Annotated in this window: 51 protein-coding genes, 1 tRNA gene and 1 pseudogene (1 of these 53 cut by a window edge); 23 read left to right on the top strand and 30 right to left on the bottom strand. The window is 66.2% G+C overall.

Annotated elements, in window-relative coordinates; all coding sequences use genetic code 11:
- The 3 genes in view from IPU70_RS16890 to IPU70_RS16880 are tightly spaced (each overlapping or abutting the next) and all read right to left on the bottom strand, a layout consistent with a single transcriptional unit that may run on beyond the window.
- Positions 1–604: the 5' portion of an ABC transporter permease gene (locus IPU70_RS16890; RefSeq protein ID WP_207468847.1), read on the bottom strand. The gene continues 428 nt to the left of window position 1, outside the view; 604 of the gene's 1,032 nt are visible here — the first part of the coding sequence; it begins with the start codon at positions 602–604; its stop codon lies off the left edge, out of view.
- Positions 601–2,124: a sugar ABC transporter ATP-binding protein gene (locus tag IPU70_RS16885; RefSeq protein ID WP_207468846.1), complete on the bottom strand. Its 1,524-nt coding sequence runs from the start codon at positions 2,122–2,124 to the stop codon at positions 601–603. Before IPU70_RS16885 ends, IPU70_RS16890 begins: the two co-directional genes overlap by 4 nt.
- A complete protein-coding gene (locus IPU70_RS16880; protein ID WP_207468845.1) occupies positions 2,121–3,155 on the bottom strand; it encodes a substrate-binding domain-containing protein in 1,035 nt (344 codons plus the stop codon). Before IPU70_RS16880 ends, IPU70_RS16885 begins: the two co-directional genes overlap by 4 nt.
- Before the next feature lie 179 nt (positions 3,156–3,334).
- Here IPU70_RS16880 and IPU70_RS16875 point away from each other — a divergent pair, with 179 nt between their 5' ends.
- From IPU70_RS16875 to IPU70_RS16865, 3 genes are read left to right on the top strand one after another with little or no spacing between them, the layout of a single operon-like run.
- A complete protein-coding gene (locus IPU70_RS16875) occupies positions 3,335–4,825 on the top strand; it encodes an FGGY family carbohydrate kinase (RefSeq protein WP_207468844.1) in 1,491 nt (496 codons plus the stop codon).
- A complete protein-coding gene (locus IPU70_RS16870) occupies positions 4,822–6,591 on the top strand; it encodes a glycerol-3-phosphate dehydrogenase/oxidase (protein WP_207468842.1) in 1,770 nt (589 codons plus the stop codon). The genes IPU70_RS16875 and IPU70_RS16870 overlap by 4 nt, the downstream gene beginning before the upstream one ends.
- Positions 6,588–7,343: a GntR family transcriptional regulator gene (locus tag IPU70_RS16865; protein WP_207468841.1), complete on the top strand. Its 756-nt coding sequence runs from the start codon at positions 6,588–6,590 to the stop codon at positions 7,341–7,343. Before IPU70_RS16870 ends, IPU70_RS16865 begins: the two co-directional genes overlap by 4 nt.
- A gap of 137 nt (positions 7,344–7,480) precedes the next feature.
- Here IPU70_RS16865 and IPU70_RS16860 read toward each other — a convergent pair.
- Positions 7,481–7,555 (bottom strand) — tRNA-Arg (locus tag IPU70_RS16860).
- 232 nt (positions 7,556–7,787) lie between these two features.
- Here IPU70_RS16860 and IPU70_RS16855 point away from each other — a divergent pair.
- Positions 7,788–8,693, top strand: a complete 906-nt coding sequence (locus tag IPU70_RS16855; protein ID WP_207468840.1) for a cytochrome c5 family protein — start codon at positions 7,788–7,790, stop codon at positions 8,691–8,693.
- A 73-nt stretch (positions 8,694–8,766) separates the two neighbouring features.
- On the opposite strand, the gene IPU70_RS16850 is transcribed toward IPU70_RS16855, so the two are convergent.
- Genes IPU70_RS16850 through IPU70_RS16835 form a run of 4 tightly spaced genes read right to left on the bottom strand, consistent with a single transcriptional unit; the run spans position 8,767 to position 11,944 of the window.
- Positions 8,767–9,732: a tripartite tricarboxylate transporter substrate binding protein gene (locus tag IPU70_RS16850; RefSeq protein ID WP_013391170.1), complete on the bottom strand. Its 966-nt coding sequence runs from the start codon at positions 9,730–9,732 to the stop codon at positions 8,767–8,769.
- Positions 9,733–9,776: 44 nt separating this feature from the next.
- On the bottom strand, positions 9,777–10,289 hold the full coding sequence (locus IPU70_RS16845; RefSeq protein ID WP_207468838.1) for a carboxymuconolactone decarboxylase family protein: 513 nt from the start codon (positions 10,287–10,289) through the stop codon (positions 9,777–9,779).
- Between the two features lie 23 nt (positions 10,290–10,312).
- The gene (locus IPU70_RS16840) at positions 10,313–11,134 is read right to left on the bottom strand and encodes an SDR family NAD(P)-dependent oxidoreductase (RefSeq protein ID WP_207468836.1); all 822 of its coding nucleotides are present in this window, start codon (positions 11,132–11,134) and stop codon (positions 10,313–10,315) included.
- Between the two features lie 15 nt (positions 11,135–11,149).
- Positions 11,150–11,944 (bottom strand): SDR family NAD(P)-dependent oxidoreductase, encoded by a 795-nt coding sequence (locus tag IPU70_RS16835; protein ID WP_013391167.1) that lies wholly within the window; start codon positions 11,942–11,944, stop codon positions 11,150–11,152.
- Positions 11,945–12,036: 92 nt separating this feature from the next.
- On the opposite strand from IPU70_RS16835, the gene IPU70_RS16830 reads away from it, so the two are divergent.
- Complete coding sequence (locus IPU70_RS16830) at positions 12,037–12,942, top strand: LysR family transcriptional regulator (RefSeq protein ID WP_207468834.1); 906 nt, start codon at positions 12,037–12,039, stop codon at positions 12,940–12,942.
- Positions 12,943–12,960: 18 nt separating this feature from the next.
- On the opposite strand, the gene IPU70_RS16825 is transcribed toward IPU70_RS16830, so the two are convergent.
- Positions 12,961–13,734, bottom strand: a complete 774-nt coding sequence (locus tag IPU70_RS16825; RefSeq protein WP_207468832.1) for an IclR family transcriptional regulator C-terminal domain-containing protein — start codon at positions 13,732–13,734, stop codon at positions 12,961–12,963.
- 211 nt (positions 13,735–13,945) lie between these two features.
- Here IPU70_RS16825 and IPU70_RS16820 point away from each other — a divergent pair, with 211 nt between their 5' ends.
- Genes IPU70_RS16820 through IPU70_RS16810 form a run of 3 tightly spaced genes read left to right on the top strand, consistent with a single transcriptional unit; the run spans position 13,946 to position 17,455 of the window.
- The gene (locus IPU70_RS16820) at positions 13,946–15,034 is read left to right on the top strand and encodes a GTP-binding protein (protein ID WP_207468829.1); all 1,089 of its coding nucleotides are present in this window, start codon (positions 13,946–13,948) and stop codon (positions 15,032–15,034) included.
- Positions 15,015–16,448, top strand: a complete 1,434-nt coding sequence (locus tag IPU70_RS16815) for a dihydroorotase family protein (RefSeq protein WP_256439243.1) — start codon at positions 15,015–15,017, stop codon at positions 16,446–16,448. The genes IPU70_RS16820 and IPU70_RS16815 overlap by 20 nt, the downstream gene beginning before the upstream one ends.
- Positions 16,449–16,489: 41 nt before the next feature.
- Positions 16,490–17,455: a tripartite tricarboxylate transporter substrate binding protein gene (locus IPU70_RS16810; protein ID WP_207468825.1), complete on the top strand. Its 966-nt coding sequence runs from the start codon at positions 16,490–16,492 to the stop codon at positions 17,453–17,455.
- A gap of 99 nt (positions 17,456–17,554) precedes the next feature.
- On the opposite strand, the gene IPU70_RS16805 is transcribed toward IPU70_RS16810, so the two are convergent.
- The 4 genes from IPU70_RS16805 to IPU70_RS16790 form a co-directional block, all read right to left on the bottom strand.
- Positions 17,555–19,081, bottom strand: a complete 1,527-nt coding sequence (locus tag IPU70_RS16805; protein ID WP_013391161.1) for a 3-hydroxyacyl-CoA dehydrogenase — start codon at positions 19,079–19,081, stop codon at positions 17,555–17,557.
- Between the two features lie 30 nt (positions 19,082–19,111).
- Complete coding sequence (locus IPU70_RS16800; protein ID WP_013391160.1) at positions 19,112–20,341, bottom strand: CaiB/BaiF CoA-transferase family protein; 1,230 nt, start codon at positions 20,339–20,341, stop codon at positions 19,112–19,114.
- A gap of 184 nt (positions 20,342–20,525) precedes the next feature.
- Complete coding sequence (locus IPU70_RS16795; protein WP_207468823.1) at positions 20,526–21,674, bottom strand: acyl-CoA dehydrogenase family protein; 1,149 nt, start codon at positions 21,672–21,674, stop codon at positions 20,526–20,528.
- 47 nt (positions 21,675–21,721) lie between these two features.
- Positions 21,722–22,345, bottom strand: coding sequence for a TetR/AcrR family transcriptional regulator (locus IPU70_RS16790; RefSeq protein WP_207468812.1), 624 nt, complete (start codon positions 22,343–22,345; stop codon positions 21,722–21,724).
- Positions 22,346–22,526: 181 nt separating this feature from the next.
- On the opposite strand from IPU70_RS16790, the gene IPU70_RS16785 reads away from it, so the two are divergent.
- Both IPU70_RS16785 and IPU70_RS16780 read left to right on the top strand, forming a co-directional pair.
- Positions 22,527–23,498 carry a nitronate monooxygenase family protein gene (locus IPU70_RS16785; RefSeq protein ID WP_207468810.1) on the top strand — a complete coding sequence of 324 codons (972 nt, stop codon included), beginning with the start codon at positions 22,527–22,529 and terminating at the stop codon, positions 23,496–23,498.
- A complete protein-coding gene (locus tag IPU70_RS16780) occupies positions 23,495–24,235 on the top strand; it encodes an enoyl-CoA hydratase-related protein (protein ID WP_207468808.1) in 741 nt (246 codons plus the stop codon). The genes IPU70_RS16785 and IPU70_RS16780 overlap by 4 nt, the downstream gene beginning before the upstream one ends.
- A 29-nt stretch (positions 24,236–24,264) precedes the next feature.
- Here IPU70_RS16780 and IPU70_RS16775 read toward each other — a convergent pair whose 3' ends face one another.
- Positions 24,265–25,098 carry an enoyl-CoA hydratase/isomerase family protein gene (locus IPU70_RS16775; protein WP_013391155.1) on the bottom strand — a complete coding sequence of 278 codons (834 nt, stop codon included), beginning with the start codon at positions 25,096–25,098 and terminating at the stop codon, positions 24,265–24,267.
- A gap of 113 nt (positions 25,099–25,211) precedes the next feature.
- On the opposite strand from IPU70_RS16775, the gene IPU70_RS16770 reads away from it, so the two are divergent.
- From IPU70_RS16770 to IPU70_RS16760, 3 genes are all read left to right on the top strand, one after another.
- Entirely contained in the window at positions 25,212–26,072 is an 861-nt protein-coding gene (locus IPU70_RS16770; protein ID WP_207468806.1) for an NAD(P)H-hydrate dehydratase, read from the top strand.
- A 120-nt stretch (positions 26,073–26,192) separates the two neighbouring features.
- A complete protein-coding gene (locus IPU70_RS16765) occupies positions 26,193–26,426 on the top strand; it encodes a hypothetical protein (protein WP_013391153.1) in 234 nt (77 codons plus the stop codon).
- A 387-nt stretch (positions 26,427–26,813) separates the two neighbouring features.
- Positions 26,814–28,427 (top strand): ABC transporter substrate-binding protein, encoded by a 1,614-nt coding sequence (locus tag IPU70_RS16760; protein ID WP_013391152.1) that lies wholly within the window; start codon positions 26,814–26,816, stop codon positions 28,425–28,427.
- A 138-nt stretch (positions 28,428–28,565) separates the two neighbouring features.
- On the opposite strand, the gene IPU70_RS16755 is transcribed toward IPU70_RS16760, so the two are convergent.
- Positions 28,566–29,480, bottom strand: a complete 915-nt coding sequence (locus tag IPU70_RS16755; RefSeq protein WP_207468804.1) for a LysR family transcriptional regulator — start codon at positions 29,478–29,480, stop codon at positions 28,566–28,568.
- 282 nt (positions 29,481–29,762) lie between these two features.
- On the opposite strand from IPU70_RS16755, the gene IPU70_RS16750 reads away from it, so the two are divergent.
- The 10 genes from IPU70_RS16750 (at position 29,763) to dapD (ending at position 40,520) form a co-directional block, all read left to right on the top strand.
- Positions 29,763–30,734 (top strand): succinylglutamate desuccinylase/aspartoacylase family protein, encoded by a 972-nt coding sequence (locus tag IPU70_RS16750; RefSeq protein WP_207468784.1) that lies wholly within the window; start codon positions 29,763–29,765, stop codon positions 30,732–30,734.
- Between the two features lie 68 nt (positions 30,735–30,802).
- Complete coding sequence (locus IPU70_RS16745) at positions 30,803–32,434, top strand: ABC transporter substrate-binding protein (protein WP_207468782.1); 1,632 nt, start codon at positions 30,803–30,805, stop codon at positions 32,432–32,434.
- A gap of 49 nt (positions 32,435–32,483) precedes the next feature.
- Positions 32,484–33,461, top strand: coding sequence for an ABC transporter permease (locus tag IPU70_RS16740; RefSeq protein WP_013391148.1), 978 nt, complete (start codon positions 32,484–32,486; stop codon positions 33,459–33,461).
- Positions 33,462–33,467: 6 nt separating this feature from the next.
- Positions 33,468–34,388 carry an ABC transporter permease gene (locus IPU70_RS16735; protein WP_207468781.1) on the top strand — a complete coding sequence of 307 codons (921 nt, stop codon included), beginning with the start codon at positions 33,468–33,470 and terminating at the stop codon, positions 34,386–34,388.
- Positions 34,385–35,368 (top strand): ABC transporter ATP-binding protein, encoded by a 984-nt coding sequence (locus IPU70_RS16730; RefSeq protein ID WP_207468780.1) that lies wholly within the window; start codon positions 34,385–34,387, stop codon positions 35,366–35,368. The genes IPU70_RS16735 and IPU70_RS16730 overlap by 4 nt, the downstream gene beginning before the upstream one ends.
- On the top strand, positions 35,365–36,375 hold the full coding sequence (locus IPU70_RS16725; protein WP_207468779.1) for an ABC transporter ATP-binding protein: 1,011 nt from the start codon (positions 35,365–35,367) through the stop codon (positions 36,373–36,375). Before IPU70_RS16730 ends, IPU70_RS16725 begins: the two co-directional genes overlap by 4 nt.
- The gene (locus IPU70_RS16720; RefSeq protein WP_207468778.1) at positions 36,375–37,280 is read left to right on the top strand and encodes a prolyl oligopeptidase family serine peptidase; all 906 of its coding nucleotides are present in this window, start codon (positions 36,375–36,377) and stop codon (positions 37,278–37,280) included. Before IPU70_RS16725 ends, IPU70_RS16720 begins: the two co-directional genes overlap by 1 nt.
- A 39-nt stretch (positions 37,281–37,319) precedes the next feature.
- Positions 37,320–38,450, top strand: coding sequence for a M20 family metallopeptidase (locus IPU70_RS16715; protein ID WP_207468777.1), 1,131 nt, complete (start codon positions 37,320–37,322; stop codon positions 38,448–38,450).
- 7 nt (positions 38,451–38,457) lie between these two features.
- Complete coding sequence (locus IPU70_RS16710) at positions 38,458–39,456, top strand: autotransporter outer membrane beta-barrel domain-containing protein (RefSeq protein WP_242702546.1); 999 nt, start codon at positions 38,458–38,460, stop codon at positions 39,454–39,456.
- Between the two features lie 80 nt (positions 39,457–39,536).
- Positions 39,537–40,520 carry a 2,3,4,5-tetrahydropyridine-2,6-dicarboxylate N-succinyltransferase gene (gene dapD / locus IPU70_RS16705; protein WP_207468775.1) on the top strand — a complete coding sequence of 328 codons (984 nt, stop codon included), beginning with the start codon at positions 39,537–39,539 and terminating at the stop codon, positions 40,518–40,520.
- Positions 40,521–40,545: 25 nt separating this feature from the next.
- Here the strand turns inward: dapD and IPU70_RS16700 are convergent, their stop codons facing one another.
- The 15 genes and pseudogenes from IPU70_RS16700 to IPU70_RS32800 all read right to left on the bottom strand — a co-directional run.
- Positions 40,546–41,166 carry a hypothetical protein gene (locus IPU70_RS16700; protein ID WP_207468773.1) on the bottom strand — a complete coding sequence of 207 codons (621 nt, stop codon included), beginning with the start codon at positions 41,164–41,166 and terminating at the stop codon, positions 40,546–40,548.
- Positions 41,167–41,302: 136 nt separating this feature from the next.
- Positions 41,303–42,157: a class II glutamine amidotransferase gene (locus tag IPU70_RS16695; RefSeq protein WP_013391139.1), complete on the bottom strand. Its 855-nt coding sequence runs from the start codon at positions 42,155–42,157 to the stop codon at positions 41,303–41,305.
- Positions 42,158–42,258: 101 nt separating this feature from the next.
- The gene (locus tag IPU70_RS16690; protein WP_207468771.1) at positions 42,259–44,322 is read right to left on the bottom strand and encodes a UvrD-helicase domain-containing protein; all 2,064 of its coding nucleotides are present in this window, start codon (positions 44,320–44,322) and stop codon (positions 42,259–42,261) included.
- 207 nt (positions 44,323–44,529) lie between these two features.
- Positions 44,530–46,617 carry a primosomal protein N' gene (locus tag IPU70_RS16685; RefSeq protein ID WP_207468769.1) on the bottom strand — a complete coding sequence of 696 codons (2,088 nt, stop codon included), beginning with the start codon at positions 46,615–46,617 and terminating at the stop codon, positions 44,530–44,532.
- A gap of 304 nt (positions 46,618–46,921) precedes the next feature.
- Positions 46,922–47,995, bottom strand: coding sequence for a uroporphyrinogen decarboxylase (gene hemE, locus IPU70_RS16680; protein ID WP_207468766.1), 1,074 nt, complete (start codon positions 47,993–47,995; stop codon positions 46,922–46,924).
- Positions 47,996–48,172: 177 nt separating this feature from the next.
- Positions 48,173–49,039, bottom strand: coding sequence for a hypothetical protein (locus IPU70_RS16675; protein ID WP_371818969.1), 867 nt, complete (start codon positions 49,037–49,039; stop codon positions 48,173–48,175).
- Between the two features lie 188 nt (positions 49,040–49,227).
- Positions 49,228–49,653 carry a F0F1 ATP synthase subunit epsilon gene (locus IPU70_RS16670; RefSeq protein WP_013391134.1) on the bottom strand — a complete coding sequence of 142 codons (426 nt, stop codon included), beginning with the start codon at positions 49,651–49,653 and terminating at the stop codon, positions 49,228–49,230.
- A 9-nt stretch (positions 49,654–49,662) separates the two neighbouring features.
- Entirely contained in the window at positions 49,663–51,063 is a 1,401-nt protein-coding gene (gene atpD, locus IPU70_RS16665; RefSeq protein WP_013391133.1) for a F0F1 ATP synthase subunit beta, read from the bottom strand.
- Between the two features lie 43 nt (positions 51,064–51,106).
- Positions 51,107–52,012, bottom strand: coding sequence for a F0F1 ATP synthase subunit gamma (gene atpG, locus IPU70_RS16660; RefSeq protein WP_013391132.1), 906 nt, complete (start codon positions 52,010–52,012; stop codon positions 51,107–51,109).
- A gap of 98 nt (positions 52,013–52,110) precedes the next feature.
- Positions 52,111–53,652, bottom strand: coding sequence for a F0F1 ATP synthase subunit alpha (gene atpA / locus IPU70_RS16655; RefSeq protein WP_013391131.1), 1,542 nt, complete (start codon positions 53,650–53,652; stop codon positions 52,111–52,113).
- 28 nt (positions 53,653–53,680) lie between these two features.
- Entirely contained in the window at positions 53,681–54,220 is a 540-nt protein-coding gene (locus tag IPU70_RS16650; RefSeq protein WP_013391130.1) for a F0F1 ATP synthase subunit delta, read from the bottom strand.
- Between the two features lie 12 nt (positions 54,221–54,232).
- A complete protein-coding gene (locus IPU70_RS16645; RefSeq protein ID WP_013391129.1) occupies positions 54,233–54,703 on the bottom strand; it encodes a F0F1 ATP synthase subunit B in 471 nt (156 codons plus the stop codon).
- Between the two features lie 144 nt (positions 54,704–54,847).
- Complete coding sequence (atpE, locus tag IPU70_RS16640; RefSeq protein WP_003815363.1) at positions 54,848–55,090, bottom strand: F0F1 ATP synthase subunit C; 243 nt, start codon at positions 55,088–55,090, stop codon at positions 54,848–54,850.
- Positions 55,091–55,208: 118 nt separating this feature from the next.
- On the bottom strand, positions 55,209–56,090 hold the full coding sequence (gene atpB / locus IPU70_RS16635; RefSeq protein ID WP_013391128.1) for a F0F1 ATP synthase subunit A: 882 nt from the start codon (positions 56,088–56,090) through the stop codon (positions 55,209–55,211).
- A gap of 82 nt (positions 56,091–56,172) precedes the next feature.
- Positions 56,173–56,350, bottom strand: a pseudogene (locus tag IPU70_RS32800) (ATP synthase subunit I); the annotation flags it as partial.

Raw genomic sequence — 56,350 nt, 5'->3', positions numbered from 1 at the left:
TGACGATGACGATGGCGGCGAAGATCAGGATGACGGCGGGAATACCGCCTATGGATCCCTGGCCGATGAACTTGAATTGCGGCGGCAGCGAGAACAGCGATTGCGGCGTGCCCTGGGTGATCGCCAGGCACAGGCCGCGCACGATCACCATGAACGCCAGCGACGCGATGAAATGGCTGAGGCCGATGCGTGTGACGCAGCCGCCGATGAGCGCGCCCACCATCGTGCACACGGCGATCGCAGCCAGGCTGGCGGTCCATGGGTCCAGCCCCATCAGGAAGAGCTTGCCGGTAATGACCATGGCCAGGCAGACCACCGAACCCACCGACAGATCGATGCCGCCGACAATGACCAGGATGGTCATGCCGACCACCACGATGCCTTCGATGGAAAACGACAACAGCATGGCGCGCACGTTTTCCCAGGTCAGGAAATGCGGCGACGCGAAGCTCATCACCACGCACAGCGCGGCGATGATCAGCAGCAGCCCCGCTTCGCGGAAGCTGCCCAGCCGCCGCCCCGGGCGGGGGCCAGGCGGCAGGCTGGCAGCGGGAGGCGGCAGGACCGCTTCGGCCGCGGGTTGGGACTTCAGGTCACTCATCATGTCGCCTCCTGGGCGGACAGGCCCGAGGCCAGCCGCAGCAGTCTTTCTTCCGTCATGTCGCTTGCCGCCAGTTCGCCGGCGAGCCTGCCATTGCGTATGACCAGGGCCCGGTCGCACAGACCGATGATTTCGGGCAGTTCGGACGAGATCACCACCACGCCCACGCCTTGGTTGGCCAGCTCGCGCAGAAGGTGATGGATCTCGGATTTGGCGCCGACGTCCACGCCGCGCGTGGGTTCGTCCATCAGCAGCACCGAGGGGCGGGTGGCCAGCAGTTTGGCGATGGCTACCTTTTGCTGGTTGCCGCCCGACAGGCAGCTGGCGTCGATAGCCACGCCGTCGGATTTGAGCTTGAGCCGTGCGCCCAGCTCGACCGCCAGGCTGCGTTCCGCTACCCGCTTGAGCAGGCCGAAGCGTGAACTGATGCGGCCCAGCGCCATGGAGGACACACTCTGTTCGATCGGCATGTCCAGAAACAGGCCGGCGGCCTTGCGGTCTTCGCTCAGGTAGGCAATGCCGTGGCGCAGGGCGTCGGCATAGCGGCGCAGCCGCAGAGGCCGGCCCCGCAGCCGCACCGCGCCGCGCCGTGCGCGCCGCAGGCCGCACACGGTTTCGGCCAGTTCGCTGCGGCCCGCGCCCATCAGGCCGGAGATGCCCAGGATTTCGCCCCGGCGCAGCGTGAACGAAATGCCGTGGACATGCGCGCCATCGGCGATGTCCTCCACTTCCAGCAGAACCTCGGCAGGCGCATCGCCAGCGGCTTGCCGGGGCGGGTAATAGTTGCCCAGGTCGCGTCCGACCATGCAACGCACCAGCGCGTCTGGAGAGAGCGCCGCGATATCGGCGCTGTGCACGTCGCGGCCGTCGCGCAACACCGTGACGCGGTCGCAGTGCTCGAAGATCTCGGCCATGCGGTGGCTGATGTAGACAATGCCGATGCCTTGGGCTTTCAGGTCGTGCAACACGCGGAACAGCGCCACGGACTCGATTTCGGTCAGCGCGGCCGTGGGTTCGTCCAGGATCAGCACCTTGCAGTCCAGCGTCAAGGCACGGGCGATCTCGACCAGCTGCTGGCTGGATATGCCCAGCGCATCCACGCGCAAGCCCGGGTCGATGTCCTGGCCCAGCCGCCGCAGCACGCCTGCGGCGCGCTGGTTCAGGCTGGCATAGTCCATCCAGGCCTGCGCGCCGGCGCTGATCGCGGGCATGAAAATGTTCTCGGCCACGGTGGCGTCGCCGCACAGCGCGATTTCCTGGTGGACCAGGCCGATGCCCAGGCGCATGGCATGGGCCGGCCCGTTGATGACCACGCGCTCGCCTTCCAGATAGATATCGCCGCTATCCGGCTGGTGGATGCCGTCGATGATCTTCATCAACGTCGACTTGCCGGCGCCGTTCTCGCCGCACAAGGCATGGATTTCGCCCCGGCGCAGCGTGAAACGCACGTCGGCCAGGGCCTTGGACGCGCCGAACTGCTTGCTGATGCCCTGCAGTTCCAGCAGCGCTGCGGTCGTGTTCATTCGTTGATGCCCTTGGTGCCGCGGCGCGCCAGGTATTTGTCCCAATAAAAGTCGTCGGCGTTCGCCTTGCTGACGATGGACAGGCCGTTGTCCAGGAACGGCACCGCCATCGGGTTGGTGCCGTTGCGCTTGGCGTCGTTCATCGGGTCGATCAGTTGCTGGTTGCGGGCCAGGAACAACAGCATCATCCCCATGTAGCCTTGCACGCCCTGGTTTGGATTGACGGAACCAAAGACCTCGCCGGACTTGATCATGTCCAGGATCTTGGCGTTCACGTCGCAGCACAGAACCTTGATGTTCTTCTTGGTTTCGATCGATGCCTGTGCCGCGCCCAGCGCCGAATTGGCTTCGGGCATGAACAGGGCGCCCAGGCCGGGGTTGGCCTGCGCCAGGCTCAGCGTGGCCTGGTAGGCCTTGTTCGGGTCCTGATTGCTGGCCGCGCGGCCCACCAGCTTCATCCCGGGATGCTGGGTCTTCATGCGGTTGATGAAGGCGGCGACGCGGCGGTCATGGTTGTCCTGGCCGGGATTTTCCAGCACCGCGTATTCACCCTTGCCGTTGAGCGCGGCCGCGATGGCGTCGGCGGCCTGCGCGCCTTCACGGTCATTGTCGGACGTGACAAAGGACACGCGCTTGGAGTTGGGAGAGTCGGCCGCGAAGGTCACCACCGGGATGCCCATGGCCGCGGCGCGATTGATGGGCTCGATGAAGGGGTCGGGATTCATGGGGTGCAGCAGGATGCCGGCCGGCTTGCGCGCCAGTTCCTGCTCGAACGAGGCCAGCTGCTTGTTGACGTCATATTCGGGCGTACCCGAATAGCGGGTGCGCACGCCGAGCGAATGGCCCAGCTGCTTCATCATTTCGTAGACAGGAAACCAGTACTCCACCCCGGACACCATCACGTTCATCACGTAGACGTCGTTCGCGTTGCCGCGCAGCCCGGGGGCTTGCGGGGTGTTCTGCGCAAAGGCGTTGGCTCCCGCCAGGCTGGCGCCCGCCGCCGCTACGGTCTTCAAGAAATCTCGTCTCATGTTCCGCTCCTTTTTTTCGCAAAGATCCAAGAACCCTGGAGCCCTCGGTGCCTGTTGTTCAACCTGTCCGGGTCGAATCGTTGTTATGACATCGACGAACTATATTGCACGGCAAATTTTTAGATTACTAGGGGAAACACTGCTATCCTGCGTGAAATTTCTGTAGACAATGTTATGACATGAAAACAGACATCTACCTAGGCATAGACATGGGCTCCACGGGCCTGAAGGCGGTCGCCTTCGAGGCCGGGAGCGGCGCCACGCTGGCCGCATCGGGCGGCGCGCTGCCCTACCGGCAGTTGGCGCAAGGCGGTTGCGAGCTGTCCGCGGACGCCATCGAGGCGGCGCTGGCGCTGGCCTTGCAAGGCGTGGCGACCCAGCTGGGCAGGCGCGTGGCGGACGTACGCGCGCTCTGCTGCACGGGTCATGGCGCAGGCTTGTATGCGCTGGATGCGAGCGGCCAATTGCTGGAGGGCCGCGCGGTGGCATCGACCGATCAGCGCGCCGCCGCCCGCGCCCGGGCGCTGGACCGCCGCAAGGGGGATGCGCTGTATGACGAAGTGGGGTGCCGGCCGTGGGCCGGACAGTCGTCGCTGATCGCCGCGGAGCTCTTCGGCGCGGACGCCGGACAGCACCATCGCATCCGCCACCTGCTGTTCGCCAAGGACTATCTGGGGTTCCTGTTGACCGGCGAGATCGTCACGGACGCCAGCGACGCCAGCACCGCGGGCCTGCTGTCGCTCAAGGCCGGGACCTGGTCCACGATGGCCTTCGAGGCCGCCGGCCTGTCTGGCCTGGCAGCCACGGCGCCGGCGCCCATCGCGCCCAGCGGCACGGTGATCGGCCGGCTGCGGCCGGCCCAGGCGGCCACCTTCGGTTTGCCCGCCGGCCTGCCCGTGGCACTGGGTGCGATCGATCTGCTCGCCTCACTGAAGGCGGTGAGCGCGGAGCGCGAAGGCCATGCCGTGGCCGTGCTCGGCACCTGGTGCGTGAATGCCGTGGTGGCGCCGGCTCGCGAGCCGAAACCAGAGGTTGGCGCCATCGTCAGCTTCGGCGATCCGGACCGCAGGCTCTATCTGGAAAACAGCCCGTCGTCGATGGCGAACGTGGCTTGGCTGGCGCGCACCTTGCAGTTCCCGGACGCGGCCGCGGCGGTGGAATGCGCGATGGGCGTGCCCCTGGGCGCCGACGGCCTGCGCTTTCTGCCCTTCATCAACGGCGGAAGCTGGCCGGCGGGAGCCTGCGCGGGCTACGTCGGCCTGCAAGGGCATCACACCCGCGCGCACATGGCGCGCGCCGTGATCGACGCCGTGGTGGCGCTGCACGCGTGGCATCTGAAACGCCTGGCGGCGCTTGGGCTGGGCGTGCCGGGCAGGGTCGCGGCCCTGGGCGGCGGCGCTCGGGATTTGCGCTTGGCGCGTCTGCTGGCGGGCTTTCTGGGCCATGCCGTGGAACGCTGCGGCGACGACGAAACCGGCGCGCGTGGCGCCGCCTTGTATGCCGCGCTATCGCAAAACCCCGGCGGCGACGACTTGCTGCCGGCCCCATCCGAAACGGTCGAACCGCTAGCCGCCGAGACACAGGCGCATGCCGATTTCTACGCCAGCTTCCATGGTTTGGTGGACAGCATGGCTCCCGCCTTCGGCCATCTGGCGGAACCGGCCCGATGACCCCGCACACACCGACCTTCGCGCGTCCGGCCTCGTTGGCGGGCCGTCATTTTTCGACGGTGATCGTCGGCGCGGGCATCAACGGCGCTGGCGTGTTCCGAGACCTGTCGCTGCAAGGCGTGGACTGCCTGATCGTGGACAAGGACGATGTGGCTGCTGGCGCCAGCAGCGCGCCGTCGCGCATGATCCACGGCGGCTTGCGCTACCTGGAAAGCGGCGCATTTTCGCTGGTGGCGGAAGCCACGCGCGAACGCAATCTGCTGCTGCGCAACGCGGCGCATCTGGTACATCCGCTGGAAACCGTGGTGCCGCTATCCAGCCGCTTCGGCGGCTTGTGGGGCAGCATGTTGCGCTTTGCCGGCCTGAGCGCCTCGCCTGGCGCGCGGGGACTGTGCGTAGTGGGGCTGGGCTTGCGCCTCTACGACCGGCTGGGCCGCAGCCAGCGCATCATGCCAGAACATCGCATCGAACGCGTACCGCAAGCGGACGGCGCGCTGTTCGGCGCGGACGTGCGCTGGACAGCCACTTACTACGATGCCTGGATACGGCATCCGGAATGGCTGGTGCTGGAGCTGATCGACGATGCGCATCGCGGCCATCCGGCCTCGGTCGCATCGAACTATTGCAGCGTGACGGCATGCCAGGGCCGCACCATCACGCTGCGCGACGCGCTCACCGGAGAATCCGTGCAAGTGACCGCCGACACCGTGGTCAACGCGACGGGCGCCTGGCTGGACCGCGCGGCCGGCACGCTACAAGGCGCCGGTTCACGCGTCATGGGCACCAAGGGGTCACACCTGATTTTGAATCATCCCGCGCTGCGCTCGGCGCTTCAGGGCCGCATGGCTTACTTCGAGGCGTCCGACGGCCGGGTGTGCATCGTCTACCCCTTCCTGGACCGGGTGCTGGTGGGCTCCACCGATATACCGGTGGACGATCCGGACCTTGCCGCAACCGAACCGGCAGAGATCGACTACCTGCTCGACGTTTTGCACGAGGTGTTTCCCCGCCTGGCTTTCAGCCGGAATGACGTGGTCTACACTTATGTGGGAGTCCGGCCGCTGGCCCAGTCGGATGCCGACAAGCCCGGACAGATATCGCGCGATCACGCGGTGGTGATCGACCCGCCCAACGCACGGCGCGAGGTGCCCATGGTGTGCCTGGTAGGCGGAAAATGGACCACCTTCCGTTCGCTGGCGCAACTGGCTGCCGACGCGGTGCTGCAGCAACTGGGCCGCGCGCGACGCCAGTCAACCGAGCAAGTGGCCATCGGCGGCGGAGCGGGCATGCCCGCCGATGCGCCGGGGCGGCAACGCTTTCTGGACAGCCTTCAGGCTGCCACCGGACTGAGCCGCGAGCGCGTCACCGAACTGTTCATGCGCTATGGTTCACGGGCGGGCGCCGTGGCGGCGGATTTCGCGGCTACAGGCGATAAGCCCTTGCGCCATGCACCGGACCATTCCGCAGCCGAGATCCGCTATCTGTGCCGCGTAACGGCCGTGCAGCACTTGGTCGATCTGGTGATCCGGCGCACCCTGCTGGCCATCCGCGGCCATGTCACCCCGGCGCTGCTGGCTGAATTGGCCGACATCGCCGCGGCCGAGCTGGGCTGGAGCGCCGAGCGCCAGCAGACCGAGTTACGGGCCTGCACCGCGACGTTGCGGGACCGGCATTGTGTTCAACTTCCTGCGGACGAGGCATCGTGGGCAAAGCCCACCGATTCCATCTTGGCCGCAGGTTCGATTTCCAACTCCTTGACGACATGAGCAGCCCCATCTCCACCGAAGCCATCTTGGACCGCAGCGCCGGCGCCCCGCTCTGGGCGCAGTTCCGCGACGTGGTGCGCGCCAAGATCCTGCAAGGCGAACTGGCCGTGGGCGACAAGCTGCCGACCGAGGCCGAGTTCGGCGAGCAATATGGCATTTCGCGCATCGTCGTGCGCGAGGCGCTGGCGGACCTGGTCCGCAACGGCCTGATCTACAAAATACGCGGCCAAGGCGCTTTCGTGTCGGCGCGCGAACGCGACGAAGATTTCGTTTCCACCGTGCTGGGCTTTTCGGACGAGATGGAACGCAAGGGTCGCACCGTGCGCACGCAGGTGCTGCGGCAGGAACTGCGCGCGCCGACAGCGCACGAGGCCAGTTCGCTGGGGCTGGCCGAAGGCGGCCAGGTCGTGGCGCTCAAGCGGCTGCGCAGCGTCGACGGCGAACTGCAATTGCTGGTGGAAACCGCCGTGCCCGCGGACCTGGTGCCGGGGCTGCACCGCACCCGCCTCGAAAACCGTTCGCTCTACGACGTGCTGCGCAGGCAGTACGGCCTGCGCATCGTGCGTGCGGAACGTTGGATAGATGCCATCCAACCGGACGCCGAGACCTGCGAATTGCTGGGGATGAAGGAACCCGAACCGTTGCTGCGCATCGAGTCGATCGCGTATGGCGCCAATGGACGTCCGCTGGAACACTACCGCGCCTTGCACCGCTGCAAGTCCAGCCGGCTGCATGTGCAGACCACCACCTGACGCAGCAAGGCGCTTGCAGATTTGGCGATCAGGTGGGAAGGGTCAGGAATCCGCGGAAGGGATACGCGGCGGCGCGTCACGCCAACTGCGTCTTGGGTGTGCCGTGAACACGTGATTCACGTAACCCTGGAATGCTGTGGCGCGCCCGACAGGAATCGAACCTGTATCAAGAGCTTCGGAAACTCTCATTCTATCCATTGAACTACGGGCGCAGCGCAAGGAGGCGGTATTGTACCCAGTTTTCGCAGAACTGCATGAACGGGATCAAATCTTCCGTCAAACTCAGCGAAAACCCGGTCAGATGCATTGGACGCGTGTCTATGACACCGTTATATAATCCAGCGTTTGCTTGCAAGGCGGGCCGTCCATGCCGCCGACTTGTGCAGTACTGATTTTCTGTTGCCGCCGCCAGGCGCCCCCGGTACCCGTTAGCAGGATTTGGTCATGAGCAACGAGCAGGAACACATAGAAGAGCACTCCTCCCCCATCAAGACCCCGAAGCAACTGATCGTCACGATCGTCCTGTCTTTCGTGATCCCGATCGCCATCATCATCCTATTGGTGAACATGGTGGTCTCGGGCAACAAGACAGGAGCGGGTTCGGACACACTGTCCCAAGAAGCCGTCGCCAAGCGCATTGCCCCGGTCGCTGGTTTCCAGCTGGTCGATGCGAATGCCCCCAAGGTCTTCAAGACCGGCGAACAGGTCTTCGCCGCCGTCTGTACGGCCTGTCATACCGCCGGCGTGGCTGGCGCACCCAAGGTGGGCGATAACGCCGCCTGGGCGCCCTTCATCACCGCGGGCTACGACGCCATGATGAACGTGGCCCTGCACGGCAAGGGCGGCATGCCCGCCAAGGGCGGCAACCCCACGCTGTCCGACTACGAAGTCGCGCGCGCCGTGGTGTACATGGCCAACAAGTCCGGCGCTTCCTTGCCCGAACCCGCCGCTCCGGCCGCGGAAGGCGACAAGAAGGAAGCGGCTGCCGCTCCTGCCGCCGCACCCGCAGCGCCTGCTGCTGCCCCGGCTGCTGCGGCTCCGGCCCCGGTCGCTGCGGCACCCGCGCCGGCTGCTCCCGCCGCCGCGCCGCAAGCCGCAGCAGCGGTCAACCCGGCCGGCGAAAAGCTGTACAAGAGCGTCTGCTTCGCCTGCCATGCCACCGGCGTGGCCAACGCCCCCAAGTTCGGCGACAAGGCCGCCTGGGATCCGTACATCAAGACCGGCATGGACGCCATGGTGAAGGTCGCCATGCAAGGCAAGCCGCCGATGCCCCCGAAGGGCGGCGCGGCCAACGCCTCGGAAGACGATATCCGCGCTGCGGTGCAGTACATGGTGGATGCGGCCAAGTAAGACTCGCCGCCCACGATGAAAAAAGCCCCTTGAGCCAATCAAGGGGCTTTTTCTTTGCGCGCTGGCGCGCCGGTTATTCGCGGATCAGGCCGATCGCCTTGGAAAACAACGCCCGCTGCTCCTGCAGATAGGCGCCGTACTCCTGCGGGCTCAGCACGCTGATTTCCGCGCCGATGCCGCCCAGGGTCTTGTTCACCTCATCGCCCTGCTCCGCCACTACCTTGCGGGCGGCCTGGTACAAGGCATCGACTACCTGGGGCGGCGTGCCCTTGGGCGCCATCAGCCCATAGATGGTGGGGCTGCCGACCTCGTAGCCCAGTTCGCGCAGAGTCGGCACGTCCGGATAGGCCGCCAGCCGCTTGCTGCTGAAGACGGCCAGCGGCCGCAGGCCGCCGGACTGGATGTGCGCCTGCGCCGGCCCCACCGCGGACACGGCGATATCCGTGTGGCCACCGAGCAAGGCGGTGACCGCCGGCGTGCTGCCCTGGAAGGGGATGTGGCGCAATTTGACCTTGGCCTCGGAAGCGAACGTCTCGCCCAGCAGATGGCTGATGCCCATGGCGCCCGAGGTGCCGTAGGAGATGGCGTCGGGACGCGCCTTGGCATCGGCCACCACGTCGGCCAGGGTCTTGTACCTGGACTTCCCGGGCGCGACGATCATCATGCCGCCCAGGGATATGGCGGCGACCGGCGCGAAGGACTCCGTCGTGTACTTGATCTCCTTGTTGGCCAGCGGAACCACGACCAGCGCGCCCGGCGAACTGCCCACGATGGTATAGCCGTCGGGCGCCGCCGAGGCCGTGTATGCCGCGCCTATGCCTCCCCCCGCGCCGGGCTTGTAGTTCATCACGATGGGCTGGCCCAGGTATTGCCCCATCTTCTCGGTGATGGGCCGCAGCATCTGGTCGGTATCGCCCGGCGCGAACGGAATGATCAGTTGCACCGGTTTTGCCGGATAGCCGGCATGTGCCGGCGCGCTCAGGGCCAGGCCCAGCGCAAGAGAGGCGAACGCGCCACCAAATCGTTTGAAGCTATGCATGCATGTCTCCTGTGTTTTTATTTACCGGCTGTACGACCAGCCGTTCATTCGTGGTCGATCTGTATGGCCTCCAGAAAGCGCGACACCATGTTGTACGCGGCCACCGTGGCTGTGATCTCGACGATCGCGCGGGCATCGAAAGCCTCGCGGACGGCGGCGAACGTAGCGTCCCGGACCCGGATCTCGCGCGTCACCTCATCGCAATACGCCATGGCCGCGCGCTCGCCCGCGTCCAGCGATGTGAAATCGCCGGTCTTCAAGCCCTGCACGTGGTCTTCGTTGCAACCCGCTTTCAAAGCGATCGGCAGATGCTGCTCGAACTCGTAGTCGGCCTGGTTCAGCACCGCGACGCGCAGGATGAGCATCTCCCGCAGTTTGGGCGCAAGCCCGCTGTGCTGGCGTATCGCCGTGAGATAGGCCAGCCAGCCCTGCGCCACCGGCGGGCTGTTGAGCAGCATCCGATAGAGATTCGGCAGGCTGGACCGCTCCCGTTCGATGCGTTCGACCAGCGGCCGGATCTCCGGCCTGGCGATATCCGCATATTCAATTCGCGCCATCGTGATTCTCCTCAGCTTGGTTTTCAGTCGCAGCGGGCGCTCATGCCCCCGTCCACGATCAGTTCGGTTCCGGTGATGAAACGCGCCTCGTCCGAGGCGAGAAAGAGCACGGCATTGGCCGTGTCTCGGCCATCGCCGGAAAGCGGCAACGGAATGCGGCGGCGCCGCCGCTCCAGCAAGGCGTCGATGTCGCCCGCGCTCTGCTGGCCGGCGAGGAAGGCATCGACCAGCGGCGTATGGAGCTGGCCCGGCAGGACGGTGTTGATGCGCACCCCCTTGCCGGCGTATTCCACGGCGGCCACACGGCCGAACTGCATTACGCCGGCCTTGGCCGCCGCATAGCCGACCTGCGGCGCGCCGGTCCAGCGTATGGCCGAGGTCGAAGACACGTTGACCACGGCGCCAGCGCCCTGCTCCTGCATGATGGGCAGGACGTGCTGGCAGGTGGTGAACACCGAGGTCAGGTTCAAGTCGAGCTGCCTGCGCCAATCCGCTTGCGTCAGCGCCGCCGCACCGCCGGGAATGGGACCTCCCACGTTATTGACCAGAATGTCGATCCGCCCGTGACACCGCGCCACGGCTTGGACCAGCGCAGCGACCTGGGCCGCGTCGCCCACATCGCAGATCTGGGTTTCGATGCGGGACCGGTAGCGTCCAGCCAACTCCAGGGTCTCGGGCAGTGACTCCGGCCGTATGTCCACCGCGACCACCACGGCCCCCTCCTGGGCGAAGCGCACGGCGATCGCTCTTCCGTTGCCCCAACCCGGTCCCACGCAACCCGCGCCGAAGATCAAGGCCACCTTGCCCGCCAGGCGTCCGGCGCCCGCTTGCTCATGCACGTTCATCGCGACTATCCCCGCTCAACGCGTTGCCATGGTGATGCCGCCATCCACCACGATCTGCTGCCCCGTGATGTAGCGGCTCTCATCGCTGGCCAGGAAAGCCACGGCATGGGCCACGTCCCAGGCGTCGCCCATGCGACCCGCGGGCACCTGGGCATGGCGGTGCGCCACAAAACCCTCGTAATCACCCTTGGCGTATTTCTGCGCCAGGCGTTCCACCAGAGGCGTGAACATCAGTCCTGGCACCACCGAATTCAGCCGCACGCCGTCTTGCGCATAGATGACCGCGGTGGTGGCCGTCATCTGCATCAGGGCGGCCTTGGCGGCGGCGTAGCCGACCTGGGGTTTGCCCGCATAACGCAGCCCGGCGATGGACGAAATGTTGATAATCGATCCTCCACCAGCGCTCTTCATGAGGGGGATGACGTGCTTGCAGCACAGGAAGGCAGAGGTCAGATTCACCTGGATCTGATCGTGCCAAAGATCCTCCGGCATGGAGACCGGGTCGCCCGGTTCCGAGCGGCCCACGTTGTTGACCAGCACATCGATGCGGCCATGCGTCTCCATGCACGCCCGCACCAGTTCCGCCACCTGGCTGCCGTCCGTGACGTCGCACTGCCGGACCGTGATCTTCCCGCCCTCCGCGGCCACGGCCTGCGCGGACTGTCGCGCCGCGTCGATGTTCAGATCGCAACCGAAAATCGCGGCGCCCTGCCTGGCAAGCACCGCCGCAGCAGCCTTTCCATTTCCCCAACCTGCGCCCAGCGTGCCGCAACCGGTCACCAGGGCTACCTTTCCATCAAGACGAAACATCCCAGCTCCAGAGAGAGATCGTGATGCAAAGGCTAAGGCAGTCAGGTCTTCTGGTTAAGTTCCGATTTGAACGGCATTGATAGACAAAAAGAATGAATCTGACGACGAGACAACTGCGCATTTTCGTGCTGCTGGCCGAAACGCTGAGCTTCCAGAAAACGGCCGAGCTGCTGCATGTGACACAGCCCACGCTGAGCAAACTGCTGAAGGAGGCGGAAGAGACGCTGGGCGTCAAACTCTTCGAGCGCACCACCCGCATGGTGCGCCTGTCGCGCGAAGGCCAGGACATTATCGAGACCGCGCGCAAGATCACCGCGCTGCATGAAAAAGGCATGCTGGAACTGGACCAGCGGCTGCGCGACCGCAACAACCGCGTGGCGGTCGCGGCCTTGCCCACGCTCGCGGCGTCACTCATTCCGCTCTTGATAGAGAGCCTCGCGCGCAAGCACCCGCGGGTCCGCGTGGAGGTCTACGATCCCATCGCCAGCGAAGCCCTGCAATTGCTGCGCGAGCGGCGCGTGGACATCGCCGTGACCACCATGAACGAGGAAGGCGTTGCCGACCTGGTCTATCAGGAGTTGTTCACCGAACCCTTCGTGCTGTTCCACAGCGCCCAGGTCAAACCGGACGTCACGCGTTGGACGCCCGCGGAACTCGCCCGTCTGCCCTTGATCAGCATGCCGCCAGGCACCAGCGTGCGCGTGCTGACCGAACGCGCCTTCCAGGCCGCGTCGCAGCCCTTCAATCCGCTCTATTCTTTGCGGGACCTGAACACCATCGCACGCTTCGTGCAGCACAACTGCGGCATTGCGCTATTGCCGGAGTCGTCGCTGGACAACGCGACGCAGCGCGGCGTGCGCAAGACCCGCCTGCGGCAGGGTCTAACACGCTCGGTCGGCATGTATATCCGGCGCGAGACCGAACCCTCGCGGCTGCTGCGCCAAACGCTGGATGAATTGCGCCGCCTGGGCCAAGACCGCCAGTCGCAATCCGATTGAGCGGGCTGGGGTCCGTGCTCAGGCGCGCGCCACCCAGGCGCCGTCCACCTCGGCCAACTGGCTGCTGATCTGGCTGGCGGCCTCGATGACCGCCGCGCGAAAAGGCTCGAGACGGCAATGCTCGGCGCGCACGATCAGACTCAGTCCGGCCACCACGCGCTGCTCCAGGAAAATGGGCGCGGCTATGCCTATGGTCCCAGGCGTGATCTCGGAATCGCTGACCGCTACGCCCGCCTCGCGGATGGCGTCGAGTTCCAGGCACAGGTCCTTCAGGCTCTTCCAGTGCGAAATGGCACGCGCTTCCTCTTCATGGGCCAGGTACATGCGCTCCAGGGCGCGGCGGCTCTGGTGCGCCAGGATGACCTTGGAGGTCGCGCCGCGAAACATCGGCATGGTGGCGCCACGTTCATAGCGTCCGACGCGCGCGGCCGGGTCGCCAATTTCCTGGTGGATGCACATGACCTTGTCCTGGTAGCTGCGCGTCAGCACCGAGGCCGACGAGGACGTGGTCGCCTCCACCAGGCGGCGCATGTGCGGTTCGGCCACCTTCAGCAAGGGATCGCCGTGGCGCATCAGCAAGTCGAAATGAGCAAAGGTCGGCCCCAGCACATAGCGCGCGCCCATCACCGGAGTCAGGAAATCGGCGCGCACCAGTTCCTGTACGTCGCGGTAGGCCGAACTGACGGAGACATCCATTTCGACGGCGATTTCCTCAACCGACCATGCGGCGCGCCTGTCATAGAGCTGCAGGATGTGCAGTATCCGGTTGCGCGTCCTGATATCACCCGCCACGTCGACCTCTCCCTATCGTTACGCCTGTGCGGCGCGTGATTTCGCATCCATTGCGAAATTTAATTTCTCCGCGATTCTAGCAGCGTCGTCTTCCCCCTCTGGGCCGAGGCGCGCGGCGCCAAACGAGGGGGCTTGCCAAAGCGTCAACTCGATGCAAAAATTCATTTAGTCGCAATGGTTGCGAATTTAGTATTTTTTGCAAAGGTGGATCATGGCAAACGGCGAGACCTCCGAAACGCGTATTCCAGTCACTTTGCTGACGGGCTTCCTGGGCAGCGGCAAGACCACCCTGCTGAATCACTGGCTGCGCGACCCGGCGCTGGCCGGTGCGGCGGTCATCGTCAATGAGTTTGGCGAGATCGGCATCGACCACGCGCTGATCGCCAGCAGCAACGAAAACACCATCGAACTGACCACCGGCTGCCTGTGCTGCACCGTGCAAGGCGACCTGGTCGAGACCCTGCGCGACCTGCGCGCCAAGCGCAGCGCCGGAACCATCGCTGCCTTTGATCGCGTCCTGATCGAAACCACGGGCATGGCCGACGTGGTGCCGGTCATCCAGGCGTTGATGACGTTTCCCGTCGCGCGCTCGTTCCGCTTGAACCGCGTGCTGACCGTGGTGGACGCCGTCAACGGGCCGGGCACGCTGGCCGCGCACCCGGAGGCCGTCAAGCAGGCGGCCGTCGCCGATGCCTTGATCGTCACCAAGACCGAACTGCCCGGCGCTCAAGTCGCGGCGCTGGTGGACACGCTGGCGCGCGTCAACCCGGGAGCAACGCGCGTGGTGTGCAACCCTGCGGCGCGGCCGGATGCCACGGTGCTGGACGGGCCCGATGTCTACGACGTGAACGTGCGTCCGGAGCAGGCCCGGCAATGGCTCAACGCCGCGCCTTACGCGGACGGACACGGGCATGGTGGGCATGGGCATGAACACACCCATAAGCACCACACGCACACGCATGGCCATGACCATGCCCGCATCGACAGCTTCTGCCTGGATTTCGACGCGCCCTTGCAATGGCCGCAAGTCAGCGCGTGGCTGGATGCGTTGGTCATGGCGCACCCGGACGAGCTGCTGCGCGTCAAAGGCATCCTGCACATCGCCGGCCACGAGCGGCCCATCGTGCTGCAAGCCGTGCAGCGCTTGTTCCACCCCCCCACCGAATTGCCGGAATGGCCCGACGCGGACCGGCAATCCCGCATGGTTTTCATTACCAAAGGCCTGAGCAAAGACTACGTCATGCAGGTCTGGGACACGGTGCGCCAGCGCGCCCTCCCGCCTGCCGCACGCGCGGCCTGATCGTTTTGGCATTCCCCATCACAAGGAAAACAGCATGGACACTTTGATCAAGAACGGCCTGGTGGTCACTCCGCAAGGCCGCGTGCGCGCCTCCATCGGCATCCGCGACGGCAAGATCGCCGGCCTGTACGAGGCCGGCAGCGAGCCCGACGCGCGGAACATCATCGATGCGAGCGGCCTGGCCATCCTGCCGGGCGCCATCGACATGCACTCGCACCATCGCCAGGGCTCGCAAAAAGGATTCGAATACAAGGACACAATCTTCACCGCCACGCAGCAATGCGCCGCGGGCGGCGTCACCACCAGCGTGGGCATGCCCAACGTCAATCCGCCGCCCAACTCGCTGGACCTGCTGGAAAAGCAGTTCGCCATCTACCGCAGCGACGCCGTGGTCGACTGGAACTTCAATCCGGCGCCGACGATAGAGTCGGAAATGGAAGCCATGACCGCCACCGGCATTGCGGCGTTCAAGATCTTCATGGTGGTGGACACGGGACGAGACTATCCGCACATGCCCGGCATCGGCGTGCATGATCACGGCAAGCTGTTGCGCATCATGCAGCGCTGCGCAGAACTGGACGTGCCATTGATGGTGCACCCGCACGACCAGGCCTTGATGGACGTGATCGAACAGACCTACTGGGACCGCGGCGAACGCGACGCGCTGGCCTATGCGCGCGCCTATGCCGCCCACGATGGCGTGATCTGGGAAACCGCCATCGCCACCCTGCTGCGGCTGCAAAAGGCGGCCGGCTGCCACCTGCACATCCTGCACACCCAGACCGCCGGCAGCGTGCAGCTGATCCGCGAAGCCAAGGCGGCCGGTCAGAAGGTGACCTGCGAGATCAATCCCTGGGCGCTGTTCCTGGGTTGCGAATGGTCGGCCATCCAGCGCCTGGGCTCCTACGCGCTGTCGTACTGGGTGCCGGAGAAGAACGTACCCGGCCTGTGGGAAGGGCTCAACGACGGCACCATCGATATCATTGCCACCGACCACGCCCCGCACACGCGCGAAGAGAAGGAAGTGGGCTGGACCGATGGCTGGAAAGCCCATACCGGCACGCCTTCGACCCAGTTCTACCTGAGCATGTTCCTGACCGCGGCGCAGGAAGGCAAGATCAGCCTGGAACGGGTGGCCGAGGCCTGCTCGGCCAAACCCGCCGAATTGTTCCGGCTGCGCGAAAAGGGTGAAATACGCGCGGGCCTGGACGCCGACCTGGTCCTGGTCGACCTGGAGACCGAATACGAAGTGCGCGACGAGGACGTCCTCAGCCTGGTGGGCTGGAGCCCTTATGCCGGCCGCCGTCTCAAGGGCAAGCCGGTGCGCACCCTGGTGCGCGGCACCACGGTGTATGAAGACGGAAAGGTAGTCGGCGCCAAGGGCTGCGGCCAAATGGCTGCCGCGACCCGTTGAGCTCAAAGCCGCGCATCACTACGACACAAGGGGAAAACATCATGAATCGTCGTCAGTTCTCGCGGCTGCTGGCCTCCTCGCCGCTGCTGCTGTCCGCGCTGGCCCATGCCCAGGACGGGTCCGCCATCACATTGATCGTGCCTTACCCGCCGGGCGGCAACACCGACTATGTGGCGCGCATTACCTCCGATTCGCTGCGCCGCACGCTGGGTTCGTCGGTGGTGGTGAAGAACCAGGCGGGCGCGGGCGGAACCATCGCCACCGATGCGCTGATCCGTTCGCGCAACGACGGCAACACGCTGATGGTGGGGTCCATCGGCCAGGTTTCGCTGGTCCGGTTCCTGTTCAACGTGCGTTACGACCCGTTGAACGATCTGGTGCCGGTGGCCAACATCGCCAGCAACCCGCTGGTGCTCACGGTGCCGTCCAGCTCGCGCTTCCAGAATCTTGCGCAGTTGATCGAGTATGGCCGGGCCAAACCCGGCGCACTGACCGTCGCGCACGGCGGCGAAGGGTCGATGTCGCACATGTCGGTGCTGGTGTTTCTGAAGCGTGCAGGTATCGAGGCGACGCTGATCGGCTACCGGGGCGGCGCGCCGGCTCTGCTCGACACCATGGGCGGCACCACCGACCTGTATTCGGCCAACATCTCCGAAATCCTGCCTTACAAGGATAGCGGCCGCATCCGTTTCCTGGGCGTGTCCAGCCGCCAGCCCGTGCCTCAGCTGCCCGGCGTGCCGGCCATCGCCGACACCATCCCGGGGCACGAGATCGAAACCTGGAACGGCCTGTTCGCGCCGCCCGGCACGCCCGCGGAAGTGGTGGACAGGCTGGCCGACGCCGTGCAGGTGATGCTGCGCGATCCGGACGTGCTGAGCAAGTTCGACGCGTCCGGCAGCCAGCCGCGGGCAGGCGAGGTGAAGGACAAGTTCGCCCGCCGCATCCGCGACGACATCGCGCTCTGGACGCCGCTGGTCTCTCTGATCGGCGTCAAGCCGGCCAACTGAGGCGGCCGGTCCTTCAGGAAAAAAAGCCCGCAAGACACGAAGTCTTGCGGGCTTTTTTGTACATGCCAGAGCGGTGCCCTGCCATGCATAGCCATCACATCACTGTTCGCCAGTCGCCTGCGTCAGCGACATGCCGAGCTGCACGCGGCGCTGCAGCCACAGGCTGGGGCGATAGCGCGGATCGCCGGTCACGCGTTGCATGCTCTTCAGGATTTCCAGGATGCGGTCGGCGCCCAGCTTGTCGCCCAGGGCCAGCGGCCCCACCGGATAGCCCAGGCCCAGCGTCACCGCCAGGTCGATGTCCTTGGGCGTAGCGATCTGCTGTTGCGCGATGTCGCTGGCGATGTTGACGATGGTGGCCACGATGCGCTGGGCGATGAAGCCCGGCGAATCCTCGATCACCGTGACCGGCACGCCGTCTGCGGCCAGCAGCGCGTGAGCGGCGTCGCGCCACTTGGCTTCGGTGGCGGGCGACACCATGATGGTGCGGCGCTTGGCGCTGTCGAAGGCGTAGAGCGCATCCAGGCCGACCGTGCGGGCCGCGTTCAGGCCTTGCGCGGAAACCGTGGTGGAAACGTCTTCGCCGAAGGGCGTGACGAGGATAAGCGCGTCGGCGTCGGGCGTGGAACCGGTCACCAGCGTGGCGCCCAGCTTTTCGACCAGCGCGGCAGCGCGGGCGTACCCTTCGGCGTGCCTGGGGCTGACCCAGACCTTCAGGTTCTCGGGCAGCGCGGGCACGGGCGGCTCAGCCGGCACCTGCTTCTGGCCGTCGGCGTAGACGTAGAAGCCTTCACCGGCCTTGCGGCCGATCAGGCCGCCGGCCAGGCGCACGGTAGTGATGGGCGACGGACGGAAGCGCGGCTCATCGAAGAACTGGCGGTAGATGGATTCCATGACCGGGTGGGACACGTCCAGCGCCGTCAGGTCCAGCAGTTCGAACGGCCCCATGCGGAAGCCGGCCTGCTCGCGCATCACGGCATCGACCTGGGCGAAGGTCGCCACGGCTTCCTGCGCCACGCGCAGGCCTTCGGTATTCATGCCGCGGCCGGCGTGGTTGACGATGAAGCCCGGCATGTCCTTGGCGCGCACCGGCGTATGGCCCATGCGGTGGGCCAGCTCGGCCAGCGCGTCGCCGACTTCGGGCGCGCTGCGCAGGCCGTCGATGACTTCGACCACCTTCATCAGCGCGACCGGGTTGAAGAAGTGGTAGCCGGCCACGCGCTGCGGATGCTTGCAGGCGGCGGCGATGGCGGTGATGGACAGCGACGAGGTGTTCGACGCCAGGATGCAATCTTCGGCCACCACGCCTTCCAGCGCGGCGAACAGGTCGCGCTTGACGTCCAGGCGTTCGACGATGGCTTCCACCACCAGCTGGCAGTTCGACATGTCGGTCAGCGCGGTGGCGGATTCGACGCGTTCCAGCGCGGCCTGCGCGTCGGCGGCGCTCAGCTTGCCCTTCTGGGCCAGCTTGTCCCAGGTCTGGCGCAGCGACTCGCGTGCGGCCGCCACGGCGTCGGCGCTGGTGTCGTACAGGCGCACGCGCAGCCCGGCTTGCGCCGCGATCTGCGCGATGCCGCGCCCCATGGCCCCGGCGCCGACGACGCCGATGGTTTGAATCTCCTTCATCACCACTCTCCTGCTTTTATTGGATGGGGTTCAGGCCCGGCTTTGCGCCAGCGCCAGGATTTCTTCGGCCGACAGGCCCAGTTTTTCGGACAGCACCTGCTCGGTGTGCTCGCCCAGCATGGGCGGCGGACGGCGGTACTCGACCGGGCTGTCGGAGAACTTCAGCGGGCTGGCGGCAATCGGCACCGTGCCTGCGGTCGGATGCGGCAATTCACGCTTCATGCCGCGCGCCAGGACCTGCGGGTCTTCGTAGACCTGGTCCAGCGTATTGATGGGGCCGGCCGGGACGCCCACGGCTTCCAGCGCGGCCAGCCAGTGATCGCGCGCGCCGGTGGCCATGCGTTCGGTCAGCAGCGGCACCAGTTCGGCGCGGTTCTTCACACGTTGCGGATTGGTGGCGAAGCGCGGATCAGCCGAGAGCTCGGGCAAGCCGATCGCGCCGCAGTAATTGCGGAACTGGCTGTCGTTGCCGACCGCCACGATCAGGTGGCCGTCGCTGGCCGCGAACACTTGGTAGGGCACCAGGTTCTGGTGCGCGTTGCCGGCACGCTTGGGTGCCACGCCCGAAGTCATGTAGTTGAGGTTCTGATTGGCCAGCATGCTGACCTGGCAGTCCAGCAGCGCCATGTCGATGTGCTGGCCCAGGCCGCTGCGCGAGCGTTCGTGCAGCGCGGCCAGGATACCGACCGTGGAGTACATGCCGGTCATCAGGTCGGTCACCGCCACCCCCGCCTTCTGCGGACCGCCGCCAGGCAGGTCGTCGCGTTCGCCGGTGATGCTCATCAGGCCGCCCATGCCCTGGATCATGAAGTCGTAGCCGGGGCGGCTGGCGTAGGGGCCGGTCTGGCCGAAGCCGGTGATGGAGCAGTAGATCAGGCGCGGGTTGAGTTCCTTCAGGCTGTCATAGTCCAGGCCGTACTTGGAGAGGCCGCCGACCTTGAAGTTTTCGACCAGGATATCGCTTTGCAGCGCCAGTTCGCGCACCAGTTCGGCGCCGCGCGGCGAGGCGATGTCCAGCGCCACCGACAGCTTGTTGCGGTTGGCGGACAGGTAATAGGCCGCCTCGGTGGTGTCGTTGCCCGCCTCGTCCTTCAGGTACGGAGGCCCCCAGGCCCGCGTGTCGTCGCCCGCGCCAGGGCGTTCGATCTTGATCACCTCGGCGCCGAGGTCGGCAAGGTTCTGGGTGCACCAGGGACCCGCCAGGACGCGGGTGAGGTCCAGCACGCGTATGCCGGTAAGGGGAGCGGGACGTTGCGACATTAGTAATCTTTTCGCTGGAAGAGAAATGAAAACGTCCGGCTTGCGGCGGCGCGCAAGCCAGACTGGAGTTCCGTCATGCCGGCGGCGCGCGGCCGCTGGCGCGTCATATTCCGGCGCGGCCCAGGGCCGCTGCCGGATCACCGTCAGTCATGCAGGATATTAGCCTCTTGGGCCGTGTCCGCGCTCAGGAATGCGCCTTGATGGTTTCGCGGGCGATCACCAGCTGCTGGATCTGCGAAGTGCCTTCGAAGATGCGGAACAGGCGCACGTCGCGGTAGAAGCGCTCGACCGCGTACTCGGACATGTAGCCCGCGCCGCCGTGGATCTGCACCGCGCGGTCGGCCACGCGACCCACCATTTCGGTGGCGTACAGCTTGCAGCAGGCGGCCTGCATGGTGGTGTTCTCGCCGCGGTCGCGCATGCGGGCGGCGTCCAGCACCATGCAGCGCGCGGCGTAGAGCTCGGCCTGGCTGTCGGCGATCATGGCCTGGATCAGCTGGAATTCAGCGATGGGCTGGCCGAATTGCTTACGCTCAATGGCGTACTTCACGGCGTCGCCCAGCAGGCGGTCGGCGATGCCCACGCACAGCGCCGAAATATGCAGGCGGCCCTTGTCCAGCACCCGCATCGAGGTGCGGAAGCCATTGCCCTCTTCTCCGCCCAGCAGCGCGCTGGCCGGGACGCGGCAGTTGTCGAACACCACGTCGCTGGTCAGGGCGCCGGCCTGGCCCATCTTCTTGTCGGGCTTGCCGATGGTCAGGCCGGGCGTACCGGCTTCGACCAGGAAGCACGAAATCGAATTGGCGCGGCGTTCCGGCGCGGTGCGCGCCATGACCGAGAACAGCCCGGCGATGGGCGCGTTGGTGATGTAGCGCTTGGTGCCGTTGAGCACGTAGCTGTCGCCGTCGCGCACGGCGGACAGGCGCAGCGCCATGGCGTCGGAGCCGGCATCGGGCTCGGTCAGCGCGAACGAGCCTATCAATTCGCCGCTGGCCAGCTTGGGCAGGTAGTTGGCGCGCTGCTCGTCGGTGCCGGCCAGCACGATGGCTTGCGAACCGATGCCGATGTTGGTGCCGGCCAGCGAGCGGAACGCGGGCGAGGTCTGCCCCAGCTCGAAGACCACGCGCACTTCTTCTTCCATGGTCAGGCCCAGGCCGCCGTGGTCGGGCGAGATGGACAGGCCGAACAGGCCCAGCTCGCGCATCTCGTTGACGATGTCCGGCGGCACCTGGCCGCTTTCGGCCAGTTCGTCTTCGGCGGGGATCAGGCGTTCGTGCACGAAGCGGCGCACGGCGTCCAGCAGCAGATTCAGGGTTTCGGTATCGAGGGCCATGATGGGAGTCTCAAAAAAATGCGGGGTAAGCCGGGGACAGCCGCGCCTCAGGCGCGCATGCCTCCGACCAATAGATCGAAGTAGCCGGCGGCGATGGTTTCGGCGCTGTCGCCCTGGCCCGGCTTGTACCAGCGCACCATCCAATTCAGCATGGACAGCACGCCGCGGCCGGCCGCGGCCACGTCCAGCGCGCGGAATTCGCCGGCGGCAACGCCCTGCGCAATCAGTTCGCGCAGGCGCTTTTCGTACCCGTCGCGCAGCCGGGCGGCGTCTTCGCGCTCGGTCAGGGCCATGCCGGAATAGCCGATCAGCATGGTGACGAATTCGGGATGGTGCTGCTCGAAGTAACGCGCGTGGCCCACCATGAAGGCGCGCAACCGGGCGGTGGCGCCTTCGGCCCGGCCAACTTCCTGGGCCACGGCCTGGGTCAGGCCGGTCAGCACGGCCAGGATGATGGCGTCGTAGATGTCCTGCTTGGTGGTGTAGTAGTGGTAGATGGCGGCCTTGGACACGCCGAGCGCAGCAGCCAGGTCCGACACCGAGCTGCCGTCGTAGCCGCTTTGAGCGAAGAGCTTGGCGGCTTCTTCCAGGATGCGTTCGCGCGGGGCCGCCACGGTGGGTGGGCGGCCGGCGCGGGCGCGTTTCTGGGCGGGAGGGGCGGAGGTCGCCATGGCTGCCTTTGGAAGGGCCGCACCGGCGCTGCCGGAGGCTCTTGCGAACCTCCATTGACAGCGCTTCGGCGCATGCCGTTTAATAAGGATTAATTAATTACCGGACGGTCGGTAGGTAATTATAGGCACACCCGCCAACGATGCTCAAGCCCTCTTTTGACCTTTTTTCCGCGACGACGCCATGCCCCACTCTCTCGTGACTGATTTGTACGGCCAGATGTCCCTGCCGGTCATCTGCGCCCCCATGTTCATCGTGTCCAATCCCAAGCTGGTGGTGGCGCAATGCACCAGCGGCATCGTGGGTTCGTTCCCCGCGCTGAATGCGCGCCCGCAAAGCCTGCTGAGCGACTGGCTGGACGAAGTCCAGGCTGGCCTGGCCTCGCACCGCGAAGCCAATCCCGGCGCGACCGTGGCGCCGTTCGCGGTCAACCAGATCATCCATCAGTCCAACGACCGCCTGGAGCAAGACCTGGCCGTGTGCGCCAGCCACCGCGTGCCGCTCATCATCACCAGCCTGCGCGCGCCCGGCGACCTGGTCAAAGGCGTGCATGACTGGGGCGGCAAGGTATTCCACGACGTGACCACGATCCGCCACGCCGAAAAGGCGCTGGAAGCCGGCGTGGACGGCCTGATCCTGGTGTGTGCCGGCGCCGGCGGCCACGCGGGCACGCTCAGCCCCTTCGCGCTGGTGTCCGAAGTGCGCCGCTTCTATGACGGCCCGCTGATCCTGTCGGGCGCGATCACCTCGGGCGCGCATGTCCTGGCCGCGCAGGCCATGGGCGCGGACTTCGCCTACATGGGCACGCGCTTCATCGCCAGCGAGGAAGCCAACGCCAGCGAAGGCTACAAATCCGCCATCGTCGACGCCAGCGCCTCGGACATCCTCTACACCCCGTTCTTCACCGGCATTCCGGGCAACTACCTGAAGGCCAGCATCGCCGCCGCCGGGCTGGACCCGGCCAACCTGCCGCAGCCCGACAGCGGCGCGTCCAACTTCGGCTCAGGCCGGGTCAAACCCTGGAAGGACATCTGGGGCGCGGGCCAGGGCGTGGGCGGCATCGCCAGCGTGCTGCCGACGCGCCAGATCGTGGACACGCTGCGCAGCGAGTACGCGGACGCCAAGAGCCGCCTGGCCAACGGATTCGGCGCATGAGCGCCGGGCTGCAGGTCAGCCGCGACGGCGCGGTGCTGACGTTGACCATCAACCGTCCGGATCGCCGCAACGCGCTGGATACCGCCACCTATGCGGCGCTGACCGAACAGATTGCGCTGGCCTCCGCCGACACGGCGGTGGCGGCGGTGATCCTGACGGGCGCGGGCGAGCATTTCACGGCCGGCAACGACTTGCGCGACTTCCAGGCGGAGCGCGGCGCGGGCGACAGCGCCGGCCTGACTTTCCTGCGCGCGCTGACCACGGCAGACGTGCCGGTCGTCGCCGCGGTCGAGGGCTACGCCGTCGGCATCGGCGTGACCCTGCTGCAGCATTGCGATTTTGTCCATGTGGGCGAAGGCGCCACCTTGCGCATGCCGTTCGTGGCGCTGGGCCTGTGCCCGGAAGGCGCGTCCAGCCTGCTGATGCCGCGCCTGGCCGGCACCCGCCGCGCCGCCGAATGGCTGTTGCAGGGCAAGGCGTTCACGGCGCAGGACGCCTGCGACGCCGGGCTGGCGACTTCAGTCACGCCCAAGGGCCAGGCGCTGGCCGCCGCGCAAGCCACCGCCGCCGACCTGGCGCGCCAGCCGCCCGCCGCGCTGCGCCTGACCAAGGCCATGCTGCGTCGGCCGGACCGTCAGGCGATCCAGGACACGATGGATTACGAGGCCCAGCAGTTCCGCATCCGCCTGCAATCCGAAGAGGCGCAGGCGGCCTTCGCGAAGTTCTTCAAGAAGTAGGGAAGCCGGATGGCGCGCCATCCGCAGCCTCAGAACGGCGAATCCGGCCGGAAGTTCGGCGCGCGGCGTTCGCGCAGGGACTGGATCCCTTCACGCACGTCCGGGCCGCCAAAGCCCATGAATTCCAGCGCCAGCGAGGTATCGAAGCTCGGCCCGGCCATGCGCAGCCAGTTGTTCAGCGAATACTTGGTCCAGCGGATGGCGGTCTGGGAGCCCGCGGCCAGCTTGTTGGCAACTTCGAAGGCGCGGCCGATCAGTTCGGCCTCGTCCACGCACAACGACACCAGGCCGATGCGCTCGGCTTCTTCGCCGGTCACGGTTTCGCACAGCATCAGGTAGTACTTGGCGCGCGCCATGCCGCAAAGCAGCGGCCAGACGATGGCGGCATGGTCGCCGGCCGTCACGCCCAGGCGGGTATGGCCGTCGATGATGCGCGCGTCGCGCGCCGCGATGGAGATGTCGGCCAGCAAGCCCGCCACCAGGCCCGCGCCCACGGCCGCGCCGTGCATGGCGGACACGATGGGCTTGTTGCAATTGATGATGTTGTAGACCAGGTCGCGGGCTTCGCGCCAAACGCGGGTGCGCACGTCGAAGTCGTCCGCCATCTGCTGTACCAGGTCCAGGTCGCCCCCACCCGAAAAGCCCTTGCCTTCGCCACGGATCACCACCACCCGGGTGTCGGGGTCGGTGTCGATGTCGCGCCAGATGTCGGCCAGCTCGCGGTGCATGCGGTCGTCGGCGGTGGACAGCTTGCCCGGCTTGCCGCCCTTGGCGCCCATGATCACCTCCAGCACCCCGCCGGGGTGCCGGCGCAGCTTCAGGGACTCATAGGCGGAATAGTGTTCCAGCGTGATGTCGCTCATGTTTGTCTCCACGTCGTCTTGTCTTGGGGCCGGGCCGGATGCCGGCCGGTTTGGGCGCACTATAGTAGATACGCGCCATCGCGCCATGCCGATTTCCCCAGGAGCCTCAGCCCATGAACACTAGCGCCCCGTCCACCGGCGGCACCATCGACCGCGCCGCCCTGCCTGCCCTGTTCGCGCCGCGCGGCCAGGACACCCACAAGGGCAGTTTCGGCACGGTGGGCGTGGTGGGCGGCGGCCCCGGCATGACGGGCGCGGCGCTGCTGGCCGCGCGCGCCGCCTTGAAGACAGGCGCCGGCAAGGTGCTGATCGGCTTCGCCCAGGACGCCGCCCCCCTGGCCTGCGACCCGTTGCAGCCCGAGCTGATGCTGCGCGATGCCCGCTCGCTGCTGGAAGAGGACTGGGGCGTCACCGCCTGGGTGGCTGGCTGCGGCATCGGCACGGGAGCCTTGGCGGCCAACGCGCTGTCCGAATTGTTTGTACTGCGGCGCGGGGCGCCGCTGGTGCTGGACGCGGACGGACTGAATCTGCTGGCGCGCGGCGACATCCAGCCCAATTGGGGCGACGGTCCCGTGGTGCTGACGCCGCACCCGGCCGAGGCCGGCCGCCTGCTGGGCATCAGCGCGGCCGAGGTGCAGGCCGACCGCCCGGGCGCCGCCTGGACACTGGCGCAGCGCTACCGGGCCTGGATCGTGTTGAAGGGCGCCGGCACTGTAGTCTGCTCGCGGGACGGCGAGCTGCGGGTCAATACCAGCGGCAATCCGGGGCTCGCCACCGCCGGAACCGGGGACGTATTGGCGGGCATGCTGGGCTCGCTGATCGCCCAGAAATTGCCTCTGGCACAAGCCGTAGCCGGAGCCGTGTGGCTGCACGGCGCGGCGGCCGACGCCCTGGTGGCCCAGGGTGTCGGCCCCATCGGACTGACCGCTGGAGAGCTGGCGGACGCCGCCCGCGCCCTGCGCAATCGCGGCTAAGTCCCTGGAGAATAAACATTTTTACAACATATAGGGGTTTACCCTAAAAATAGCATTGCATAGAGCCTAGGGTTATCCCTATAATGGTTTACACCAAGACGAAACGGACTGGAGCAAACCATGAGCGAACTGACCCTGAACCACACTGCCCGCCTGACCGATGCGCTGGAGCGCGATCTGCTCCGCGGCGCCCTCGAGAACCAACCGAATTCCCATCCGCTGACCGGCCTGAAGAAAGCCGGCCAAGCCGTAGTGGCAGCTGTTGCCGCCGTGTTCTCCTTCATCGACGAAGTGAACGAGTCGATGAACAAGGCCCGCGCCGCCAGCTCGCGCTTCTCCGGTTCGCAGTGGTAAGCCCTGCCGCGCTGGCCTGAGTCGCGATCGATCTCCCGCGATTCAGTCTGGCGCGACCCCGCCGCAACGCCCGCCGGTTTCCCGGCGCCCCTTGCGGCGGTTCTTCGGCGCCCAGCCCCTCACCCGGGCGCCATCGCGCCGCGCAGGCCTCCAGACGAGGCAGCGCGGCGCCCTCTTTCCCCCCTCCCTCTCCGCGTTTTCCCTAGCGCTGCGCTTGCCATTGCACATTGACAGTGCGCGAAGCCCCTACCGATAATCGGCCCCTTGCCGTCGTGCCCGGCGCCAAAACCCCCTGAGCCCCTTCCAGGCGACGCCGCCCGCGCGGCTGGCGCAGGCCGGTTTACACGCAGGCGCGATCCGGTTCGTTCCCCATCCGGAGTTGTCACCATGAAGTTGCGCACTACCCTGGCCCTTGCGGCCGCCGCCATCCCCTTGGCCGCTGCCCAAGCCCAGACGCTGAAGATCGGCCTGTCGGCCGAACCCACCTCGGCGGACCCCCACTATCACAAGATGACGCAGAACGACGCGTTCTCCGCGCACGTCTACAGTTCCCTGGTGGGCCGCAGCGCCGACATGAAGCTGGTGCCCGCCCTGGCCACCTCCTGGAAGACGCTGGACGACCAGACCTGGGAATTCAAGCTGCGCGACGACGTCAAGTTCTCCAACGGCAAACCGTTCACGTCCGAAGACGTGCTGTTCACCATCTGCCGCACGCTGAACAACGAAACCAACGTGTCGCAGTCCTACATGGACATGACCAAGCGCATCACCGACGTGCAGACGCCGGACGCGCACACCGTCATCATCAAGACCGGCGAGCCCTTCCCCCTGATGCCCGCCGAACTGGCGCGTTCGCTGCCCATCGTCTGGAATGGCATCGTCGAGCACGGCAAGCTCACGTTCGACCCCAAGAAGGGTTGCGGCGTGACTGGCGCCTGGCCCACCGTGGCTGACTTCAACAACGGCAAGGATGCCATCGGCACCGGCCCGTACACCCTGAAGTCCTACGTCAAGGGCACCGGCATCGAGCTGGTCCGCAACGAGAACTACTGGGGTCCCAAGCCCTACTGGAAGGAAGTGAAGTTCGTGCCGGTGCCGTCCGCCGGCCCGCGCCTGACCGGCCTGCTGTCCGGCGACTTCGACATGATCGAAAACCCGGCCGCCCGCGACCTGCCGCGCCTGAAGGACAACCCCAAGTTCGGTTTCGTCGCCACCCCGTCGACCCGCCTGGTGTTCTTCCAGCCGGACGTGGGCCGCAACCCCAGCCCCTTCGTCAAGAGCGCCGACGGCAAGAACCCGCTGCAGGACCTGCGCGTGCGCAAGGCGATTTCGATGGCCATCGACCGCAAGACCATCACCGCCCGCATCATGGACGGCATGGCCACCCCGGCCTTCCAGTACATGCCCGACGGCATGTTCGGCGCCCTGCCCAAGGCCCCGGAAATCAAGTACGACCCGGAAGGCGCCAAGAAGCTGCTGGCCGAAGCCGGCTACCCGAATGGCTTTGAACTGACGCTGTCGTCGACCAACGACCGCTACGTCAACGACGGCCAGGTAGCGCAAGCCGTGGCCCAGTACCTGGCCCGCGTCGGCATCAAGACCAATGTGGACGCCATGACGGCCTCCATCTACTTCCCCAAGCGCGCCAAGCGCGAGTTCAGCTTCTCGATGGGCGGCTGGCCGGCGGAAACGGGTGAAGCCTCGGCGCTGTTCCAGCTGTGGGTGGCTTCCCTGGATTCCCCCAACAGCCTGGGCACCAGCAACTACGGCGGCTTCAGCAACGCCGACTTCGATAAGGTCTACAAGCAGGCCATCGTGACCGTCGACGCGCCCAAGCGCGAGAAGCTGCTGCAGGAATCCACCCAGATCGCGCTCGACAACGTGCCGCTGATCCCGCTGCACTTCGAAAGCAGCATCTGGGCCTTCCGCAAGGGCATCACCTACGAAGGCCGCCGCGACCAGTACACGCTGGCCACCTCGGTCACGCCCGAAAAGCAATAATCAGGTTCGCCTGAACGGACAAACGGCTGCCTTGGGGCAGCCGTTTTTTTTGCCGGACCACTCCAGGGCAGGAGCCCCTTCGAAGGTCGCCAGCACTTATGGCGTGCGCGGCGTGAGGATGCTCGCGTTGCTGCCAGGCTATGCAGCCGGCCTGCCTTGCAGCGCATCGTCCAGTTCCCGCGCCAGCAGCTCGACGAAGGCTTCTGCCGCGGGCGGCAGCACCCGCCCGGGCATGACCTGGATCTGCAGGGTGCGCGATTGCAGCTCGGCATTGGAAATCGGCACGGCGACCAGTTCGTCGCGCCGCAGGCTCCAGGCCACCGAGATGTAGCCGCTGAGCATGATGGCGTCCGACCCGAAGACAAAGCCATGCAGCGGCGAGGAATCATTGCAGGTCAGCGCCGGCTCCAGCTGCACCGATTCCAGCGCGCAGCCCATCTCGAAGAGCTGCCGCGTGGTGGTGCCCGGCCCGGTCAAGGCCAGCGGATAGTGGCTGAGATCCTGCAGGCTGACGCTGGCGCGGCCCGCCAGTGGATGGTCGGCTGCCATCACCGCATGCACCGGCGCGCGGCGCGAATAGCGCGGGCTGACCCCGCCGATGCGCTCGGCGATGAAGACCATGCCCAGCTCCACGCTGCCTTCGGCCACGCGGCGGCTGACTTCGGCCGGCGACCCCACATAGAGGTCGAAGCGGATGTTGGGCCAATCGCGCCGGAAGCGCGCCATTACCGAAGGCAGGAAGATCCGCGCCACGCCTTCGACGGACGCCACCCGGATCTCGTTGCGCGCGGTGCCCTTGATGGCCGCGATCTCCTGCAGCACGGAATCGGCTTCCAGCATGGTGCGGCGGGCATGCGCCAGCAGCAACTGGCCCGCTTCGCTCAGGACCATGCCGCGCGCGGCGCGCTCGAACAGCGGCGCCCCCGCCTCCTCCTCCAGCTTGGCGATCTGCCGGCTGATGGCCGACACCGCCACGTGCAGGCGCTCGGACGCGCCGCTCAGGCTGCCTGCCTGGGCAACTTCCAAAAAATACTTCAGCGCGATGCCGTGCATGCCAGCCTCTGACGATTCTCAAGGAGTGGGAATGGTGAACAAGCTTTGCCTTTTCTGCAAAGCTCGAGATAAATATTCTAATTGTAGAGAAAGCAGCCAAGCTCCTAGAATTCGCCCAATACTCGAAGGCGGCGTGCGTCTGACGCGCCCCATATATAAGGGAAAACCCGTGCTAGCAGCCCATTTCAGCGCCCTCCGCGCCGCGGCGCCCGCTCATACCGGCTGCTAGTCGCCACCCCAGCGCCATCGCCTATACAATCCCGTCGCTTCATCGGAGTCCCCATGCCTACGCCCGCCCCCGCGTCCATCCCGCGCCCATTTCTCCTTGCCTGTCCGAACTTGTCGGCGGAGCGGACGGGTAATACGGACACCCCCGGGGTCTGGCATTTCGATTCGGGCGTGCCGGGCAAGCATGTCATGCTGAGCGCGCTGATCCATGGCAATGAACTTTGCGGCGCCTGGGCTTTGAAGGACGCGCTGGCCGCAGGCCTGCGGCCGCGCCGGGGCGCGCTGACGCTGGCCTTCTGCAATCTGGCCGCGTTCGACCGCTTCGACCCCGCCAATTACGCGCCCGCACGCTTCGTCGACGAAGACATGAACCGCGTCTGGAGCGACGACAAGCTCGCCGTGCCCATCAGCCAGGAACGGCGCCGCGCCGCCGAGCTGCGGCCCTGGGTCGAGCAGGCCGACTGGCTGCTGGACTTCCATTCGATGAGCAATTCCGACGTGCCGCTGCAGCTGACCGGCATGGAACAGCGCAATATCGACCTGGCGCTGGCGCTGGGCAACCCCGCCACCATCATCGCCGACGCCGGCCACGCCGCGGGCGTGCGCATGCGCGACTACGGCCGTTTTGGCGAAGCCGGCAACAACGGCACCCGTTCCCTGCTGATCGAATGTGGCTTCCATGGCGCCCCCGAGGCGCGCGGCGTCGCCGTCGACCAGATGGCGCGCTTCCTGCTGGAAGCGGACGTCGTGGACCGCGACGACCTGCCGGCGGACTGGTTCGCCCCTGCGGCGTCCGCGCAGCGCGCGCTGCGCGTGACGCATGCGGTCGCCGCCAAGAGCGCCGACTTCCGTTTCGCCCAGCCCTGGAAGGGCCTGGAAACGCTGGCCGCGGCCGGCACCCTGATCGGCTGGTCGGAAGGCGAGCCCGTCGTCACGCCCTATGACGATTGCGTGCTGATCATGCCGTCCACCGCCAATCTGCGGCCCGGCGTGACCGTCGTCCGGCTGGCGCAGCCCATCGCCTGAAGACCCGCGGCGGCCCGCCAGGGACGCCGCCCACACCACAAGACCAATACAACAAAGGGACAAAATCCATGTCTGCCCAGACGCTCTATCGCAGCATGCTCACGGCCTTCGTCATGGCAGCCTGTAGCACCGCGGCCATCGCGCAGGATGCCGCCGGCACCCTGAGGATCGGCCTGTCGTCCGAGCCGACGTCCATGGATCCGCACTACCACCAGGCCACGCCGAACGACGCGATGACCTCGCACATGTTCGAGACGCTGGTGGGGCAGGACGCCAAGATGAACCTGATCCCGCGTCTGGCCACGGCCTGGAAGCCGGTGGACGACACGACCTGGGAATTCACGCTGCGCGAGGGCGTCAAGTTCTCCAACGGCCAGCCCTTCACGCCGCAAGACGTGCTGTTCACGTTCTGCCGCGTGGTCAACAACGAGCAGTCCATCAGCAGCTCGTACCCGGCCATCGTCCAGAAATTCGCCGACGTGCAGGTGCGCGACGGCAACACCCTGGTGATCAAGACCCGCCAGCCCTATCCGCTGCTGCCCAACGACCTGACCCGCATGGGCATGCTGTGGAACGGCATCGCCGAACACGGCCCGATCAGCTTCGACCTGAAGAACAAGTGCGGCGTCACGGGCGCCTGGCCCACGGTGGCCGACTTCAATACCGGCCGCTCGGTGATCGGCACTGGCGCTTACACCCTGAAGAGCTACGTCAAGGGCACCGCCATCGAGCTGACCCGCAACGACGCCTACTGGGGCGCCAAGCCGGCCTGGAAGGACGTGAAGCTGGTGCCGGTGCCGGCCGCCGGCCCGCGCCTGACCGGCCTCCTGGCCGGCGACTTCGACCTGATCGAGAACCCCGCCGCGCGCGACGTGAAGCGCATTTCGGAAACGCCGGGCTTCGGCCACGTCATCACGCCCTCGGTGCGCGTGGTGTACTTCCAGCCCGACGTGGCGCGCAGCCCCAGCCCCGGCGTCAAGGCGGCGGACGGCAAGAACCCGCTGCAGGACGCGCGCGTGCGCCGCGCCATGTCGCTGGCCATCGACCGCAAGACCATCGCCGCCCGCATCATGGACGGCGCAGCCACTCCGGCCAACCAGTTCCTGCCCGACGGCATGTTCGGCACCCTGCCCAACCCGCCCGAACTCAAGTACGACCCGGCTGCCGCCAAGAAGCTGCTGGCCGAGGCCGGCTACCCGGATGGCTTCGAGCTGGTGGTCTCGTCCACCAACGACCGCTATATCAACGACGCGCAAATCTCGCAGGCAGTGGCGCAATACCTGTCGCGCGTTGGCATCAAGACCACGGTCGACACCATGACGCGCTCGGTGTACTTCCCCAAGCGCGCCAAGCGTGAATTCAGCTTCGCCATGGGCGGCTGGTCCTCGGAAACCGGCGAGGCCTCGTCCTTCCTGCAATACTGGGTCAGCGCGTTCGACAAGGAACACGGCCTGGGCACCAGCAACTACGGCGGCTATGACAACCCCGAGTTCGACCGCGTGTTCAAGCGCGCCCTCGTCACCGTGGACCCGGCCGCGCGCGAAAAACTGCTGCAGGAGTCGCTGACGCTCGCGCTGGCCGACCTGCCCAGCATTCCCCTGCATTTCGAAAGCAGCATCTGGGCGTTCCGCAAGGGACTGACCTACGAAGGCCGCGCCGACCAGTACACCCTGGCCATGTCGGCCAAGCCCGCCAAGTAAGCCCCTACGCGGCGCCCGCAACCCCTGAGCCCACCAAGGAAATCATCTCGTGGCCTTGTTCATCCTACGCAGACTGATACAGAGTCTGTTCGTGCTGCTGGCCGTATCGGTCGTGGTCTTCTTCGCGGTCTATGCCGTGGGCGATCCGATCGAACTGCTGGTCAGCCCCGAAGCCAGCCAGGCCGCGCGCGAGGCGATGATCGCCCGCCTGGGCCTGGACCTGCCGGTATGGCAGCAATACACAGGATTCCTGTGGCGCGCGCTGCACGGCGACCTGGGCACCTCCTTCGTGCATGGCATCCCCGCCATCGAACTGATCGTGCAGCGCATCCCCGCGACGTTCGAACTGGTGGTCGTGGCCATCATGCTGACCTGTGTGTTCGGCATTCCGCTGGGGCTGATCGCGGGCCTGTACCGCGACCAGCCGCTGGGCCGCGGCATCATGGCGTCCTCGGTGCTGGGCTTTTCGCTGCCGAACTTCTGGCAGGGCATGATGCTGATCCTGCTGTTCGCGGTGTGGCTGGGCTGGCTGCCCGCCACCGGCCGCGGCGATACGGTCACGGTGTTGGGCGTGCCCCTGTCGATCCTCACGGCTGACGGCTGGTCGCACCTGATCATGCCGGCCATCAACCTGGCGCTGGCCAACATCGCCCTGGTGCTGCGCCTGACCGCCTCCGGCGTAGTCGAAGCCCGCAGCCAGGACTACGTGAAGTTCGCGCGCGCCAAGGGCGTCAAGCCCGGCCGCATCGTGCGCCGCCACATCCTGCGCAACATCCTGATCCCCGTGGTCACCGTGATCGGCATGGAATTCGGCACCCTCATCGCCTACTCCACCATCACCGAAACCGTGTTCGCGTGGCCCGGCATGGGCAAGCTGCTGATCGATAGCGTCTACCAGCTGGACCGCCCGGTGGTGGTGGCCTACGTGATGCTGGTCACCCTGATCTTCGTGATCATCAACCTGGTTGTGGACATCCTGTACGCCACGCTCGACCCGCGCGTGCAGCTCGTGACTCCCGCTCAATAATCCGCCATGGCTCAAACTCCCAATTCCGGCCGCACCCGCACCGTCCAGCCCCTGGCTGAGACGCCGCAGCGCGCCTCCATCCTGAAGAAACTGCACGCGCGCCCGACGCTGCGCGGCTCCGTGATCGCACTGGCCATCCTGATCGTGCTGGTGGTCTTCGCGCCCTACTTCGCGCCGCAGAATCCCTATGACCTCGCCAATCTTTCGCTGATGGACGGCCGCCTGGCGCCGCGCCAGGCGTTGATGGACGGCAGCATCGCCTGGCTGGGCACCGACGACCAGGGCCGCGACATGCTCAGCGCCATCCTGTATGGCCTGCGCATCAGCCTGATGGTGGGCCTGTCCGCCGTGGTGCTGGCCACCGCCGTGGGCGGCGCCATCGGCCTGGTGGCCGCTTATGTCGGCGGCGTGGTCGACACGGTGCTGATGCGCATCGTCGACTTTATCCTGGGCTTTCCGACCATCCTGGTGGCGCTGGTGCTGCTGGTGGTGCTGGGGCGCGGGGTCGACAAGGTGATCCTGGCCCTGGTGCTGGTGCAATGGGGCCACTATGCGCGCATCATGCGCAGCCGTGCCCTGCAGGAACGCCGCAAGGAATACGTGGAAGCCGCCGCCAACTTGGGCTACCCGGCCTGGCGCATCATGTTGTTCCATCTGCTGCCCAACTGCCTGGGTCCCGTCATGGTGTTCGCCACCATCCAGATCGCGACCGCAATCGCCCTGGAAGCCACGCTGTCGTTCCTGGGCGTGGGCGTGCCCATCACCGAACCCTCGCTGGGCCTGCTGATTTCCAACGGCTTCCAGTACCTGCTGTCAGGCGACTACTGGATCAGCCTGTTCCCGGGCATCGCGCTGCTGGTGCTGATCCTCTCTATTAATATCGTAGGCGACCGCCTGCGCGAAAGCCTGGACCCGCGACGAGCATGAGCGAAATACTCTTAGACGTGCGCGGCCTGCGCACCGCATTCCATACCGAAGCCGGCGCCTGGCTGGCGGTCGACGGCGTCGACCTGACCGTGCGCCGCGGCGAAATCGTCGGCCTGGTCGGCGAATCGGGCTCCGGCAAATCCGTCACCGGCTTCTCGCTGCTGGGCCTGATCGATCCACCCGGCGAAGTGGTGGACGGCGAAGTGAAGTTCAAGGGCACGGACCTGCGCAAGCTGAGCGAAGAGCAGATGCGCCAGTTGCGCGGCAACCGCATCGCCATGATCTTCCAGGATCCCCTGATGACGCTCAATCCGGTGCTGCGCATCGGCGAGCAGATGATGGAAGCCATCCTGACCCACGAAGACGTGCCGCGCGCCGAGGCCGAAGAACGTTGCCGCGAGGCGCTGGCCATGGTCGGCATTCCTTCGCCCGAAAAGCGCCTGAAGAGCTATCCGCACGAATTCTCGGGCGGCATGCGCCAGCGCGTAGCGATCGCGATCGCCATGCTGAACAAGCCCGACCTGATCATCTGCGACGAGCCGACCACGGCACTGGACGTCACCATCCAGGGCCAGATCCTCTACCGCATGCAGGAGATCTGCCGCGAGCACAACACGGCGCTCATCTGGATCACCCACGACCTCGGCGTGGTGGCCGAACTGGCCGACCGCGTGGCCGTGATGTACGCCGGCCGCATCGTCGAAAGCGGCCCGGTCGAGCAGGTGCTGGACGCGCCCCGTCACCCCTACACCAAGGGCTTGCTGGATTCCATGCCCGGCGCCACCCAACCGGGCGCGCGCCTGCACCAGATCAACGGCATGGCGCCCAGCCTGGCCGGCCGCCCCTCGGGCTGTCCGTTCCGCCCGCGCTGTACCAGCGCGGTCACGCGCTGCACCGAACAAGCCCCCACCGTCACCACCGAAGGCGCGCGCAACTACCGCTGCTACGTGCCGATTACCCGCGAGGCCCAGCCGGTATGAGCCAAGCCGATACTCCCGTCATCGAGCTCAAGAACGTCCACAAGCGCTTCGAGCAGCGGCCCGACCTGGCCCAGCGCATCCTGGCCCTGACCGGCCGTCCCATCGACCGCCGCACCGTGTACGCGGTCAACGGCGTGGACCTGTCCATCAAGCGCGGCGAAGTCGTCGGCCTGGTCGGCGAGTCCGGCTGCGGCAAGTCCACGCTGGGCCGCGTCGTCGCCGGCCTGCACGGCCAGACCGAAGGCCAGCTGCTGTACCAGGGCCAGGAAGCCCGCCGCCTGCGCGGCGCCGACAAGCTGGCCTATACGCTGGGCGTGCAGATGATCTTCCAGGATCCGCAAGCCTCGCTGAATCCGCGCCAGCGCCTGCGCCAGATCCTGGGCGAATCGCTCAAGGTCCACAAGCTGGCGCCGGCCGCGCAGATTCCCGCGCGCATCGACCAGGCGCTGCAGGAAGTCGGCCTGGACCCTGAATACCGCGACCGCTTTCCGCACCAGATCTCGGGCGGCCAGCGCCAGCGCATCGGCATCGCCCGCGCGCTGATGGTGGCGCCGAAATTCCTGGTCTGCGACGAACCCGTGGCCGCGCTGGACGTATCCATCCAGGCGCAGGTGATCAACCTGTTCATGGACCTGCGCGAACAGCACGGCTTCACCTACCTGTTCATCAGCCACGATCTGGGCGTGGTCAAGCACATCTCGGACCGCGTGGCGATCATGTACCTGGGCAAGATCGTGGAAATCTCCACGTCGGCCGAGATCTTCGCGCGCGCCAACCATCCCTACACCCAGGCCCTGATGGCCGAAGTGCCGGACGTGGGCCGCCGCGGCCGCAAGTTCACGCCGATCAAGGGCGAGATCCCTTCGCCGCTGAATCCGCCGCCGGGCTGTACCTTCAATCCCCGTTGCCCCCACGCCATGCCGCGCTGCCGCGAGCAGGCGCCGGTCCTGAAAGAAATCTCCGCGGGCCACTGGTCGGCCTGCCACCTGAATGAGGCGAACGCCTGATGAAACCCTCCGAGATGTCCAACGTCGACCGCATCGCCATCGAGCTCGGCCATGCCGGCCGCAATGCCATCCTGTATGTGGACGAGGACCGCAATTCCGACCGTCCCTTCAAGCTGCAGACCTACCGCCCCTACGGCTACACGCCGGACCGCCCGGTGGTCATCGTGCAGCACGGCGTGCTGCGCAACGGCGACGAGTACCGCGATTTCTGGGTGGAAGCCGCCGACAAGCACAAGCTGCTGATCGTGGCGCTGACCTTCTCCAACGAGATCTGGCCCGGCGTGGAAAGCTACAACAACGGCCGCGTGTTCTCGGCCGGCGGCAATCCGCGCCACATCGACGGCTGGACCTACGCGCTGGTGGGCAACGTCATCAAGGACCTGATCGCTGGTGAAATCACTGACGGCCAGAATATCTACCTGTTCGGCCACTCCGCCGGCGGCCAGTTCGTGCACCGCCTGATGAGCAGCCAGTCGCACGCGCCCTTCAAGGCCGTGGCCGCGGGCAACCCGGGCTGGTACACGCTGCCCACCTTCGACCATCCCTTCCCCGAAGGCATGGACGGCGTCGGCTTGACGGAAGACCATCTGGTGAAGCTGCTGGCCTACCCGATGACCATCCTGGCCGGCGACCAGGACATCGCCACCGACGACCCCAACCTGCCGTCCGAGCCCGCCGCCATGCGCCAAGGCCCGCACCGCTTTGCGCGCGCCCAGAACTACTTCGAGTTCGGCCGCAAGGAAGCCGAGCGCCGCGGCGTGCCGTTCGGCTGGACGCTGCAGGTCGTGCCCGGCATCGGCCATGACGGCCGCGCCATGTCGGCCGTGTGCGCCAGCCTCTGGTTCGACGGCAAGATGCCCGACGACGCCGAGCTGGCCCGCCTGGCCGGCCAGCAGGTCGCCTGAACGCTCCCATTTTCTTCGTTGCAGATATCCGTTACCGCCATGTCCAACACCCAGAGCACTGAACAGATCGTCGCCGGCATCAAGAGCTGGCTGCAATGCGAGTCGCCTTCGAACTTTCCCGAAGGCATTGCCGCCATGGCGCGCATCATCGCCGACTACGCCGCCGCCGCCGGCCTGACGGTCGAACTGTCGTCGCTGGGCCCGACCACGGGTCCGCTGCTGTACGCGACCAACCGCGCCCCCGGCGACACGCGCCCCGGCATCCTGATCCTGGCGCACATGGACACGGTGCATCCGGTGGGCACGCTGCTCGAAAACCCCGTGCGCATCGAAGGCGACCGTCTCTACGGCCCGGGCGGCTATGACATGAAGGCCGGCATCTACCTGGCGCTGACCGCGCTGTCCGGCCTGGCGCGCCCCGGCGCGACCCAGCTGCCGGTGGACTTCCTGGTGGTGCCCGACGAAGAAACCGGCAGCCACGCCTCGCGCGCGCACATCGAACGCTTCGCCGCCAACGCCAAATACGCGCTGGTCTGCGAACCGGCCCGCCCCAATGGCGGCAAGTGCGTCACGGCCCGCAAGGGCACCGGCATGCTGAACCTGAACGTCAAGGGCCGCCCGGCCCACGCCGGCATGCAGCATGAGAAGGGCCGCAGCGCCATCCGCGAAATGGCTCACCAAGTGCTGGCGCTGGAAGCCATGACCGACTACGAGCGCGGCATCACCGTCAGCGTCGGCACCATCGCCGGCGGCACCGTGACCAACACCGTGCCGGCGCTGTGCCGCTGCGTGGTCGACTTCCGCGTGCCCGACATGGGCGCCGCCGAAGACGTGCTGCGCCGCATGCGCGAGCTGTGCGCCGTGGGTCCGGACGTCGAACTGGACATCGACGTGGAACTGAACCGCCCGCCGATGGTGAAGACCGAAGCCGCCGCCGACCTTCTGGCGCTGGTGCAGGGCTACGCCGAACGCGCCGGCTTCCTGCTGGAAGACGCGCCCATGACGGGCGGCGGCAGCGACGCCAACTTCACGTCCGCCATGGGCATCCCCACGCTGGACGGCCTGGGCGCCGACGGCGACGGCGCGCACACCTTGAACGAGCACATCCTGGTCTCTACGCTGGAACAGCGCATGAAATTCTGGGAACTGCTGTTGAAAGAACTGGCGTAAGCAGCCCTTGCCGCCACCGATAGCCGTCCGCCGGCAGTTGCTGGCGCGGGCGTTCGCCGCGCATGCCGTGTTTGCGGCGGGCGCGGCGCACGCAACTGCCGGGCAGGCCGAACCGGCCGGCGACCTGCTTGCTAACCGGCCGACCAGCCCCGCACCGGCCCAGCCGGGCTGGCTGGTCGCCGTCGACAATTGGCAGACGCTGGAAGGCGGCGCCAATGTAGCCCGCATCAAACAACGCACCACCGGCGTGTATGGCGGCGGCGAATTCAATGCGGGCGCCGGCTGGCGCCTGGGCGGGGCGCTGGGCGCCACCCGCAGCCGCGTGCGCATCGACGCTGCCGATGCGCGGCTGGACGTCTACAGCTATACCGCCGGAGCCTACGGCAAGAAGTCGTTCAGCGCCGGCCCCGGCAAGCTGAACCTGCTGGCGGCCGCTTCCTATTCCTGGCACGACATCGACACCCGCCGGCATTTCGAGATGCCCGGGATTCCCCGCCAGACACTGACCGCCGACTTCAGCGCCTACACCGCACAGGTCTTCTCGGAGCTCGGCTACGAGCTGGCGCTATCGCCAGGCGCCACTCTTGAGCCATTCGCAGGCGTGGCCGTGCGCAACGTGCGCACCCGCAGCTTCAGCGAGTCGGGCGGTTCCACCGCGCTCTCGGCCGACGCGGGACGCATCCGGCAAACCACGACCACACTGGGCCTGCGCGGCCAGACCGGCTTCGCGCTCGGCCCCACCATGGGCCGGCTGCATGCGACGCTGGGCTGGCGCCGGGCCTTCGGCGACGTGCAGCCGGAAACGACCCTGGTCCTGGACGGCGGCAGCGTGCTGACCGTGGCCGGCGCGCCCATCGCCCGGTCCGCGGCGCTGGCGGGCCTGGGCCTGGAAGTCGCCGTGTCGCGCTCGGCCGTCATCGGCCTGGCCTACGGTGGCCAGTATGGTGGCGGCAACCGCGAACACACGGGCTCGCTCAGCTTGCGCTGGGCCTTCGGCAGTCTCTGAAAACTGCGGCCCGGCACCCCCGCCATCCGTCCCTTTCGTCTTAGAATTACGCACTCAGACTGCGCATTTTCTCTTTCATCATGGCCGATTCCCCCACGCCCCTCAGCGCCATCGCCTATGGCGTCGCCACGCTGGCCGCCGACGGCGCCATCCTGGACACCTGGTATCCGCGCCCCTCGCTGGCCGACAACTCGCCGGCCACCGGCACCCGCCACCTGTCGCCCGAGGAAGCCCGCGCCGCGCTGGGCGAACACGTGCCCACCGCCCTGATCCGCGACACCCGCCGCAAGGTGGACATCGTCGCGGTACGCACCGCGATCGCGTCGCTGGACGAACCGCCGGTCGACGCGCACGACGCCTACCTGCGCCTGCACCTGCTCAGCCACCGGCTGATCCGTCCGCACGACGCCAATCTCGATGGCCTGTTCAATGTGCTGGCCAACGTCGCCTGGACCTCGGCCGGGCCCTGCGCGGTAGACCAGGTGGACACGCTGCGCTGGCACTTGCGCGCCTCGGGACAGATCCTGGAGATCCGCGGCGTGGACAAGATCCCCCGCATGACCGATTACGTGATGCCCGCCGGCGTGCGCATCGCCGACACCGCGCGCGTGCGGCTGGGCGCGCATCTGTCGCCCGGCACCACGGTGCTGCATGAAGGTTTCTGCAATTTCAACGCCGGCACGCTGGGCGCGTCCATGGTCGAAGGCCGCATCAGCGCGGGCGTCATCGTCGATGACGGCAGCGATATCGGTGGCGGCGCGTCCATCATGGGCACCATGTCAGGCGGCGGCAAACAGGTGGTGTCCATCGGCAAGCGCTGCCTGCTGGGTGCCAACTCGGGCATAGGCATTTCGCTGGGCGACGACTGCGTGGTGGAGGCCGGCTGCTACATCACCGCAGGTACGCGCGTGTTGACGCCGGAAGGCGCGGTGGTGAAGGCCACCTCGCTGGCGGGCCAGCACGGCCTGCTGTTCCGCCGCAACTCGCAGACCGGCGCCGTGGAGTGCCTGGTGCGCACCGCCGCCTGGGGCACCCTGAACCCCGATCTGCATACGGGGCATTGACCGGGCGCCGCGCAAGCGGCCTTGCTCAGGCGTATTCCGCCGTCCGGCCCAACTGGTCGTAGACCAGGTTCACAAACAGGTCCGAACTCAGCACGTCCGTGGCCAGGCACGAAAACACGGTCTTGCCGTTTTCGTCCTGCAGGCTGATCGTTTCGGTCCATTGGTTCAGGTCGATGCGCTTGAGCGATTCGTACGGCCATGTAGCGCCGCCGATATGCAGGCCCTCGGCCGACAAAGCCAGCTCCTGCGTCTGCAGGTCCGGGAAATTGCCGCTCTGGACGTAGCGGAACGCGACTCGCGCGCCGTCCGCGATCTTCTCTTCCAGCACGGGCAGGCGCTGCGCCACGTAGCGCGCGCGGAACGCGTCCATCAGCTTATTGAATTCGCCGACCTCGGCGGGCACCAGGGTCCAAGGCTGCGTCGAACCGGTGCGGTAGGCAAAATGATTGATCGGGCCAGGGCCGGCGTCCGGCCCGGAGGCGAACAGGAACAGGTCCTGGATGTCCGCGAAGGCGGTGTAGATGCGCACGTCGCCTTGCCGGCAGACAACGCCGTGCTCGTGCAGTTCAAAACAATCCGGGGTGCTCCCCGTGTGGTTAAACACCGCCAGCGCGACAGAGGCTTGCGGGGTTTTGCTATCGGTCATGCAACTTCCTTATTGGAATTAGGGTGCTTTCGCGGCCCAGGACGTCGCAAAGTCATGCGATCCGTATTCTCCCTTATATAGGAGATACGTGCTTGATGACCCCGTTTTCCAGGCACTCCGGCCCGCCCGGCCGTTGTCACGCCCCCGGCGGCACCGGCGCGAACCGATAGTGCGCCACCGTGCCGCCGCCCGCGATGATGGCGGTGGATTCGGGCACTTCCTCCCAGGCGCCGGGCATTTCTGTCAAAGGTTCCGACAGCAGCAGGAAGGCGTCATCGTCCAGCGCCGCGATCTGCGGGTTGTCGGGATACAGCTGACGCAAATGGCGCACGCAGGTGTTGTGGAACAGCGTGCGCGAGTCCGCCTCGCTGGAATAGCGCACCGCGATCAGGCGCTGGCCGTCCAGCGCGCAGACCGTCATGTTGATGGGCTGCGCCACGCCATGCCGCCTGCCCGTCTCTTCCACCGCGCCCACCATGCGGGCCAGCGCCGTCAGCGGGTCTTCGTCCAGGCCGAAGCTGAGCGCCAGCAGGAACATCACCTCGGAATCCGTCGACCCTTCCAGCGAGCCGAAATACGCGGGTGCGATCATCAGCATCAGGTCGCGCCGGAGCAGCGGATAGTCGCGGATGACGCCGTTGTGCACGAACAGCCATTGGCCGTGGCGGAACGGATGGCAGTTGGTTTCCTGCGCGGGCGTGTCGGTGGCGGCGCGGATATGCGCCACGAACAGCGGCGCGTGGATCGCGCGCGCCGCTTCGCGCAGATTGCGGTCGTTCCAGGCCGGATGGACGCTGCGGTAGCGGAAGGGCGGCTCCAGCGGTTGGCCTTCGCGCTGGCGGCTGTACCAGCCCAGGCCGAAGCCATCGCCATTGGTGGTGGTGGCGCCCAGCCGCGAGTGCAGGCTCTGGTCGATCAGGGAGTGCTTGGCCTTGAACAGCACGCTCTCCATCTGTATGGGACTACCGGTATAAGCCAGCCAGCGACACATGGCGCGCTCCTTCGATCCGCGGGGTTGCCGCCCCGGACCGCGGGGCGGGCGCAGTCCAGTGTAGGAGCAGGCCTCGGCTTTCCACAAGCTGCCGCCCCGCCCTATTTCTTCAGCAGCGCCTTGAGCATGGCCATGCGTTCCTTGGGGTTCATCGCGGCGGTGGCCTCGTCTTCCTGCACGCGCACGTCGCCCAGGCCCATTTCCTCGATGAAGCGCGAAGGCTCGCGCACCAGGTCCTCGCGCGCCCGGCGCCGGCGCTTGCACCAGCTCAGGTTCAGGCTGCGCTGCGCGCGCGTGATGCCCACGTACATCAGGCGGCGTTCCTCCTGGATGCGCGAGGCCAGGTTCTCGGCCGCGCGCGCCGGATCGCCGACCTCGTCGTCCTTGCCCAGGTGAGGCAGCAGGCCTTCTTCCACGCCCGCCAGATACACGTGCGGATACTCCAGGCCCTTGGACGCGTGCAGCGTGGACATCTTCACCGCGTCCGGTTCTTCTTCCTCGCCACGCTCCAGCATGGTGACCAGCGCCACGTGCTGCACCAGGTCGAAGAGCGTCATGTTGTCCTCTTCGGCCTTGCGCTTGAGCCAGCCGGTCAGCTCCAGCACGTTCTGCCAGCGCGTCTGCGCGGGCCGTTCCTCGAACAGCTCGTACAGATAACGCTCGTACTGGATGGCCTCCAGCAGATCGTCCAGCAGCACGCCCGCGGGTTCGGCGGGCGCGGCGTCCTTGCCCGAGGCCGCGCCGCGCCCGGCGCGCCACTGCATGCGGCGGATGAACTCGGTGAAGGTGCGCAGCGGCTCCAGCTGACGCGGCGCCAACTGGCTTTCCAGACCGGTCTCGGCCACGGCCGCCAGCAGCGACAGCTCGCGGCTGGCGGCGTACTGGCCCAGCGTCTGCAAGGTGGCCTGGCCGATGCCGCGCTTGGGCGTGGTGGCCGCGCGGATGAAGGCCGGGTCGTCTTCGTCATTGGCCAGGATGCGCAGATAGGCCAGCACATCGCGCACTTCGGTCTTGTCGAAAAAGCTCTGGCCGCCCGAGATCGTGTACGGAATCTTCAGGTTGCGCAGCGCCTGCTCCAGGATGCGCGACTGATGGTTGCTGCGGTACAGGATGGCGAAGTCCTTCCATTGCGCCTGGCGCTCGAAGCGCGAGGCCGACACCTTCATGGCGATGGATTCCGCCTCCTGTTCCTCGCCGTCCATGGCCGACACCAGGATGGGCTCGCCCACGCCCAGCTCGGACCAGAGCTTCTTGTCGAACAGCTTGGGGTTCTTTTCAATCACCTGGTTCGCCGCCGCCAGGATGCGCTGCACCGAACGGTAGTTCTGCTCCAGCTTGATGAGCTTGATGTTGGGGTAGTCGGTGGTGAGCTTGGCCAGGTTCTCGATGGTGGCGCCGCGCCAGGCGTAGATCGCCTGGTCGTCGTCGCCCACCGCCGTGAACATGGCGCGCGAGCCCGTCAGCAACTGCACCAGGCGGTACTGGCAGACGTTGGTGTCCTGGTATTCGTCCACCAGCAGGTAGCGCACGCGGTTCTGCCAGCGCGTGCGTACTTCTTCATTGTTGGCCAGCAGCAGCGCCGGGATGCGGATCAGGTCGTCGAAGTCCACCGCCTGGTAGGCGGCCAGCGTGGCGGCGTAGCTGCGGTAGACGTTGGCCGCTTCCACGTCGGCCGGCGTGATGGCCTCGCGCGCGGCGTCGTCCGGCTCCATCAGCCCGTTCTTCCACAGCGAGATGATGCCCTGCACGTGGCGCAACCGGCCCTTGTCGGTGGTGTTCAGCAATTCCTGGATGATGGCCATGGCATCGTCGGCGTCCAGAATCGAAAACGTGGGCTTCAGGCCCGCGTTGCGCGCTTCCTCGCGCAGCATCTTCACGCCCAGCGAATGGAAGGTGCTGATGATCAGGCCCTTGGACAGCTTGCGGTCCACCAAGGTCTTGACGCGCTCGTCCATCTCGCGCGCGGCCTTGTTGGTGAAGGTCAGCGCCACCACGTTGCGGCCCATGTAGCCGCACTCGCGCAGCAGGTACGCGATCTTCTGCGTGATCACGCGGGTCTTGCCGCTGCCGGCGCCGGCCAGCACCAGGCAGGGGCCGTCCAGGTACAGCACCGCTTCGCGTTGAGCGGGGTTCATGCCTTGGGCTATAGGTTCGCTGGCGGACATTTGAGTCAGGTGATCATGCTTCGCGGCGGCCGCATTGAAGATGCGGCCGGCAAGCACGGGGCTTGCGGCCGCCCGTCAGCGGGCCGGTAACACGCGAGAAAAAGGGGACGGCGCGGCCGCCGCAGCGGGCCTGCCGCGCCGGCGCGATAGAGGAGAAAGATCATAGAACAATCGGATCGGCGGCGCATCGGCCCTTGCCGCAAGCGATCAGATTTCCAGCGGATCGACTTCCAGTTGCCAGCGCACGCGCGCCTCGTTGGCGAGGTACGGCAGGTGGTGCGACCAGGACGCCAGGAAAGCCTGCAAAGCCGGGCGGCTGCTGCTTTCCGCCAGTAGCTGCGCGCGCTCGATATTGGCCACGCGCACCACCCGCAACGGCACCGGGTCGTACAGCATGATCGCGTCCAGGCCCGGGAAGTCGGCCGCCCACTCCCCTTCCGGCAAGCTTCGCGCCCGCTCCAGGAACTCCTGGGCTACCTTCAGTTCGCGCGCCTCGGCGGTCAAGAGCGCCTGGTAGACGAAAGGCGGCAGGCCGGTACTTTCGCGCTCGTGCAGGGCATGGCGGGCGAAGCCCGCGTAGTCGTGCCGCAGCAGCGCCTGGTAGACCGGCTGCTCGGGGTAGCCGGTCTGTATCAGCACTTCGCCGTTGCCCTGGTGGCGGCCGGCCCGGCCCGCCACCTGCATCAGTTGCGCAAACAGGCGCTCCGGCGCGCGGAAGTCGTGCGCGAACAGCATCGAGTCCGCATTCAGCACGCCCACCAGTCCGAGGCGCGCGAAATCGTGGCCCTTGGCCACCATCTGCGTGCCCACCAGGATGTCCACCTCGCCTGCGTGCACCGAGGCGAACAGCGCCTCGGCGCTGCCCTTCTTGCGCGTGCTGTCGGCGTCAATGCGCAGGATGCGGGCTTCGGGAAACAATTCCGCCAGGTGTTCTTCGACGCGCTGCGTGCCGCGCCCCATGGGCGCCAGGTCCTGGTCGCCGCATTCGGGACAAGCGCGCGGCACCGGGGCCTGATAGCCGCAGTGATGGCATTGCAGGCGGTGGCCGCGGCCATCGGTGCGATGCAGCACGGTGAACGCGGTGCAACGCGGGCAATTGCTGACCCAGGCGCAGGACTGGCAATGCAGCACCGGCGAATAGCCGCGCCGGTTCAGGAAGATGAGCGACTGCTCCTTGCGCTCCAGCCGCTGCGCAAGGGCGTCCAGCAGCTGCGGCGACATGCCATGCTTCAGTTGCAAGCGGCGCGTGTCGACCAGCCGCATGGACGGCAGGCTGCTGGCGCGCGCCCGGCCCGGCAGGGTCAGGCGCAGATAGCGGCCGCGCTCCGCGTGCTGCCAGGTCTCCAGCGACGGCGTGGCCGATCCCAGCACCACCGGGATGCCCAGGTCATGGGCGCGCCACACCGCCAGATCGCGCGCCGAATAGCGCAGGCCGTCCTGCTGCTTGTAGGACGCGTCGTGCTCCTCGTCCACCACGATCAGGCCCAACTGGCCCAGCGGCGCGAACACCGACATGCGCGTGCCCAGCAGCATGCGCGCCTCGCCGCGCTGGGCGCGGGCCCAGGCCTGCAGGCGTTCGCCGTCGGACAGGCCGCTATGCATGACCGCCAGGCCGTCCGGTCCGACCAGCGCCTCCAGACGCGCGCGCAGCGCGCTTTCCAGCTGCGGCGTCAGATTGATTTCGGGCACCATCAGCAGCACCTGGCGTCCTGCCGCCAGAACCTTCTCGGCCGCCCGCAGGTAGACCTCGGTCTTGCCGCTGCCCGTCACGCCGTGCAGCAGCACGGGCTTGAAGCCGTTCAGCGCGCCTATGGTGTCCACCGCCTCGCGTTGGGCGTCATTGAGTTCCGGCGGCTGATCGGCCTGGGCCGGCGCGCGCGCAGCCTTACGCTTGCGCCCGTCCAGCCGCGCCACCGGTCCGCCGGCCGAGCGCTTGCCCTGATAAGCCGTGGGCTTGCGCAGCGGCGGCGGCAAGGTCGGCAGCATCACCTCGCCCAGTGGCCGCTGATAGTAGTCCGCGGCAAACCGGGCCAGGCGCAGCCAGTCCTCATCGAACGGCGGCAAGTCGTCCAGCACCTCTTCGATCGGCCGGATCTGCTTGGGGTCGAAGGACGGCTCGGCCGGGTTGTCCACGACCACGCCGATCAGTTTGCGGCGGCCGAACGGCACGATGACCCGCAGGCCGACCGTCACCGGCGCTTCGCTGCGGTAATCGAACGGGCCGGGCAAAGGCACGTCCAGCGCCACGCGCACCCAGCAGACCGCGGGGGTCGTGTTCGGCAGCACTTCAGACATGGGGGCTAGGACGGAGCATGTAAAAGGATGATCCCGGATGATGGCGGCGCGCTCCGTTCCCTGCCTGTGGATAACTTTGGGGAAAAGGCTGGAGCAACATCGGAAATTGGAATTTGACAAGATTGCGCAAACTTGCGAAATCTTCTTGAAAACCATCAATTTGCCATTTAAAGCAATGACTTACGATAGCTTCCGAGATTGTAAACTAGCATCTAAAGGGTTTTCCCCGAGAGCAATCTTGCTGTGCACAAGTGCCCCCGGGGGCCCTCCTGCTCCGGCCCTTTAGACCGAAGCGTCCACTCACTTACCCTCGCAGCGAACGGCTGTGCTGGTGGACTTCATCAACCAATTCGGCTACGGCTTCTGGCGGAGTAAAGCGCGAAATGCCGTGCCCCAGATTGAACACGTGGCCGCCCTTGCCCACCGGTCCGAAGGCATCCAGCACGCGCCGCGCCTCGGCGCGGATGGCGGGCCCGCCGCCAAACAAGGCCATGGGGTCCAGATTGCCCTGGAACGCCACCGAGTCCCCGGTACGTCGCCGCGCGGCGGCCAGATCCACCGTCCAGTCCAGGCCCACGGCGTCGGCGCCGCAAGCGGCGATCTGCTCCAGCCATTGGCCGCCGCCCTTGGTGAAGACGATGGCCGGCACGCGGCGGCCTTCGCGTTCGCGAGTCAAACCGGCCACGACCTTGCGGGTGTAGGCCAGCGAGAACTGCTGGAACAGGCCGTCGGCCAGCACGCCGCCCCAGCTGTCGAACAGCATCACGGCTTGCGCGCCCGCGTCGATCTGCGCGTTCAGGTACTGCAAGGTGGCTTCGGCGTTGATCTCAAGTATGCGGTGCAGCAGGTCGGGACGCGCGTACAGCATGGTCTTGATCAGGCGGTAGTCATCGCTGCCCTGGCCTTCCACCATGTAGCAGGCGATGGTCCAGGGGCTGCCGGCAAAGCCGATCAGCGGCACCTTGCCGTCCAGATCGCGGCGGATCGTGCGCACGGCGTCGAAGACATAGCGCAGCTTGTCCATGTCCGGCACTTCCAGGCGCGCCACGTCTTCCTCGGTACGCACCGGACGCGCGAAGCGCGGCCCCTCGCCTTCGGCGAAATCCAGGCCCAGGCCCATGGCGTGCGGCACCGTCAGGATGTCCGAGAACAGGATGGCAGCATCCAGGTCGAAACGCTCCAGCGGCTGCAGCGTGACTTCCGAGGCGTACTCCGGATTCTGCGCGAGGCCCATGAAGGAACCCGCACGGGCCCGCGTCTGGCGGTACTCGGGCAAGTAGCGGCCGGCCTGGCGCATCAGCCAGATCGGGGTGTAGGGCACGGGCTCGCGCAACAGCGAGCGCAAGAACACATCGTTCTTCAGTACGGAAGCAGACACGACTATCCTCGATGATCGGAAGCCGTGATTTTACTTCCCCTGGCTGACAAATCCCGGCCAGCCGCTGGCCCGTGCTTGCCGGCGCGCAAGCACGACGCTTTCCGCCCGGGACAACGCGGCGCCGACCCTGGATGCCGCAACCGGCGGAGCTGCGGCCCCACCGGCCGCAAGGCCGCTTCAGGCGCCCTGCTCCTGCGCGGCCTGCCGGTACGGCGCCGCCTCGATGCCGTGCTTGCGCATCAGCGCCCAGAAGGCCCGCCGGTGCTTGCAGCAGGCGCGCGCCGCCTGCGCCACGTTGCCGCCATGGCGCGACAGCGCAAGCCGGATGTAGTCGCGCTCGAAGCCGTCCACCACCCGCGCCTTCGCGATCCGGAAGGATTCGTGCGCGGGCCGTGGGTGTTGATGGCGCGGGCCGGACAGGGCGTGCTCGACCAGATCGGACGACACCCGGGCGCGCAAGGCCGAGGGACGCTGCAATCCGCCCGCGCCTGCCTGAGGCCGCGCCTCGCGGTACATCGTCGCCGGCTCACGGATCTCTACCCGCGCCGTGCCGCGCCCCTGCGCGGCACGGGCCAGGTGACCGAGCCGCACCCGCAGGCTCTCCCGGCAGGCGGGCTGCGTCTCGAAATCCAACGCGCCCAGGCTCAGCAGATCTTCGATGGCGGGCGCCTTCACATTCGAGATCAGCAATAGCAACGGGGTCGTCAACAAGGTGCCCGCCTGCTGCAAGGCCATGCGCGTCCAGGCTAGCGAAGACGGCGCGACCGGCAGGATGCAGCAGTCATAGCGCCTTAGCGCTACCGCCAAGCGTGCCAGCGACTGCACGTCCGCTTCCGGGATCTGGGCTTCAGGCTCGGCGCCGGCCGCCGCATCCGCCGCCGTATCGCGGGACGCGGCGCCGGCGGCGGCATACCGCAGCGGAGTCAGCGATACCAGGTGCAGCCGCACGCGCATCTGCCTGGCCGGGTGCTGCGCAACCAGATCGCGCATCGCCCCTTCGTGGCCCGGCGCCAGCAGAACCCCGCAATCCAGGACTTCTCGCACGCTTTCCCCCTACGCTTCACTAGGCAAAACTGAAGGCTACTGTTGCAGCCGCCAGCCAGCTATTCGTAGTGATCGCATTGCGGCTCGCACAAAGGCGAATGCCGCAGCCTTGGCCCGGACATGAAAAAAGCGGCCCAGAGGCCGCTTTCTTCAAATCCGGGGCAAACCCCGGGGTACTGCGTCGCCGCTTAGTGCGAACGGCCGCCTTGGCGCAGCTTGCGCGCCGCGATGGCTTGCGCAGCCAGCATGGCGAGTTCGGCTTCGACCACGGCGATGTCCGCCTTGTCCTTGGCGTTCGCCAGGGCCTGTTCGGCCTTCTGGCGCGCTTCCAGGGCGCGGGCTTCGTCCAGGTCGGCGGCACGGATAGCCGTGTCGGCCAGAACCGTCACGCTGCCCGGCTGCACTTCCAGAATGCCCCCGGCGACGAAGATGTTTTCCTCGCCTTGGTCGGCACGAACGATCTTGACCGTCCCGGGGCGTATGCGCGAAATCAGCGGGGTGTGGCCGGGCAGAATGCCCAGTTCACCCGCTTCGCCAGGCAGCACCACGAACTTCGCCTCACCGGAGAAGATCGCTTCCTCTGCGCTGACGACATCCACATGCAGGGTAGCCATATCGGTTCCTTATTGCAGTTTCTTGGCCTTCTCGAAGGCCTCGTCGATCGAGCCGACCATGTAGAAGGCCTGTTCCGGCAGCGCATCGCACTCGCCGTTCACGATCATCTTGAAACCACGGATGGTTTCGGCCAGCGGAACGTACTTGCCGGGCGAACCGGTAAACACTTCAGCAACGTGGAACGGCTGCGACAGGAAGCGCTGGATCTTGCGAGCGCGGGCCACGGCCTGCTTGTCTTCCGGCGACAGTTCGTCCATGCCCAGAATCGCGATGATGTCGCGCAGTTCCTTGTAGCGCTGCAGCGTTTGCTGCACGCCACGGGCAACGGCGTAGTGCTCTTCGCCCACGACTTGCGGGTCGAGCTGGCGGCTGGACGAATCCAGCGGGTCCACGGCCGGGTAGATACCCAGGGCGGCGATGTCACGCGACAGCACGACGGTCGAGTCCAAATGCTGGAAGGTCGTGGCAGGCGACGGGTCGGTCAAGTCGTCCGCAGGGACGTACACGGCCTGGATCGAGGTGATCGAGCCGGTCTTGGTCGACGTGATGCGCTCTTGCAGCTTGCCCATTTCTTCGGCCAGCGTGGGCTGGTAACCCACCGCCGACGGCATGCGGCCCAGCAGTGCGGACACTTCCGTACCGGCCAGGGTGTAGCGGTAGATGTTGTCCACGAAGAACAGGATGTCGCGGCCTTCGTCGCGGAACTTCTCGGCCATGGTCAGGCCGGTCAGCGCCACGCGCAGACGGTTGCCGGGGGGTTCGTTCATCTGACCGAACACCATCGCAACCTTGTCCAGAACGTTCGACTCTTCCATTTCATGGTAGAAGTCGTTGCCTTCGCGGGTACGCTCACCCACGCCGGCGAACACCGACAAGCCGCTGTGCTGCTTGGCGATGTTGTTGATCAGTTCCATCATGTTGACGGTCTTGCCCACGCCGGCGCCGCCGAACAGGCCGACCTTGCCGCCCTTGGCGAACGGGCAAACCAGGTCAATAACCTTGATGCCGGTTTCCAGCAGTTCCACCGACGGCGACAGTTCGTCGAAACGGGGAGCCGGCTGGTGAATGCCGCGCTTTTCTTCGTGCTGAATGGGGCCGGCTTCGTCGATGGGACGACCCAGCACGTCCATGATGCGGCCCAGCGTGCCGGTGCCGACGGGCACCGAGATCGGGGCGCCCGTGCCCGTGACCTTCATGCCGCGGCGCAGGCCGTCGCTGGAGCCCAGCGCAATGGTACGCACCACGCCGTCGCCCAGCTGTTGCTGCACTTCCAGCGTCAGACCCTTTTCGGCGAACGAGGAACCCTCGTCGGCCAGAGTAAGCGCTTCGTAAATCTTGGGCATGTGATCGCGGGGGAACTGAATATCCACCACGGCGCCGATGCACTGAACGATGGTTCCGTTGCTCATGTCGATTCCTTGCTTGATAGCTTGTGACGGGATGCTGCCTGCCTCAAACGGCGGCAGCGCCCCCTACGATTTCCGAAATTTCTTTGGTGATCGCGGCCTGACGGGTCTTGTTGTAGACCAGTTGCAGATCGCCGATGACCTTCTTGGCGTTGTCCGACGCCGCCTTCATGGCGACCATCCGGGCCGACTGCTCCGAAGCCATGTTCTCGGCCACGGCTTGGTACAGCAGGCCTTCAACGTAACGCTGCAGCAGGTCGTCGATCACGCTACGGGCGTCGGGTTCGTAGATGTAATCCCAGCTGTAGTCCGACTTCACTTCCGAGGTCTTGGCCAGCTTCTCGGCACCCATCTGGTACGGATCATCCAAACCGCTGGCCAGGGGCAGCAGACGCAGGAACAGCGGCTCCTGCTTCATCGTGTTGACGAAGCGGGTCGAAGCCACGTACAGCGCGTCGATGCGGCCTTCCAGGTAGGCGTCCAGCTGCACCTTGATCGCGCCCAGCAGGCGGTCGAGTTGCGGCTTGTCGCCCAGTTGCACTTCCTGGGAAACCAGTTTGGCGCCGATGCGCGTCAGCACGCCCACGCCCTTGTTGCCGAAAGCGGTCGCTTGCACGGCGATGCCGTTCTTCTCGAACTCTTTCAGCTTGCCCAACGTCACGCGGGTGATGTTGGTGTTCAAGCCGCCGCACAAACCCTTGTCGGTCGTCACCATGACCACGCCGACCGCTTTGATTTCGCGTTCGACCAGGTACGGGTGGCTGTATTCGGGGTTGGCCTGCATCAGGTGCGCAGCAATCTCGCGCACCTTGGTGGCGTACGGACGGCCTGCACGCATCCGCTCCTGCGCCTTGCGCATTTTGGATGCGGCGACCATTTCCATCGCCTTGGTGATCTTGCGCGTGTTTTGCACGCTCTTGATCTTGGTTCGGATTTCCTTAATTCCGGGCATTGCGCTTTCCTGTGAAGACTGGCCGATGGGTTCCGCTGGCGCCTCATCCATCCGGGAAGGATGGGTGAGGCGTCGCGGACGCCTAACCCATCACTTTCTTAAAAAGCACCGTGCTTCTTGAATTCCTGGATGGCGGCGGCCAGTTCGGCCTCGTCATCCTTGGACAGTTCCTTGGTGTCTTCGATGCGCTGGATCAGGGCCGCATGCTTGGCCTTCAGTTGATCCTTCAGCGACTTCTCGAACGACAGCACTTGGGCCACGTCCACTTCATCCAGGTAGCCGTTGTTGACCGTGTACAGCGTGACGGCCAGTTCCCACACTTGCAGCGGCTGGTATTGCGGCTGCTTGAGCAGTTCCACCACGCGCTTGCCGCGTTCCAGCTGGCGACGGGTCGCGTCGTCCAGGTCGGAAGCGAACTGCGCGAAGGCGGCCAGTTCACGGTACTGCGCCAAGTCGGTACGGATACCGCCGGACAGCTTCTTGACGACCTTGGTCTGAGCAGCGCCACCCACACGCGACACCGAGATACCGGCGTTGATGGCGGGGCGGACACCGGCGTTGAACAGGTCGGTTTCCAGGAAGATCTGGCCGTCGGTGATCGAGATCACGTTGGTCGGAACGAAGGCCGACACGTCGCCTGCCTGGGTTTCGATGATCGGCAGCGCGGTCAGCGAGCCGGTCTGGCCCTTGACGGCGCCGTTGGTGAACTTCTCGACGTACTCTTCGTTGACGCGGGCAGCGCGTTCCAGCAGGCGCGAGTGCAGGTAGAACACGTCGCCCGGGTAGGCTTCGCGGCCCGGCGGACGGCGCAGCAGCAGCGAGACCTGGCGATAGGCCCAGGCTTGCTTGGTCAGGTCGTCATAGACGATCAGGGCGTCTTCGCCGCGATCGCGGAAGTATTCGCCCATCGTGCAGCCGGCGTAGGCGGCCAAGTACTGCATGGCGGCCGAGTCGGAGGCCGAAGCGGCCACGACGATGGTGTATTCCATCGCGCCGTGCTCTTCCAGCTTGCGGACCACGTTGTTGATCGTGGAAGCCTTCTGGCCGATAGCGACGTACACGCAGGTGACGCCCTTGCCCTTCTGGCTGATGATGGTGTCGACAGCGACGGCGGTCTTGCCGGTCTGACGGTCGCCAATGATCAGTTCGCGCTGGCCGCGGCCGATCGGCACCATCGAGTCGATAGCCTTGATGCCGGTTTGCAGCGGCTGCGACACCGAGCGGCGGGCGATAACGCCAGGCGCCACTTTTTCGATGATGTCGGTGGCCTTGGCGTTGACCGGGCCCTTGCCGTCGATCGGCTCGCCCAGCGTGTTGACCACGCGGCCTTTCAGTTCGGGACCGACCGGAACTTCCAGAATGCGGCCGGTCGTCTTGACCTGGTCGCCTTCGGAAACGCCGGTGTAGTCGCCGAGAATAACGGCGCCGACGGAATCACGCTCGAGGTTGAGCGCCAGACCGAAAACGTTGTTGGGGAATTCGAGCATTTCGCCCTGCATCACGTCGGACAAGCCGTGGATGCGGGTAATACCGTCGGTCACGGACACGACGGTGCCCTGAGTACGGACATCAGCCGAAGCGCCCAGGCCCTCGATGCGGCTCTTGAGCAGTTCGCTGATCTCGGAGGGATTGAGTTGCATATTGACTCCTGGAATCCTGTTAGTTGCCTTAAGCGGCGAGCTGATCGCGCATGCGGGCCAATTGGGCTTGTACGGAAGTATCGAGCACCTGGTCACCGACGGCCACGCGCACGCCGCCGATCAGCGACGGATCAACGGTGACGCTGGGCTTGAGCTTGAGGCCAAATTTTTGTTCGAGGGCGGTAACCAGTTCTTTGACCTGGGCATCGCTCAGTTCGAACGCGCTGGTGATTTCCGCCTGCGCCGTGCCGTCGTGACGATTCCGCAGCACCGCGAATTGCGCGGCGATGTCGGGCAGCAGCAGCAACCGGTCGTTTTCGACCAGCAGCTCGATGAAATTGCGGGCGGCTTGAGGCAGTTCGGCCTTTACCAGGCCGGAGAACAGCTCGACGCGCTGCTTGTCGCCCAGACGCGGGTCGGCCATGGCCTCGCGCACGTCGGGGTTGGAGGCGACCTGAGCCAGTTCGCTGACCAGGTCGGACCAGGCCGGCAAGCCGGCGCGGTCGTCGCGCGCCGCGCTGAAGAGCGCTTCAGCGTAGGGCCGGGCAACAGTGGAAAGTTCAGCCATGACGGTCCCGGATTAAAGCTGCGCGCGGAGCTGGTTGAGCAGCTCGGCGTGTGCGCGGGCGTCAACCTCGCGCTTAAGGATCTGTTCAGCACCCTTGACGGCCAGCGCAGCGACATCGTCGCGCAGCAGGTCGCGGGCGCGCTGGACTTCCTGCGCGGCATCCTGGGCAGCCTGCGCCACGATGCGGGCGCGCTCGGCTTCCGCTTCACGGCGGGCCTGCTCGATCAGGGAGGCGGCTTGCTTCTCGGCCTCGATGATGCGGGCGTGGTTTTCGGACTTGGCAGAAGCCTCGATCAGACTGACGCGCGCCTGGGCTTGAGCCAGATCGGCTTTGCCCTTCTCGGCGGCGGCCAGGCCGTCGGCGATTTTCTGGCGGCGCTCGTCCATCGCCTTCGTCAGGGGGGGCCACACGAATTTCATCGTGAACCAGCCCAGAACGAAGAACACGAGCATCTGGAAAATGATCGTCGCGTTCAGATTCACGGTCGTTCCTTTAACACCTTGCGGCTCCGACCGCACCCGGAAAGGGGCGTCACGGAGCACTCGATACTTTGCTAGGCGGCGACGGAGCTTGCACCCGCATCGCCGCCAGCGTCATGACCCGCCTTTTCGCCGGCGGGCGGTGCCTTAGCCGACGAACGGGTTGGCGAAGGCGAACAGCATGGCGATACCCACGCCGATCAGGAATGCCGCGTCGATCAGGCCAGCCAGCAGGAACATCTTCGTTTGCAGAGCGTTCATCAGTTCAGGCTGACGAGCCGAGGCTTCCAGATACTTGCCGCCCATCAGTGCGATGCCGATGCAAGCGCCGATAGCGCCCAGACCGATGATAAGACCGCATGCGAGGGCAACGAAAGCGACGTTGGTCATGACAACTCCTTGGTTAGAAATCTGAAGTCAAAAATTGAAAAATAAGGGGTACTGCTCAATGCAAGATAATCTTGCTATCCCGTGCTGGCCGGGTGGCCAGCACGGGAAATTCGGGGGATCAGTGGCCTTCGTGAGCCTGGCCGAGGTACACCAGCGTCAGCATCATGAAGATGAAGGCCTGCAGCAGGACGATCAGGATGTGGAAGATCGCCCAGATGGAACCGGCCAGGATGTGACCGATGCCCAAGCCGATGCTGGCGCCGTTGAAGCCGGTCCAGGCGCCGCCCAGCAGGGCGATCAGCATGAAAATCAGTTCGCCGGCGAACATGTTGCCGAACAACCGCATGCCCAGCGAGACGGACTTGGCGGCGTATTCGATCAGGTTCAGCAGCAGGTTGAACGGAGCCAGCACGATGGCGCCGATGCCGTGCGCGTGGAACGGCGCGGTGAACAGTTCCTTGACGAAGCCGCCCGGGTGCTTGATCTTGATGCCGTAGTAGAACATCAGCAGCAGCACGCCCAGCGACATGCCCATCGGCACGTTCAGGTCGGCGGTCGGCAGAATGCGGTGGTAGTAGAGCGGGTCGCCGTGCTCGGCACCCAGGCCGGTCAGGCGCCAGATGGAGGGCAGCAGATCGACGGGCAGCAGGTCCAGCGCGTTCATCAGGATGATCCAGAGGAACACGGTGAGCGCCAGCGGGGCGATGAAGAGACGGCTCTTGGCGTTGTGGACGATGCCCTTGGCCTGGTCGTCGACCATGTCGACGATCATTTCCACGAAGGCCTGGAAACGGCCCGGCACGCCATTGGTGGCGCGGCGCGCAGCGCGCCAGAGGAAGAAAATGACGATCAGACCCATCAGGCCGGACCAGAACAACGAGTCGTAATTGATGATGTCGAACTGAGCGATAGCGCTCTGTTTCTCACCGGTATTGTTCAGATGCACCAGGTGGTGCTGAATATACGCGGACTGAGGCGACACGTCGCTGGCAGCAGCCATTTGAATCCTACCCTATTTGCTGTGCCCGGCCCTTGCGAACCGGACGATTCCACGATTTCGTTTGCCGCAAACCTGCTCGGCGCTATGACAACTTGCGGAACATCAAGAGCAGGAGATAGCCCTTCAATGTGAGTATCAGACCGAGCAACGCGGCAGGCCATACGAGGCTGTCCTGCGCCACACGCGAAAGCAGCCACAACAGCAGCGCCGTTGCGAACAACTTGATCAACTCACCAGAGAGAAAGGTAAAGGGACTGGAC

The organism is Achromobacter sp. SD115 (assembly GCF_017355315.1).
Classification (GTDB): domain Bacteria; phylum Pseudomonadota; class Gammaproteobacteria; order Burkholderiales; family Burkholderiaceae_B; genus Achromobacter; species Achromobacter xylosoxidans_B.
This window is presented reverse-complemented; position numbering and strand designations above follow the sequence as displayed.

Excerpts from the sequence above, each read along its gene's own strand:
- atpE (WP_003815363.1), bottom strand. The coding sequence starts at position 55,090 with ATGACCAACGTCGCTTTCGTTGCCCTCGCATGCGGTCTTATCATCGGT.
- IPU70_RS16885 (WP_207468846.1), bottom strand. The coding sequence starts at position 2,124 with ATGAACACGACCGCAGCGCTGCTGGAACTGCAGGGCATCAGCAAGCAG.
- IPU70_RS16785 (WP_207468810.1), top strand. The coding sequence starts at position 22,527 with ATGCCCCACTCTCTCGTGACTGATTTGTACGGCCAGATGTCCCTGCCG.
- IPU70_RS16695 (WP_013391139.1), bottom strand. The coding sequence starts at position 42,157 with ATGTGTCGCTGGCTGGCTTATACCGGTAGTCCCATACAGATGGAGAGC.
- IPU70_RS16775 (WP_013391155.1), bottom strand. The coding sequence starts at position 25,098 with ATGAGCGACATCACGCTGGAACACTATTCCGCCTATGAGTCCCTGAAG.
- IPU70_RS16875 (WP_207468844.1), top strand. The coding sequence starts at position 3,335 with ATGAAAACAGACATCTACCTAGGCATAGACATGGGCTCCACGGGCCTG.
- atpB (WP_013391128.1), bottom strand. The coding sequence starts at position 56,090 with ATGGCTGCTGCCAGCGACGTGTCGCCTCAGTCCGCGTATATTCAGCAC.
- IPU70_RS16830 (WP_207468834.1), top strand. The coding sequence starts at position 12,037 with ATGAATCTGACGACGAGACAACTGCGCATTTTCGTGCTGCTGGCCGAA.
- IPU70_RS16840 (WP_207468836.1), bottom strand. The coding sequence starts at position 11,134 with ATGAACGTGCATGAGCAAGCGGGCGCCGGACGCCTGGCGGGCAAGGTG.
- atpD (WP_013391133.1), bottom strand. The coding sequence starts at position 51,063 with ATGAGCAACGGAACCATCGTTCAGTGCATCGGCGCCGTGGTGGATATT.
- IPU70_RS16780 (WP_207468808.1), top strand. The coding sequence starts at position 23,495 with ATGAGCGCCGGGCTGCAGGTCAGCCGCGACGGCGCGGTGCTGACGTTG.
- atpA (WP_013391131.1), bottom strand. The coding sequence starts at position 53,652 with ATGCAACTCAATCCCTCCGAGATCAGCGAACTGCTCAAGAGCCGCATC.
- IPU70_RS16715 (WP_207468777.1), top strand. The coding sequence starts at position 37,320 with ATGTCCAACACCCAGAGCACTGAACAGATCGTCGCCGGCATCAAGAGC.
- IPU70_RS16855 (WP_207468840.1), top strand. The coding sequence starts at position 7,788 with ATGAGCAACGAGCAGGAACACATAGAAGAGCACTCCTCCCCCATCAAG.
- IPU70_RS16745 (WP_207468782.1), top strand. The coding sequence starts at position 30,803 with ATGTCTGCCCAGACGCTCTATCGCAGCATGCTCACGGCCTTCGTCATG.
- IPU70_RS16690 (WP_207468771.1), bottom strand. The coding sequence starts at position 44,322 with ATGTCCGCCAGCGAACCTATAGCCCAAGGCATGAACCCCGCTCAACGC.
- IPU70_RS16765 (WP_013391153.1), top strand. The coding sequence starts at position 26,193 with ATGAGCGAACTGACCCTGAACCACACTGCCCGCCTGACCGATGCGCTG.
- IPU70_RS16865 (WP_207468841.1), top strand. The coding sequence starts at position 6,588 with ATGAGCAGCCCCATCTCCACCGAAGCCATCTTGGACCGCAGCGCCGGC.
- IPU70_RS16880 (WP_207468845.1), bottom strand. The coding sequence starts at position 3,155 with ATGAGACGAGATTTCTTGAAGACCGTAGCGGCGGCGGGCGCCAGCCTG.
- IPU70_RS16735 (WP_207468781.1), top strand. The coding sequence starts at position 33,468 with ATGGCTCAAACTCCCAATTCCGGCCGCACCCGCACCGTCCAGCCCCTG.
- IPU70_RS16810 (WP_207468825.1), top strand. The coding sequence starts at position 16,490 with ATGAATCGTCGTCAGTTCTCGCGGCTGCTGGCCTCCTCGCCGCTGCTG.
- IPU70_RS16835 (WP_013391167.1), bottom strand. The coding sequence starts at position 11,944 with ATGTTTCGTCTTGATGGAAAGGTAGCCCTGGTGACCGGTTGCGGCACG.
- atpG (WP_013391132.1), bottom strand. The coding sequence starts at position 52,012 with ATGCCCGGAATTAAGGAAATCCGAACCAAGATCAAGAGCGTGCAAAAC.
- IPU70_RS16845 (WP_207468838.1), bottom strand. The coding sequence starts at position 10,289 with ATGGCGCGAATTGAATATGCGGATATCGCCAGGCCGGAGATCCGGCCG.
- IPU70_RS16760 (WP_013391152.1), top strand. The coding sequence starts at position 26,814 with ATGAAGTTGCGCACTACCCTGGCCCTTGCGGCCGCCGCCATCCCCTTG.
- IPU70_RS16650 (WP_013391130.1), bottom strand. The coding sequence starts at position 54,220 with ATGGCTGAACTTTCCACTGTTGCCCGGCCCTACGCTGAAGCGCTCTTC.
- IPU70_RS16725 (WP_207468779.1), top strand. The coding sequence starts at position 35,365 with ATGAGCCAAGCCGATACTCCCGTCATCGAGCTCAAGAACGTCCACAAG.
- IPU70_RS16730 (WP_207468780.1), top strand. The coding sequence starts at position 34,385 with ATGAGCGAAATACTCTTAGACGTGCGCGGCCTGCGCACCGCATTCCAT.
- IPU70_RS16790 (WP_207468812.1), bottom strand. The coding sequence starts at position 22,345 with ATGGCGACCTCCGCCCCTCCCGCCCAGAAACGCGCCCGCGCCGGCCGC.
- IPU70_RS16800 (WP_013391160.1), bottom strand. The coding sequence starts at position 20,341 with ATGTCGCAACGTCCCGCTCCCCTTACCGGCATACGCGTGCTGGACCTC.
- IPU70_RS16670 (WP_013391134.1), bottom strand. The coding sequence starts at position 49,653 with ATGGCTACCCTGCATGTGGATGTCGTCAGCGCAGAGGAAGCGATCTTC.
- IPU70_RS16850 (WP_013391170.1), bottom strand. The coding sequence starts at position 9,732 with ATGCATAGCTTCAAACGATTTGGTGGCGCGTTCGCCTCTCTTGCGCTG.
- IPU70_RS16870 (WP_207468842.1), top strand. The coding sequence starts at position 4,822 with ATGACCCCGCACACACCGACCTTCGCGCGTCCGGCCTCGTTGGCGGGC.
- IPU70_RS16820 (WP_207468829.1), top strand. The coding sequence starts at position 13,946 with ATGGCAAACGGCGAGACCTCCGAAACGCGTATTCCAGTCACTTTGCTG.
- IPU70_RS16795 (WP_207468823.1), bottom strand. The coding sequence starts at position 21,674 with ATGGCCCTCGATACCGAAACCCTGAATCTGCTGCTGGACGCCGTGCGC.
- IPU70_RS16720 (WP_207468778.1), top strand. The coding sequence starts at position 36,375 with ATGAAACCCTCCGAGATGTCCAACGTCGACCGCATCGCCATCGAGCTC.
- dapD (WP_207468775.1), top strand. The coding sequence starts at position 39,537 with ATGGCCGATTCCCCCACGCCCCTCAGCGCCATCGCCTATGGCGTCGCC.
- IPU70_RS16685 (WP_207468769.1), bottom strand. The coding sequence starts at position 46,617 with ATGTCTGAAGTGCTGCCGAACACGACCCCCGCGGTCTGCTGGGTGCGC.
- IPU70_RS16750 (WP_207468784.1), top strand. The coding sequence starts at position 29,763 with ATGCCTACGCCCGCCCCCGCGTCCATCCCGCGCCCATTTCTCCTTGCC.
- IPU70_RS16805 (WP_013391161.1), bottom strand. The coding sequence starts at position 19,081 with ATGAAGGAGATTCAAACCATCGGCGTCGTCGGCGCCGGGGCCATGGGG.
- IPU70_RS16770 (WP_207468806.1), top strand. The coding sequence starts at position 25,212 with ATGAACACTAGCGCCCCGTCCACCGGCGGCACCATCGACCGCGCCGCC.
- IPU70_RS16755 (WP_207468804.1), bottom strand. The coding sequence starts at position 29,480 with ATGCACGGCATCGCGCTGAAGTATTTTTTGGAAGTTGCCCAGGCAGGC.
- IPU70_RS16700 (WP_207468773.1), bottom strand. The coding sequence starts at position 41,166 with ATGACCGATAGCAAAACCCCGCAAGCCTCTGTCGCGCTGGCGGTGTTT.